We start from the raw sequence: 46,118 nt of genomic DNA on the forward strand, positions 1-46,118 counted from the left end.
AATTATTATACTAATATTATGAATAATCAGAATTTCACAAAAATATTTACAATTTTTTTTAAGTTTAAGGTTGAAATCTACTAAATTAAAATATAAAATTTATCTTAAGATTGGTGTTAGGTAGAGGTTTAAATTAATTTAAATTAGATTAGGAGAGAGAAAAAAATGAAAATACTTGTAATTAATTGTGGAAGTTCATCATTAAAATATAAATTAATTGATATGGCTAATGAAAAAGATATAGCAGAAGGATTAGTTGAAAGAATAGGACTTGATAAATCTAGATTAGTTCAAAAAAATGAATTTGGTGAAAAATACATAATAGAAAAAGATATAAAAGATCATAAAGAGGCTATAGACATAGTTTTAAACACTTTAATAGATCCAAAAGTTGGAGTTATTAAGTCTATTGATGAAATATCATCAGTAGGTCATAGAGTAGTTCATGGAGGAGAAAAATACTCTTCTTCAATAATTATAAATGAAGAAGTTATTGAATACTTAGAAGATTGTATTAAATTAGCTCCATTACATAACCCAGCTAATATAGTTGGAATAAGAGCATGTCAAAGTCTTATGCCAAATAAAGAAATGGTAGCTGTATTTGATACAGCTTTTCATGGAACATTACCAGAAAAAGCATATATATATGCAATAGATTATGATCTATACAAAAATCATAAAATTAGAAAATATGGATTCCATGGAACTTCACATAAATATGTAGCTCATAAGGTTGCAGAAGCTATGGGAAAAGATATAAAAGATTTAAAAATAATTACATGTCACTTAGGAAATGGTGCTAGTATATCAGCAATTAAAGGAGGAGTATGTATAGATACAACTATGGGATTTACTCCACTTGCTGGAGTTCCAATGGGAACTAGATCAGGAAATATAGATCCATCAATAATTCCTTTTTTAGTTGAAGAATGTGGATATACAATAGAAGAAGTTTCTGAATCATTAAATAAAAAATCAGGAGTTTTAGGAATATCAGGAGTTAGTTCAGATTTTAGAGATATAGAGGATGCAGCTTCAAATGGGGACAAGCGTGCACAATTAGCACTAGATATATTCCACTATAGAATAAGAGCAGAAATAGGTTCATTTATAATAAATATGGGTGGTGTAGATGCAATTGTATTTACTGCTGGTGTAGGTGAAAATTCACCTGAAACTAGAGAAGAGTGTTTAAAAAATCTAGAATTCTTAGGATTAACTCTAGATAGAGAAAAAAATAAAGTTAGAGGAAAACTTCAAGAAATATCAAAAGCTGATTCAAAAATTAAAGCATATGTTGTTCCAACAAATGAGGAATTAATGATAGCTAAAGAAACAGTTGAATTAATAAAGTAATCAATAGACTTTATTAAGTTTAGATGATTTAATTTTATAGATTATCTTTAAATTGAAATTTTAGCTATAAATATATAGTTAGAAATTAACAATAACTTAAAATAGCGTTAAATATTAAAATAAAAAAAGGTTTGTAAACTTTTTAAGTTTACAAACCTTTTTTATATAGTGAATCTCTGTATTTTAATGGGGTTTGACTAGTGAATTTTTTAAATACTGTACAATAATAGCTTTGATTACTAAAGCCAACCTTATGTGCAATGTCTAAAAGTGATAAATCAAGATCTTTAAGCAATTCTTTACTTTTTTCGATTTTATAGCTATTTAAAAAATTTATAAATGTTTGGCCAGTTTCGTTTTTAAATAGGTTACAGAAGTAGGACTTATTTATTTTAAATTCTTTGCAAAGAGAGTTTATAGAGATTTCTTTTGAGTAATTTTTTTCTATAAAATCTATAGCTCTACATACATAAGGAGAATATGAAATTGAAAAAGTATCTTTAAGTTTCTCATCTAAGATTATTTTCAGCAATGAATTATAGTATTTAAGACAACTTTTAGTTTTTAAAGGTATTTTATACAGTTCTAAAGCGTCACTAGAATTTTTTAAATCTTCTTTTATATACAATGGCCCTATTATGAAAATTAAGTCTTTATCAATTGATTTATAATTAAACAATGAGTAAAAAGATATATTATTTTCAAAGGTAATTATTAATGAATCATTGTTATCATGTTTTAAATATGAACGCTCAAACTTACTATTTAAGTTCAAATCATTAAATATATAATCATAAAAAGATGAATACCCCACCTCAGAAATAATATTCATATTATTATCTACGGCTCTTATTGGAATTTCACAGCAATTATAAAAATCTATAAGAATTGATTTTAGAAAAATCACACAAAATCCTCCTTTTTAAAATTAATATATTAAAAAAAATCTTAATATAGAGAAAAACAATTATAAAAATATATGATAATATAAATATATTAACATTATTGATAATCATTTTCAATGGAAAAAGAAAGTCAAAAGGGGGATTAACTTTGGGAAGAAAGAAAATCAATAAAATTTTAGGTTATGCGCTTGTAACATCTATGTTAGTTGGAGCAGGAGCGAATACTGTTTATGCAGCAACTAACATGAATAGTGGAACTGAAATTGTTCGTTCAGAAGGTCTTAGAGATGGAATATATGAAGCTAATAATGTAACTTCATATGTTGAAGAAGGAAATTCTACAGGGGAAAATATGGCAAGAAATGCTGTAAAAGAAAAAACAAAGTTTAAGGTTGAAAACGGAAAAACATTGATGACTATTTACTTTAATGGAAGTTTATATGGTTTTATGAACAATATTGAAGTTAGCGCTGGAGGAGAAAATTTAAGAATAGAAGAAAATAAAGATGATAAATCAATAACATTTGAAGTACCATCACCTGCTACAAAGGTGAAAATAGGATTATTCATAACAATGATGGGAAGAAAGGTTGAATTTTTCTTAGTTAATGATATGAATACTGTTACTTTATTAGATGAAGCACCTAGTATAAATAATGCTAAGGATATTAGTGTTACTAAAGGAGATGCTATTGATTTATTATCTGGAGTTATTGGAACTGATAAGGAAGATGATAATTTAAAAGTTGAAATAAGTGGAGATACATCATTTATAAAAGATGGAAAAGCAGAGGTTCCAGGAGTATATCCTATAACTTATAAAGTTACAGATTCATCAGGGCAATTTTATGAAAAAACAGTAAAGGTTACAGTAAATAAAAAAATAACTTTAGGTGATGGAAGTTATACACTTAAGAATACAGTTCAATATGTTGGACAAGGAAATATGGAAACAGGGAATTCTATGGCTAGAAAAGTGCTATCAGAGGATTCAAAAATTGATATATCAAATGGGAAAAATACAGTTACACTAACTTTTAACAGTCAATTATATGCATTTTTAAAGAATGTTGATGTGACGGTAGATGGAGAAAAAGTACAAACTGAGATAAATAAAGAAAATAGAACAATAAAGTTTAATATACCTAACTTAAATTCAGATATTGTTGTATCTACATTAGTTAGTATGATGGGAAAAGAAGTTAGTTTTAAAACTTCTTTAAATTATGATACAGCTAAGAAGTTAGAAGATAATTTAGAAGAAAATAATAAACCAGGTAATGAAGAAAATGAGAATATTCCTGGTGAAAATGAGAATAGTGGAAATCAAGATAATTCAGGAAATAATGGGGATGTAAATGAAGATAAGGAAAATGAAAGTGAAGGAAATACAGGAGAAATAGTAGATGCAAATCAATTAAAGAATGGTATCTATAACATAAAAAATGATGTTTCATATATTGGAGATGGGAATCAAGAGATAGGAAATGACATGGCAAGAAAGGCACTATCTAAGAATAGTAAGTTAGAGGTAAAAGACGATAAAAAGATTCTTACATTAAAGTTTAATGAAGAGCAGTTTGCATTCTTTAAGGATTTTAGAATAACTGTAAATGGTAAAGACGTGGTAGCAATGCAAAATGAAGCAGATAGAACAATATCTTTTGAGATACCAAATCTTGATGCAGATATAGCTATTACAGCCTTTGTAAGTATAATGGGTAAAGATGTAAGTTTTAAAACAATACTTAATAAAGGAACTTTAGAATTAGTTAGTGGAGATGACAAACCTGCTATAGAAGAAGAGAATAAATCAGAAGAAAGTAATGGTGCAAGTTCTTCTAACAATACAAATTCAACTAATAAAGTAAATAGTAGTACAGTTAAAGAAAATAAAGTTACTAAAGGAAAATTATATACAATAGAAAATAAGGTTGTTCATGAAAGCCAGACTGGTGTTGATATGGCAAGAAAATATTTAAATAAGATATCTGACTTAGAAGAAATTGATGGCAAAAATTATTTAACATTAACATTTACTGGTCAAGAATTCATGAAAGATCACAAGATAACTGTTAATGGTAAAGATGCTAATTATAAAGTTGTATCTAAGAATGGTGATTCAATTAAGTTAAGATTTGAAATTCCTAATTTAGATGCAGATATTAGAGTAAGTTTATATGTAATACCAATGGGTAAAAATGTTGAGTTTAAAGTTGAGCTTTTAAAAAATACTAAGAAGTTTGTAAAAGACTTTAATGTATCAAAATTACCAAAGACTGGTTCAGCAATGGGTGGAAACTCAGTTGCATTATTAGGAATGGCAATGATGGGAGCTTCTATGTTTATTAAAAAAAGAGAAGAATAAAAGAATTTTAGTTTGAGAGGATTTCCTCTCAAACTATTTTAAGCAAATGGAGGGAAGTTAGATGAAGCTTTTAAAACCTATTTTATTAGTTATTTTAACACTGTTTATTTCTTTAATAGGGGTTAGAGGAAGTGTTAATGTACTAGCAAGTGAAAACTTAAAAAATGGAATATATGATGTTAAAAATGATGTTTATCATGATTCAGATATAGGAATGTCAATGGCTAGAAGTTATTTAAATGATACTATGCAACTTAAAATCTTAGGGGATGAAACAGAATATACTATAGGTTTTTCAGGAACACAATATATGGAAAATTTCAGAATCTTGGTAGATGGTAATGATGGAAATGCTGAGGTGGTTGAAGAGAATAAAGAGAATGGAACTATAAAGCTGAAAGTTAAGGTTCCTAATAAAGATTCAGAGTTAGAGGCAAAGATATATGTAGGACCTATGGAAAGAGATGTTGAATTTAAGGTGATTCCAAGGTTTGACACTTTAACTCTTGTTGAAAAGTTAGAAATGCCTAAAGTAGAAAATAAGGAAAGTGACAATGAGAATGTTTCAGATAAAGCAGTTAAAAATGAAGATGCTATAAGCAAAGCAACAAGTTTAGATAAAAATATTGGCATTTATATTGGAGGCGGAGTAATAATAGTTGCTTTAATAACGGGCTTATTAATAGCTAAAAGGAAGAAGTGATATGAGAAATAAACTAGCTAAAGGAGTATTTATTTTAGGACTAGTTATGGTTTCTACAGTTCTTATAGGAAAACTTTATAGAAGTAACATTGAGAAAAAAACTTTAGAAAATTTTAAGGGAAAGTTTAATTATTCAAAAGAAGAGAAGAAAAAGACTTTACAAGAAATAAAAAACGGAGATGGAATAGCTTTAATAGATATAGAAAAAATAAGTGTACATACAGTTATTGCTGAAGGAAGTACATTAGATGTTTTAGAAAATAACATTGGTCATTTTGAAAATACTGCTATGCCAGGAGAATTGGGGAATTTTAGTATTGCAGGTCATAGAAATACTATAAATAATGAGGTCTTTAGAAATATAGACAAGCTACAAGTAGGAGATGAAATAAAAATCACAACTCTAACTAATATATTTCACTATAAAATTAATGAGATTTTTGTCACTTCTCCTAGTGATACTGATGTTTTGAATCAAAGTTTAGATGAGAAAACAATGACCATAGTTACATGTACTAATAGAGGAAAAGATAGATATATAGTTAAGGCAAAATTAATAGGTTAGTGGAGGGAAAATAGTGTTTTTAAAAAAAGGTATAACTTTAAGTTTAATATTTCTTTTAGGATTTGGAGTTATTGGGTGTTCAAATAACTCTGGAGAATCAAATGAAAGTTTAAAAAAAGAAAATGGAGAAGATATTGTTGTAGCAACTTCTGTTGCCGCAACAGAAATATTAGATAAATTAGGAATAAAGGTTAGTGGAGTTCCAACTACTTCTTATGATTTGCCTGAAAGTACTAAGGAAGCGGTGAAAGTTGGTAACCCAATGAATCCAGATTTAGAAATAATAAGATCTTTAAATCCAGATGTTGTAATATCTGTAGATACCTTAGGAGAAGATTATAAAAAACTATTTACTGATAACAATATACCTAGTCAATTTATAGATTTAACTACATTAGAAGGATTAAAAACAAGTATATCAACCTTAGGTGAAAGATTTAATAAGACAGAAAAAGCAAATGAAATATTAAATGAACTTAAAGTTAAGGAAGATGAGTTTTCCAATTTATCTAAAGAAGAAAAAAAGGATGTTTTATTAGTATTTGCAGCACCTGGAAGTATGATGATTGCTACCCCTTCATCTTATATAGGAAACTTAGTTGAAAAGGTTGGAGCAAATAATATAGTTAAAGATGATAAAAAGCCATTTGTTTCATATAGCAATGAAGAAATAGTAAAACTAAATCCAGATATGGTATTAGTTATGACTCATGGAATGCCTGAACAAGCTAAAAAAATGGCTGAAGAAAAATTTGTTTCAGATCCAGCATGGAGCAGAATTAAAGCTATTAAAGAAGGAAAGGTCTATTACTTAGAAAATGGATACTTTGGTATGAGTGCAAACCTAAAAGTAATAGAATCTTTGGATAAGTTGGGTGAAATAATATATGGTGAAAAATAATAAGTTAAAAAGCTTATATATAGGTTTATCAATATTAATAGTTTTAATATTAATGATAATTTCTTTAAAACTAGGAAGTATTGATATAAGCTTTAGTGAATTAATAAAAGGTCTTTTAAGTGGAAGTAATAAAGGAAATATAGGAATAATAAAAGATTTAAGGATGCCTAGGGTAATTATAGCTGCTTTAGTTGGAGGAAATCTTGCTTTGGCAGGAGTATTACTTCAAGCAGTAATAAGAAATCCTCTGGCTGATCCTCAAGTAACGGGAATATCTTCTGGAGCATGCTTAGTATCATTAATATTTATAATGTTTATGCCAGCTTCAGGAGGGATAAGACCAATAGTAGGTTTCTTTGGAGGTCTTGTTTCTTGTATAGTTGTGTATTTAATGGCTTATAAAAAAGAGTTAGATACTATGAGGATTGTTCTTGCAGGAGCTGCTATAAATGCTCTTTTAGGAGGAATATCACAAATATTAACTATAGGAAGTGGTCCAAGCGCAGGTAATATACAATCTTGGATAAGTGGAAGTCTAGCTGCCACTTCATGGGATGAAGTTAAAATTTTATTTTTATATTCAATAATAGGAATGAGTTTTGCATTAATTTTATCTAAATCATGTAATGTTATAGTTTTAGGAAATAAAAATGCAAAAAGTTTAGGTTTTAATTCAGATTTACAAATGATTCTAATAACAGTGGTAGCAGTATTTTTAGGTAGTGTATCAACGGCTATTGTTGGTATTATTTCCTTTGTTGGATTAGTTGTACCGCATATTTGTAGAATATTAATTGGATCTGATCATAGATATTTAATTCCTTTTTCAATATTTGTTGGAGGAGCATTAGTCTTACTTGCAGATACAATAGGAAGAATGTTAGTAAAGCCATATGAAATACCAGCAGGAATAATTATGGCAGTTATTGGAGCACCATTTTTCTTATATCTATTAAGAAGGAGTGATATGTAGATGATTAGAGGTGAAAAATTATCATTTAATTACAGGGGAGAAAAAAATATCATTAATGATTTAAATATAGATATAAAAGAGGGAGAAATAACAACTATTATTGGGCCTAATGGAAGTGGAAAATCAACTTTGCTAAGTTTATTATGTGCTTTGAATAAAAGTAAAACTGGACATGTTTATATTGGGAATTTAAATATGAACAACCTTAAATATAAGGATATAGCAAAGATTTTAGCAACTGTCCATCAACAAAATAGTGTGCCAAAGGATATAAAGGTTGAGGAGCTTGTTGCTTATGGTAGATATCCTCACAAAGGATATTTTAAAAGTAATAACAACGAAGATAAAAACATAATTAAATGGGCTTTAGAATGTACAGGACTTGATGATTTAAAACATAAGGGAGTTATGAATTTATCAGGGGGAGAAAGGCAAAGAGCTTTTATATCAATGGCGTTAGCGCAAAAGCCTAAAATACTATTTTTAGATGAGCCAACAACTTATTTAGATATTTTTCATCAAATAGAAATATTAGAGATTGTAAGAAAGTTAAATAAGGACAATGGGCTAACTGTTGTTATGGTTTTACATGATATAAATCAAGCAATTAAATATAGTCATAATATTGTTGTCATGAAAGATGGAGAAATTGTAACAGAGGGAAAATCAGAGGATGTAATAGATGAAAAATTATTAAAGGAAGTTTATAAAGTTAATGGTGTTATTAACAAGTGTAATGAAACTGGAGAGATTTATTTTATACCAAAAACTATTTGTTAAATAAATTTTGTAAACTTCAGAAAGATGGTGTAAGAATTATGATGATAGACAAGAGGCTTTTAAACTTGTGTAAGGAATCTAAGAAATACATAGGTTTAACTGTTTTAATGAATTGGATTTCTGTAATTTGTAATCTGATGACAATAATAGTTATTGGATTTAGTATTCAGGAACTTTTTAGTTTAGGAAATATTGAAAACTTAAATAAAAAAATATTAATTTTAATTGGGCTTTTAGGGGTAAGATTTTGTGTGAATTTATTAAGTGGACACTTCTCATATAAATCTTCAGAGATGGTTAAGATTACTCTTAGAGATAAGATATATGAGAAGCTTTTAAAGCTTGGAATGAGATATGATAAGGTAGATTCTACATCTTCAATTGTTCAAATGGCCGTTGAAGGAGTAGAGGCTTTAGAGGTTTATTTTAGTAAATACTTACCTCAGTTAATATATTCTATTTTAGCGCCTTTAACTTTATTTTGTGCTTTAGCATTTATTTCATTTAAAGCAGCTTTAGTATTTATACTTTGTTTGCCTTTAATACCAATATCAATAATATTAATAATGAAAATAGCTAAGAAAATATTAAAGGAATATTGGGGACAGTATTCAGATTTAGGAAATACATTCTTAGAAAACCTTCAAGGTCTTACAACATTAAAAGTTTTTGATGTGGATAATGAAAGACATAAACTTATGAATGAAGAGGCTGAAAGTTTTAGAAAAATAACTATGAAAGTTTTAAGTATGCAATTAAACTCAATAAATGTTATGGATTTGATTGCTTTTGGAGGAGCTGCTCTTGGAAGTATAGTTGCTTTATTACAATTTAGGGCTGGAACAGTAAGTCTTGGAGGAATGATAGTAATTTTATTAATATCAGCAGAGTTTTTCATACCTCTTAGATTATTAGGATCATATTTCCATATTGCTATGAATGGAATAGCTGCTGCAGATAGAATTTTCAAGGTTTTAGAAGCTGATGAAAGCAAAGTTTCTTCAAATAGTAATCTTAATGAAATATCAAATATATCTCTTGAAAATGTAAGTTTCTCTTATGATGGAAAAAGAGAAGTTTTAAAGGATATATCTTTATCAATAAATAAAGGAGAATATATAGCAATAGTTGGTGAAAGTGGAAGTGGAAAAAGTACCATAGCTTCATTAATTTTAAATAACTATAAGGCATCAAAAGGAAAGATAACTTTAAATGAAATTGATATAAATAACATAGATTTTGATGATCTTTATAATAAAGTATCAATAATATCAACTAACAGTTATATATTTAATGGAACAGTTAAGGATAACTTGTTAATAGCTAAGAAGGATGCAACTTTAGAAGAGATAAATTATGCCTTAGCAAAGGCTAACCTTTTAGACTTTGTGAATTCTAAAAAGGAAAAATTAGATTTAGAAGTTGGTGAAGGTGGATCAAAGCTTTCAGGAGGACAAAAGCAAAGACTTGCTTTGGCTAGAACTATATTAGCAAATAGAGAAGTAATAATATTTGATGAAGCAACTTCAAATATTGATGTTGAAAGTGAAAATATGATTTGGAAATCAATAAATGAAATAGCAAAAGATAAAACAGTAATAGTTATATCTCATAGGCTTGCTAATGTTAAAAATGCAGATAGAATTTATATGCTAGATAAAGGAATTCTAGTTGAAGAGGGAAGTCATAATGTTCTTATGGAAAGAAAGAATAAGTATTATAGTATGGTAAATTATCAAAATGAATTAGAAATAGGAGGTGTTATATAAATGAGAAAATCAGGTTTTTCAATAATGAAAAGACTTATAGTGGAGCTTAAACCTCTTGCACCTGTAATGTTTATAACAGTATTTATGGGAGTTTTAGGATTTTTAGCAGCTATAGGAATAACCGTATTTGGAAGTGTAGCAATATCAAGTTTAATAGATAGTACTATAAATTTTTCATTTAAAACAGCTCTTATTTTAATGATAGTACTTGGAATATTAAGAGGGCCTTTAAGATATGGAGAACAATTAAGTGGACACTATATAGCCTTTAAAATATTAGTTATATTAAGAGATAAAGTGTTTTCAGCTCTTAGAAAACTTGCTCCAGCTAAATTAGAGGGAATGGAGAAAGGAAATTTAATTTCTATGATAACTTCTGATATTGAGCTTTTAGAAGTTTTTTATGCTCATACTATAGCGCCAATTAGTATAGCAATTATAACTAACTCTATAATGGGATTAATACTATTAAGTATTAACGTAAAAGTTGGTATAGTTGGAATAATTGGTTATATACTAATAGGTTTTGGTGTTCCTTATATTAGTAGTAGCTTAGGAAAAGAAGCTGGTGTTCAATATAGAGAAGCATTCGGAAAAACAAATTCTTATATTTTAGATTCTCTTAGAGGAATTAAAGAGGTTTTAATTTTTAATAATGGTACTGAAAGAAGAGAGAATATAAAAAAATTCTCTGAAGAATTAAATGAGAAGCAAAAGGTTATAAAAAAACATGAGGGGATAATAAGAGCTTTTAGTGATTTAATTATAATGTTAACAATACTTATAGCTTTATATGTTGCATATTTAGATGTTTTAAAAGGAACTATGACAATAGGAGAGTTAATAATTGTTGTTACTTTAATAGCATCTTCCTTTGGACCTGTTGTAGCTTTAAGTAATCTATCTAACAATCTTCTTTTAACTTTTGCATCAGCTCAAAGAATTTTTAATATATTAGATGAAAAGCCTTCTGTAGAAGAAATTTTAGGGGAAGGCATGAAAGTTGGAAACAAAATAGAGTATAAGGATGTTTCTTTTGCATACAAGGGAAAAGAAAATGTATTAAAAGATGTAAACATAGATATAAATTTAGGTGATAAGATTGCTGTAATTGGAGAAAGTGGAACTGGAAAGAGTACTTTTATAAAATTGCTTATGAGATTCTGGGATGTTACAAAGGGAGAAATTAGCATAGGAAATAAGAATGTGAAAGGTATTCAGACAAAAGAGTTAAGAAAGAAAATGTCTTTAATGGGACAAGAAACAAGTCTATTTAATATGAGTATTGAAGATAATATTAAAATAGGAAAGCTAGATGCAACTTTAGATGAAGTAAAAGATGCAGCAAAAAAATCAGGAATACATGATTTTATTATTGGCTTAGAGGATGGATACAAAACAAAAGTAGGAGAGTTAGGAGGAAATTTATCCTCAGGAGAAAAACAAAGAATTGGACTAGCTAGAATTTTCCTAAGAGAAAGTGAAATAGTAATTTTAGATGAACCTACAAGTAATTTAGATACTTTAAATGAAGGAATAATCCTTAAGTCTATAAAAACACACTTAAAAGATAAAACTCTTATACTTATAACTCATAGGAAGTCTACAACTAGGGTATGTGAAAAGATATTTAGAATTAATAAGGGAAATTTAATTCAATGTGAAGAGGTGAAACATGAGCTTGCTTAAGATATTTTATGTTATTTTAGGTTTTATTTCTTTAGGATTAGGAATAATAGGAATAATCTTACCTATATTACCTACTACACCATTTTTATTGTTAACAGCATTCTGTTTTGTTAAAGGATCAGATAAGTTTGATAAATGGTTCAAAGGGACAAACATATATAAAAAGCATTTAGAAAGTTTTGAAAAAAATAGATCTATGACTTTAAAAACTAAATTAACTATACTACTTACAGCTGATATTATGTTATTATTTCCATTAATACTATCAAATAGTATTCATCTGAAAATATTTATAGTGATATTAATGATGTTTAAATTCTATTATTTCATGTTTAGAATTAAAACTATAAAAGCAGGTGAGGTTGTTGAACAGAATAGATAAAGAAAAAGAGATAATAACATTAATGATAAAACTTTATTGCAATAAGAAACATATAAGTTCAAATGAGGAACTTTGTGATGAGTGTAGAGAACTAGAAGAATATGCTCATAAAAGATTAACTTATTGCAAGTTTGGAAATGAAAAAAGTTCTTGTAAAAAATGCCCTATTCATTGTTATAAAAAAGATATGAGAGAAAAAGTTAAAGAAGTAATGAAGTTTTCAGGACCAAGAATACTTATATATAATCCAAAGGAATATATAAGACACATATTTAAATAATTTTACAAAAGGGGATGTATCCAAAGAGATAAAAGGTTTCTTATTTTGGGATACATCCTTTTTCTTTATTTATATATTAGATTGTTATGTTGTAAACTAAGAAGAATATATTTTAAGTTTAGAGAAGTGTTTGGATTGAACAATATAGATAAAGATAGAATCGTATGTAGATGTAAAAACGTATCAGAGGGAACAATAATAGAAGCAATAAAAAATGGAGCAGATAACTATGAAAAAGTTATAATATATTTAAAGCGGTATAATTAAGAGAAAAATGGAGGATTTAAATATGAAACCAAATATTGTTTTAATGATGGTTGACCAGATGAGAGGAGATTGTTTAGGGGTTAATGGAAATGAATTTATAGAAACTCCTAACTTAGATATGATGGCTACTGAAGGATACAATTTTGAAAATGCTTATACAGCAGTTCCAAGTTGTATTGCATCTAGAGCTGCTATTTTAACAGGGATGAGTCAAAAATCACATGGAAGAGTTGGATATGAAGATGGAGTTTCTTGGAATTATGAAAATACCATAGCTTCAGAATTTTCAAAGGCTGGTTATCATACTCAATGTATTGGTAAAATGCATGTTTATCCAGAGAGGAATCTTTGTGGATTTCATAATATTATGTTACATGATGGGTATTTACACTTTGCTAGAAATAAAGAAGGAAAGGCATCTACCAAATTTGAGCAATGTGATGATTATTTAAAATGGTTTAGAGAAAATAAAGGTCATAATGCTGACTTAATAGACATAGGGCTTGATTGTAATTCATGGGTGTCTAGACATTGGGGATATGATGAAAACTTACACCCTACTAATTGGGTAGTTAATGAATCGATAGATTTCTTAAGAAGAAGAGATCCAAGTAAGCCATTCTTTTTAAAGATGTCTTTTGTTAGACCACATTCACCTTTGGATCCACCAAAGTTTTATTTTGATATGTATAAGGATGAAATTTTACCTGATCCTTTAATCGGAGAGTGGGCTGAGAAAGAGGATGAACAAAATAAAGGAAAAGATATAAATTGTGTTAAAGGAATAATTAATAAAAAAGCATTAAAGAGAGCTAAAGCTGCTTATTATGGGTTAATAACTCATATTGATCATCAAATAGGAAGATTTTTAATAGCCTTATCAGAGTATAGAGAATTAAATAATACAATATTCTTATTTGTTTCTGACCATGGAGATATGATGGGAGATCATAATTGGTTTAGAAAGGCAATTCCTTATGAGGGAAGTGTTAGAGTACCATTTTTTATTTATGACCCAGGAAACTTATTAAAAGGAAAAAAAGGAAAAGTATTTGATGAAGTTTTAGAGTTAAGAGATATTATGCCAACTTTATTAGACTTTGCTAATATTTCTATACCTGATTCAGTAGAAGGCTTAAGTCTTAAGGATTTAATAGAAGAAAGAGATAATACTTGGAGAGAATATATTCATGGAGAACATTCCTTTGGAGTAGATTCTAACCATTACATTGTAACAAAGAAAGATAAGTTTTTATGGTTTTCCCAAAAAAATGAGGAGCAATATTTTGACTTGGAGAAGGATCCAAATGAGCTTGCTAATCTTATAGATTCAAAAGATTATAAGGATAGAATAAATTACTTAAGAGAAATATTAATTAAAGAGCTTGAAGGAAGAGAAGAAGGATACACTGATGGAAGTAGACTTTTAAAAGGACATCCAGTAAGTGCTTTAAAACATATAAGATAATTAAAAAGGAAACTAGAAAGGGAAAGCCTTCTAGTTTCCTTTTTCTGATATTTGATTTATATATGTATATATTTAGCTATATTGTGACTGATTTTTGATTATTAGAAGTATTTAATAGATATGTTAAAAAATAAAAACATTATATAAGAATTTTATTCATATATATTAATACGTATATATTATAATCATTAATATTCTAGAAAAAATTTACTTATTAATAATAAATAAGTAAATTAGTTATAAATATGATAATAATTAAGTGATTTTTTTATAAATATGATTGAAAAAGTTGATAAATAAAATTATAATTGGATTTAGTATATATTTAAAATTAGGGAGGATTTATAATGATATCTTATGAATTTTTGTTTGACTTAGCATTAATTCTTATTAGCACAAAGCTATTGGGATTAATAACCAAAAAGTTTAAAATGCCACAGGTTGTTGGTGCTTTGTTAGCTGGTGTAATTTTAGGACCTGCTGTCTTAAATGTTTTATCTGAGACAGAGTTTATTCAAAATCTTGCAGAATTAGGGGTTATAGTATTAATGTTTACAGCTGGCTTAGAAACTGATATTAACCAATTAAAGAAAACTGGTAAAGCATCATTTATAATAGCTGTACTTGGAGTAATAATTCCACTTTTAGGAGGATTTTTTATTGCAAGCATATTTAATAAAGGAAATGATATTAATACTATATTGAAAAATGTATTCGTAGGAATTATATTAACTGCAACTTCAGTTAGTATTACTGTAGAGACTTTAAAAGAAATGGGAAAATTAAATACAAGGGCAGGAAATGCAATACTAGGCGCTGCTATTATTGATGATATATTAGGAATAATAGCATTAACTATAACAACTAGTTTAGCAGATCCATCAATTAATGTAATAATGGTTTTAGCAAAAATAGTTATGTTCTTTATTTTTGCTGGTTTTTCAGGATATTTATTCCATTGGGCGTTTGTAAAATTAGATGAACGATATAAGAGAGATTTAAGAAGATTTGTAATAATAGCTTTTGTATTTTGTTTATTATTATCTTTTTCTGCTGAGGAATTCTTTGGTGTTGCTGATATAACAGGAGCTTTTATAGCAGGATTAGTAATATCTGATTCAGATAGAAGTAAATATTTAAATTCAAGATTTGAAACATTGTCATATATATTATTATCTCCTATATTTTTTGCTAGTATAGGAATAAAAATTCAATTAACATCTATGACAAAAACTATGTTCATATTTGCAATACTATTACTTATAGTAGCTATATTAAGCAAGGTTGTTGGATGTGCCTTAGGAGCTAAACTATGTAAATATAGTAATAGAGAATCTATCCAAATAGGAACAGGAATGATATCAAGGGGAGAGGTGGCACTTATAGTTGCAAATAAAGGTATTGCAATGGGACTTATGCTACCAGAATTTTTAGCGCCAGTAGTAATAGTAGTTGTGGTTACAACTATAGTAACTCCTATTTTATTAAAAATTGCTTTTAATAACAAATCTAAAAGTGTAGATTTAAATGTAAATGCCAGTGTGTAGAATTTAAAAATAATTTAATAAAACTTATTTATTATTAGATTATTTTTAAAATTAATAATTTAAAATATAGAAAAAGTAACATTTTTAATGACTAAAATAGATAGATTAATAACTAGTGATTATAATCCTTTTGAAGAAATTTTCTTAGTGTTACTATAATTAACAAATAATTAATAATTAATTATATAAATACTAAGGCTTGAGTGTGGAGAAAGTCTACATTGAAACTATAGTATTTGTATTTATCTTAGGAGGTAATACAAATGAGTAAAGAAATAATAGATATTGAAGTAGATGAATTTATACCATTTAATGATGCAGCAGATATGAAGGAATTTAGAAAATTCCTTAAGCAATATGGAATAGAAACTGCCTTAGAGGATACTACATTAGATTATACTAAAAAGAAATTAGAAATGTTACTTGCTTTAGCTGAAGATGGTGATGATAAAGAATTAGCAGAACATAAAAATATATTAAAAAAACTATTAAATAACTTAAAAGGTGAAAAAGTTAAAAGAGAAGCTATGAAAGCTTTATATGAAGTGTATAGAGAATATGAGGATTTAACTGGCAAGGAATATGGAAATTTAATTGATGATAAAGAATTAGATAAAAAAATAAAAGATGCCTTAAAAGAGTACAAGAAATATGAACATTTTAAAACTCATGAAGAGCAAATAGCTGAAAAATGGATAAGAGAGTTAAAGAAAGAGGCTATAGAGCATAAAAAAGAATGTAAAGAATTAAAAAAAGATATTAGAAGAGATTTAAAAAGACTAGAAAAATAAAATATATATATTTAAAAGATAAGCTATATCAAAATAAAGTTTTGATATAGCTTTTTTTTAATAACATATCTTTTTATATAATTTTAATATTTATTCATTAATAGCGTATCCTAAAAAGCTTATATTTAAGGGGATTAGACACATTTTTTATATGTTTATCAAGCTTTTTTTATAAAAAACAATAGTATAAAAATATACTATGTATTTTGATATTCTTTAAATGTAATTTTTTTAACTAAATTACATTGGAAAATTTTTTACTCTTTTTTTAAATAATATTTTAAATAATTATTAAAGAAAAATTATACATGATTTAGATTACATAAAAAACTATTAATTTCAAATAAATATATAAAAAGTCAAGAACTTATGTACACCTAGAGTAGAGATTGTATCAAGCTTTGAACAAATATATGATAGATGGAAAAAGGGCAGTTAACTGCTGAAATAATCATAGATCTTTTATGATTAAATAAAACTATTTTATATTAGATAATTAAATCTCATAAAAAAATTTTTTATAAATGAATAATTTTTTACATATATATGAAATTTTATCTTTTATAACCATTTGGCTATAATTGTAATAAGAATTTAATATTATTAATTGTATTTAAATGGTGTTAGTATTTAATCAAATGATTGTTAAAAATAAAACAATGGTTTGGATTTCGCGAATTCTAAATATTTAAAAAATTTAGAAAGTTGGTATATTTTGATGAGTATAATTTATTTGTTTGTTTGTTTAATATCATGTATTGTTGGAGCTATTAGTGGTATTGGTGGTGGAGTTATTATTAAGCCTGTACTAGATGCTTTAGGAACATTAAATGTTTCAGTAATAAGCTTTTTATCAGGATGTACAGTTTTAGCAATGACTAGTATGACTTTATTTAAAAGTAGAAATTCTAAAGTTAAAGTTGATAAAAGAAAAGGAACTTTATTAGCTGTTGGTGGAGCGATTGGTGGAATTGTAGGAAAATATATTTTTGATTATATAAAAATAACTTCTGGAAAAGAAGCTATAGTAGGAGCTTCACAGTCAATGCTTTTAGCAGTTGTAACTATTGGAGTATTAATATTTACTTTAAATAAATCTAAATTTAAAAGATATAATGTAGAAAATAATATTTTATGTTTAGTAATTGGATTTTTATTAGGGTCAACATCAGCCTTTATGGGGATTGGAGGAGGTCCAATAAACTTAGCTGTATTATTTTTATTCTTCTCAATGGATAGTAAAACAGCTGCGTTAAATTCAATTTATATAATATTCTTTTCACAACTTACAAGTCTTCTTTTTACTGTTTTTAGAGGAAAAGTTCCAAGTTTCGAATGGTCAGTTTGCTTATTTATGTTAGCAGGAGGGCTTTTAGGTGGTACTATTGGGCCAATGATATCTAAAAAATTATCTTTAAAAGGTGTAGATAAGGTATATACAACACTTGTTGTTGTTGTAATAATAATAAGTCTTTACAATTTTGTAGGTTATTTAGGAAAAATTTAAGAAAGAAGGAATTTTATTATGAGTATTTGTGCAAAATGTCCAACAAGAGGATGTACTACAAAGGATGAAAGTAAAATGCCAAAAAAACTTTGTCCAAGTAGAAATTTAGAATTGCAAGAAGAGGCTAGATCACTATATGTTGGTGAAAATTTAGAAATTGAAAAAAAAGCAACTTTAGTAGAAGGTGAAGGAAATTGTAATTGGACTCGTGTTCAAGAGATAATAGTTTTTGCAAAGAAAATGGGATATAAGAAACTTGGAGTAGCTTTTTGTATGGGTTTACACGAAGAGGCTAAAACTTTTGTTAAGGTTTTAGAATATCATGGTTTAGAAGTTGTATCTATTGGTTGTAAAAATGGAGCAAACTTAAAAGGATTTTTAGGAATAGAACAGGAAAAGAAAGAGACTTATGTTAAAAATGATATGATGTGTAATCCAATAGGACAAGCGTTATATTTAAATAAAGAAGATGTTGATTTTAATATTTTATTAGGATTATGCGTAGGTCATGATACATTATTTATAAAATATGCAGAAGCACCAATAACAGTTTTTGCAGTAAAAGATCGTGTTTTATGTAACAATCCTTTAGGAGCTATATACCAAGCAGATGGATATTATAAGAAAAAATTATTTAACAATGAATATTAATTAAGATAATATTTATTATTAAATTTCTATAAAATTATAGAAATTTAAACAATTATTATGATTTATTTAAAAGTTAGATAAGAAAGAAACATGGATAAATTTTCTGTGTTTCTTTTTTATTTAATTTTAAAATATTTATTAATATAGCCTACAAAAAATCTTATATTTAATGGTCTGTGCTACATTTTTTTATATGCTTATTAAGATTTTTTGCAAAAAAACAGAGTATAAAAAATATACTCTGTTTTTTGAGAATCTTTCAATGTTATTTTATTAACTAAATAACATTGTATATTTTACAAGATTTTTTATGGTTGCGGGAGCAGGACTTGAACCTACGACCTTCGGGTTATGAGCCCGACGAGCTACCAACTGCTCCATCCCGCGTCATTAAATTGTATCTACTACTCTTTAACTATATGTTAATATATAATAAAAGTCAAGGAAATTAAATATTTATTATATTTAAATTGTTATAAGTACTTAGAACTTTCTCTTTTGTGATATATAATAAATATAAGGACGTATATTAGTTTTAATTTTTTATTCAGGAGGAGAAATGTTTACCAAAGGTTTTGACGAGGCATATAATAGGGCTTTAGAACTTCAGAAATTATTTTATTATGAAAAAGAAAAGTATAATGAAGATTTAAAGAATGAAAATAGAGATATAAAGCATTTAGTTAACAAAATAAACGAAGAAAAAATATATATATTAGAAACACTAGTACCTAAATATGCTAAGAATATGAGTATTTTAGAAAGACAAAGTATAAAAGCTACTTTAGGAGAAGAAGTCAGTAGTGAATATATAATAAATGATTATAATATACGACCTATTAACGAACTGCTACTGATAGATTATGATGAAAAGTCTATTATAAAAAATATAAAAAATCCTTTTATTAAGATATTTAAGATAAACAAAATAAATAAAAATTTAGATGAAGAAATGATGGAAATACAATCTGCAATAGATGAAATGAAAAAGATATCACAATGTGCACAGGATGATAAGGTTAAATTAATAAGAATTTATAAATTAATATGTTCTGCAACTAATTTAGGAGAAGCAATAGAGCAAAGATTTAGGGATTTTATACCTATGATACAAAGTAGTAGGCTAATATATGGTGATTTCAATATAGAGAAGCGTAGCTATAGGATAGGTAATGTTATGAAATGCTATGATGGGATAATACACTTTTTAGTAAAAATATGTAAGACTAAATATAGAAGTACAGAAGGAAAAAGGGTTAATTATATAAAAGATTCTTTAATTGATGAGAATTTAGAAGAGTTGAATTTATGGAAAGAGAACTTTAATGAAATATAAAATTATTTAATTTTCTTAGTTAAGCCAAGAAAAATAGGTGTGTTTTTGTGATTTATAATAGTATTAGAGTGAATTTATTCAATAAAATAATAAAAGTTTTTAAAGAATAGAGAAAAATATTTAGATTTTATTGAATTTTTAACCAGAATATGATACTGTCTACATATAGTAAATACTTATAGCGTGTTAGTATTTATTTTGGATTTGGTTGGAGAATAATTTCTTCAGCCTTTATTCTTTATATAGATAGTGTATAACTTAAGAAATATTTAAAAAGTCTTATGAAATCAAGTTAAACTTGATTATTCATAAGGCTTTTTTTATTTTATTTATTATGGAAATTCATTATAAAAACCTGTTTGGAATCATATATTTCATATAAAGATTAATTAATAGAGGAGGAGAATTTTTTATAATGAATACTATAAGTAATATATTACAATCCTTTTTAAATCAAAATATTATAGGGTATATTGGAGTTATATTAATCTTAATAGTTATATCTTTGGGGTTTATTTATAATATTAGGGCTAAGAAAAAGTATGAGAATCTTTTAAAGGACTTTAATGAGAGTGAATGGATTAATGTTTCAGTAAATGAATATCAAAAGGAACGTAAATTTCTTAATTCAGAGTTAAAGGCAATGGCAGATGATTTTAGAAAGAGTGCTACTAGAGGAACATATAATATCAACACAGAGGTAATAATTCAAAAGAATATAGAAAAGAAAATTTTAAAAGAAGAAAATATTGCCAATATACTGTCATCTATTTCAATAGCATTAGGACTTATAGGTACATTTTTAGGACTTACTGTGGCTATTATTACAACAACAGATATATTGTCTTCTGGAACTAAGAGTATGGCTGACTTCTCAAGAAGTATGAATATGCCTCTAGGAAGTATGTCTAGTGCTTTTTGGACAAGTATTGTAGGGGTAATAGGTTCTATCATATTAAATTGTTTAAACATTAATTTAAAGAGAGCTAAAGAGGACTTTTATGATGTTTTTGAAGATTATTTAGATAACGTATTATTTGCTATTTATATAAAATCAGATAAAGATTTGCTTACCGATTTTATAAATAAAGCTTTAGGAAGTTTTTCAATAAAGTTAGATGAGTTATTTAACAAGGGAATAAATAATTTAGTTGAAAGTATAAATAAAAATACCATAGATATGACAAGTACTTTTAATGGAATGAATAAGCATATAAGTGATTTAGAGAATGTTGTATCATATTTTAGAGTTTCAGTTATTGGAATAAAAACACCTATAAAAAACTTTGAAAAAGATTTGGAAAAGTTTGGTAGGATAAGCACAGACTTTTGTAATTCTGTGAATTCAATAAATAATAAATTTATTAATAAATCTGCTAGACTTGAGGAAAGTGTAAATGAACTATCAAAGGTTATAAATGAAAATAAGAGAGAGATAAATAAGCTTTGCATGAGATTAGAGGTTCAAAGTAATGAGGTAAGAAGAGGATATAATACCTTTAATGATGTATTTAATATTATAAAAGATGAGCAAAGCAGAAATAATAAAATTATTTCAAATCAAATTTCAAAACTAAATGATGGATATAGAGAATTTGAAAGAGGAATAAATAAATTTTCAAATAATGTTTCAAATATGAAAAATGAAGTTGCAAATGGTATATACTATGCTCTTCAAAGAGAAACTCAGGAGCTTTCATCAAATATAGTTGATAAATTAAATTATCCTTTAAGAGATATTAGTTTAGCAGCTGAGGAATTAAGCAGAAGTACCAATAGGGATAGGGAGATTAAAAAGGTAGATTCTAAGTGGAAAAAAGATAGTAAAGAGATTGGTAGGTGTTAAAAATGAAGGTTAGGAGAAGAATGTATAAGATAGAACAAGAACTACCTTCTTATTGGCCTTCATTTGTTGACATAATGACTACGGTTACCCTAGTTTTTTTCTTTATATTACTTACTTCAATAGGAATTTCAAGTATTTTTGTAGATAATATAGCTTTAGAAAGAGAAACTGTATATGATAAAATTCAAGGACAATTAAATCAATATGACGTTGATGAAGGAGTAATGAATTTTAATAGGCAAGAAGGAAAAATTGATATAAAAACAGAGACTTTTTTTGACAGCGATAGTTCAGTTTTAAAGGAAGATGGGAAGAAATTAGCTTCTGAACTTGGTGATATATTTTTTAAGCTGCTATCTAATGAATGGATAAAAGAAAAAATAGACTATATAGAAATTGTAGGACATACAGATTTTGCAGGAAGCACTATTCATGGAAGAGAATTATCTACTGAGAGAGCAATAAGCTTTTTAAATGAAATGATGCCAGAAGATAGTGAACTTGAAAATATTCATGGAGAAAAATTTAAAGCTTCAGGAATGTCTGAGTTTGAAAACTATTCTTCTAAAGAAGAAAGAGATAGAGGATATGATAAATATGATATGGAAGAAACTAAGAAAGATAGAAGAATTGAAGTACGTATGGTATTTAGTAATGATGATTTAGAAAAAGCTATAAAAGAAAGAAAAAATTAAATTTAATACAACTGAATTAGCTAAAAGGATATAAAAGAATCCTATATATAAGTTGTTTAATGAAATGATTTAAGAGTTATAAAAATATAGAGAAAATTTATGAAATTTAATAGTTATTAAAAGTATTTATTAAATATATTTAATAAAAATAACTATAAATTGGAAAAACAAGGGATTTTATGTTAATAAAATCCCTCGTTTTTTTGATTAAATTATTTAATAATACTATAACTATGATATACTTTATAACTTTTGAAAACGTTTTAAAAAAATTTCATTTATATCAATAAAAGTTCAATTTTTACTATTGAAGAGTTTAGAAGTAAATACTAATAATTAGGCTATAAGACAGATAAAGACTATAAAAAGTCTTTAAAATGAATTTAAAATTATCGATAAATTAATAAGAATATTAAATTATTCATTATAGAAAAATATAATAATTTATATAAAAAAGTTCTATTAGGGAAAAATGCGAAAAAGCATTGAAATTCTACAAGAACTGACTTATATTAAAGATAAGCCGATAAAAAAAAGTCGATATTCAGAAAAATAAAGAGAAAATTTTAATTTAATTAAATTTAATTAAAATTATATGTGAACACAAGGGGACAGTTATTTTTTATGGATACAAAAGAATTTACTAATAATTTATTAAATAAGTTGCTACCATTAGTTAAACAAAAAATTGTTGTTTCTAATGAAAAAGAGCTATTTGATCAAAGTGTATATAAAAATAAAATATTAATAGTTTTAGAGGGAGAGTATAAGCTTACTCATATGTTGCCAAATTCTAAGGAATTTACAATAGGATATTATAAAGCTCCGAGCATACTATTGCCTAATGATAAAAATAATAATAGTTTTATGGCGCTTTTTGCAATGAGAATAAAAAGTAAATGTACTATTGGGTTGATTCCATATGAAGAAAAAAGTTTAAGTGAAGATATATGGTGTGATTTTTATCATTACAGTGATTTAATATCACAAAAAATTTATATCCAAATGAGAGATTTGTTGTTTAATACAAAGAAAAATGCGCTCTTTTCAATTTTGATAAGGTTTAGCAATAGCTATGGAGTTAAAGTTGAAGATGGAATAAAAATCAATATAAAGTTATCTAATATTGATTTAGCTGAATACACAGGGGCTACGCCAGAAACTATAAGTAGAATACTAAGAATAATAAAAGAAAATGGCTTAATAAGACATGAAGGTAAGTACATAGTTATAACTAATATAGAGTATATGAAAAATCAGTTGGATTGCAAGTATTGTGAAAATAGGTTATGCGAAATTTAGCTTTTAGAATTATATAACTGTATATTAATCATAGGTGTTAAAGACAATTACGATTAGTATATATTTATAAAATTATTATATCAATATATATTAAAAAATAGTTTAAGGAGGAAAGAGGTATATGTACTTAACAACAAAGGAAAGAGAAAAACTTATGATTTTTCTTGCTGCTGAATTAGTTAAAAAGAGAAAAGATAGAGGCATAAAATTAAATCATCCAGAATGTGTTGCTTACATTACTAATGAGATATTAGAAGGTGCGAGAGAAGGGAAATCTGTTGAAGAGTTAATGTCTTATGGAAGAACTTTACTTACAAGAGAAGATGTTATGGAAGGGGTTCCAGAAATGATACATATGATTCAGGTTGAGGCTACTTTTCCAGATGGAACTAAATTAGTAACAGTTCATAACCCAATACAATAATTAAATAGGAGGATAGTTTTATGATACCAGGAGAAATTATATTTGCAAAAGATCCAATTAAATGTAATGAAAAATATGAACCAATTACAATTACTGTTGTAAATAAAGGAGACAGAGCAGTTCAGATTGGATCACACTTTCACTTTTATGAAGTAAACTCAGAATTAGAATTCGATAGAGAAAAAGCATATGGAAAGAGATTAGATATTCCATCAGGAACAGGAGTAAGATTTGAACCAGGAGATATGAAGGAAGTAAACTTAATAGATTTTGGTGGAGAAAGAAGAGTATTTGGTTTTGATAACAAAGTAGATGGATATTTAGACTAGGAGGTAATAAAGATGAGCTTTGAAATTGGTAGAAAACAATATTCAGATATGTTCGGGCCTACTACAGGAGATAGTATAAGACTTGGAGATACAAATTTATTTGCAAAAATAGAAAAAGATATGACTGTATATGGAGACGAAAGTAAATTTGGAGGCGGAAAAACTCTAAGAGATGGTATGGGAGTAAGTGCAACTGAAACAAGAAGAGACAATCTTTTAGTTGTAGATACTATCATAACTAGCGTTGTAATAATTGATTATACTGGAGTTTATAAAGCTGATATTGGTATAAGAGATGGTAAAATCGCTTGTATAGGTAAAGGTGGAAATCCTGCTCTTATGGACAACGTAGATTTTATTGTTGGTGCAAGTACAGAAGCTATATCAGGTGAAGGACTTATAGTAACAGCAGGAGCTATTGATACACACGTACACTTTATAACACCAGGAATAATTGAAGCTGGATTAGATAATGGTGTTACTACAATCATAGGTGGAGGAACAGGTCCAGCAGATGGAACTAACTCTGCAACTACTACACCAGGAGCTTGGCATATTCATAAAATGTTAAAAGCAGCAGAACAATTCCCAATAAACATAGGTTTATTAGCTAAAGGTATGGGAGCAACTGAAGAAGTTGTTGGAGAACAAATAGAAGCTGGAGCTATGGGTGTAAAAATACACGAAGACTGGGGAGCAACTGGATCAGGTATCGATTATACATTAAGAGCTGCTGATAAATATGACGTACAAGTTGCTATTCACACAGATACATTAAATGAAGGTGGATTCGTAGAATACACTATTAAGAGATTTGGTGGAAGAACTATACATACATTCCATACAGAAGGTGCCGGTGGTGGACATGCTCCTGACATCATAGAAGCAGCAGGAATTAACAATGTATTACCATCATCAACAAGTCCAACAATACCATATAGTAAAAACACTATTACAGAACACTTAGATATGTTAATGGTTTGTCACCATTTAGATCCTAAAATTCCTGAAGATGTAGCATTTGCAGATTCAAGAATAAGAAAACAAACAATAGCAGCAGAAGACGTATTACAAGATATGGGTGCTATCAGTATAATGAGTTCTGACTGTATGGCTATGGGTAGAATTGGTGAAGTTGTTATGAGAACATGGCAATTAGCTGATAAAATGAAGAAACAACGTGGACAAGCAGAAGGTGATTCAGAATACTCAGATAACAACAGAATCAAAAGATACATTGCTAAATACACAATTAACCCTGCAATAACTGTAGGAATATCAGATTACATTGGATCAGTTGAAGTTGGAAAATATGCTGATTTAGTATTCTGGGAGCCACAAATGTTTGGTGCTAAACCAAAAATGATAATGAAGAGTGGAATGCTTAGCTATGGAGTAATAGGTGATGCAAGCTCAAGTATAATTACTCCAGAACCAAGAATGTTAAAACCTTTCTGGGGAGCTAATGGAAGTGCTAAGTATGATATAAATATGACATTTGTATCAAGATATGCATATGAGCATGGAATAAAAGAAGAGCTTAACTTAAGAAAAAATATATTACCAGTTGGAAAAGTTAGAAATTTAACTAAGAAAGACTTAATATTTAATGATGCTTCTCCAAACATTCATGTAGACCCACAAACTTACGACGTTACAATTGATGGAGAATTAATCACTTGTGATCCAGCTAACGAAGTAGCTTTAACTCAAAGATATTTCTTATATTAATTTAATTTGATTTATTAATATGTCTCATATTAATAAATCAAATAATCTATAATCTTGTTCTTCTTTCTTTTATTAGTTAATTTTTAAGGAAGAAGAGCAAGATTATGTAATTTTTTAAGTGAGAAAATAGAATTTGGAGGTAAATATGATTTTTGAAAGCATATTAGGAAATATAAGCGATATAGAAAATTTAGATGATTTTCATGTAGAAGTTATATTTTTAGATAGTGATGATTTAGTAAAAAAAATATTAAGAGTTACATCAGATCATGGAAATGAATATGGAATATCATTAAAAAATAGAGAAGAAGAGTTAGTTGATGGTGCTATATTATTTAATGATAATAATAATTTAGTTGTTATAAAGACAAATAGTGAAGATGTGATTGTTGTAGAGCCAAAAGATATAAATGAAATGGGAGAAGTTGCACATTTACTTGGTAACACTCACGTACCTGTACAAGTTAAAGGTGGAAAAATAATACTTAAGTATGATCAGGTTATTGAAAAAATGATTAAGGATAAAAATATTAAATATTTTATAGAAAGTATGAAATTAGAAAAGGCTTTAAGACATGTCAATTATGCACACCACTAATTTAAAAGAGATTCTTAGAGTATTACAAATATGTGATTCTACTTTCCCTGTAGGTTCATTTAACCATTCATATGGAATGGAAACTTACATGAGAAATGGAAAGATAACTGATCCTGAATCATTAGAAAAGTGGATAAATATATTTTTACTTAATCAATTTGTTTATACTGATGGGCTAACAGTTAGATTAGCTTATGAGTATTTACAAAATAATAACATTGAAGCTTTATGGAAACTAGATAAATATGTAACTATTCAAAATATAGCTAGAGAGAGTAGAGACGGAGGTAAACTTGTGGCAGCTAGAATGAGTGATTTAATTCTAGATTTATATGACATAAGTTTATTAAGAGAATATAGAAAAAGAATGGCAAAAAAAGAGAGTTATGGTCATCCAGCAATTGTATTTGCTATAACTATGATGAACATAGGTGTTTCGGTAGAAGCAGCAATAATATATTACGGATATAGTATTGTTTCAACACAAGTGCAAAATGCTGTAAGAACTGTACCATTAGGACAGAAGGATGGACAAATCTTATTAAATAAATCATTTGATATTTTAGAAAAAGCATGCGATAAGGTACTTACTATAAAAGAAAGTGATTTAGGAGCTAATATTCCAGGTCTTGAAATGTCACAAATTAACCATGAAACCTTAATATTTAGATTATTTATGTCTTAGTTTAATGTTTAGGAGGAGATAAGTATGAAGCCAGTAGTAATCGGTGTTGGAGGTCCTGTTGGAGCAGGAAAAACTTTGTTAATAGAAAGATTAACAAGAATGATGAGTAAGGACTATAGTTTAGCTGTAGTAACTAACGATATCTATACAAAAGAAGATGCAAAATTTATGGTGAAAAATTCTGTATTAGATGAAGATAGAATAATCGGAGTTGAAACTGGTGGATGTCCACATACTGCAATAAGAGAAGATGCATCAATGAATTTTGCTGCTATTGATAGCTTAAAAGAAAAATTCAAAGATTTAGATATAATTTTTCTAGAAAGTGGTGGAGATAACTTAGCTGCAACATTTAGTCCAGATTTAGTAGATTTTTCAATGTACATAATAGACGTTGCTCAAGGAGAAAAAATTCCAAGAAAAGCAGGACAGGGAATGATAAAAAGCGATTTATTCGTTATAAATAAAATTGACTTAGCACCTTATGTTGGAGCAAATTTAGATATAATGAAAGCAGATACACTAGTATTTAGAAAAGAAGGTACATTTATATTCACAAACTTAAAAACTGACGAAGGTGTTAGAGAAGTTATGAATTGGATAAAGAAAAATTGTTTATTAGAAGGAATTAAATAGTGATGAGCAATTTTGATGGGAAAATAAAAATAGTACTTGAAGAAAAAAATAATAATACAGTAATTAATGAAATATATTATGAAGGTGTATCAAAAGTATCTCCTACAATGCATTTAGATGATGAAAAAATACCATGTTATTTTTTAATGCATCTAGGTGGAGGATATATAGAAGGTGAAAAGTGTAGTACTTATATTGAACTAAAAGAAAATACTAGATGCATACTTACTACACAAGCTCCAACTATCATTTATAAAAGTGTTAATGGAAATTCAAGTAAACAAATGACTTCCATAAAATTAGAGAAAAATAGCGTTTTAGAGTATATGTTAGATAATACTATACTTTTTAAAGATGCTATATATGAACAAACAACTGATATACATATGGATAAGGATTCAACATTAATATATACTGATGGATTTACATCAGGTTGGTCACCTAATGGAGAAAAATTTAAATATAATTTCGCTCACATGAAAACTAGAGTATTTATAGATGGAGAAATTAAATTATTAGATAATTTAATTTTAGATCCAAAAAATAATGATCTTGGAGGATTTGGTTTCTTTGAAGGATATTCTAACTATGGAACAGCAGTTATTATAGATAGAAGAATAGATGAAAAATTTGTTGAGAAATTAAGAGAAGTAGTAGATGAATTAAAATTAGATATTGATTTTGGAATATCACTTTTAGAAACTAATGGTCTTGTTATAAGAGTTATAGGTAATCTTACTCAAAATATACATAAAGCTATATATGCGTGTACGAATTATGTTAGAAAAGAATTACTTAATTCTGGTAACTTGTACTTAAGAAAATATTAATAATTAAAGGAAAATTAAATAAAGGAAAATTAAATATTAGAAAGGAAAATTAAATATAATGATTGAACAAAGTTTAAATAGTGGTAATACTACCTTTATGATTTTATGTGTAGCACTTGTGTGTTTAATGACACCAGGACTTGCATTTTTCTATGGAGGATTAGTAAGAAGAAAAAATGTTTTAACAATATTAATGCAGTCATTTATTTCAGTCGGAATAGTCACTGTAATTTGGATTTTTGGAGGCTATGGATTAGCTTTTGGAGCCGATCACTTTGGAGTAATAGGTAGTATAGGAAATTATTTTGGACTAATTAATACAAGTGCATGTATAAACGAAGTATGTGGAAATGGAATACCATTCCTTTTATTTTTTGCTTATCAATTAATGTTTTGTATTATAGCAGTTCCACTTATGACTGGAGCATTTACAGCTAGAATTAATATAAGAGGTTATATAGGTCTATTAATAACATGGACATTATTAATATACATACCAGTATGTCACTGGGTATGGGGAAATGGATTCTTAGCAAAATTAGGATTTGTTGATTTTGCAGGAGGTACAGTAATACATATAACTGCAGGTTTTGGAGCTTTAGCATGCGTAATATTCTTTGGTAAGAGAATAATAGAAAAAGTTGAAAATAGAAATCATAATAATATTGTATTAGTTGCAATAGGAACAGGATTATTATGGTTTGGATGGTTTGGATTTAATGCAGGTGGTGCATTAGGAGATCCTAAATTAGAAGCTATAGCAGTTGTAAATACATTCATTGCATTAGCAATAGCTATGGTAGTTTGGACAATAATAGTAAAAATAACAAAAGGTAAAGTACCACTTACAGAAGTTTTAACTGGATCAATAGCTGGTCTTGCAACAATTACACCATGTGCAGGTTATGTAACACCAAGTTCATCAATTATTATAGGTATAATAGCAGCTATAGGATGTTATTTATTCATAGAAGTAAAAGAAAAGATGAAGTGGGATGACTCATTAGATGTATGGGCAGTACATGGAATGGGCGGCTTTATGGGAAGTATACTAATAGGAATATTTGCTAATCAAGAAATTGGAGGAATAGCTGGAGGAGCACACCAATTATTAATTCAAGTAGCAGGTGTTTTACTAGTTACAGTATATTCATTTGTAGTAACATTTATAATATTAAAAGTTCTTGATGCAACAATTGGAATAAGAACTACAAAAGAAGAGCAATTAAAGGGATTAGACTCAACATTATTAGGACAAGATGCATATAGTCTTTAAGATTTAAAATTATATATTGTAAAGTAGAGAAATTACTTAAATAAAATAAAACTATTACTTAAAAAGTAATAGTTTTATTTTAGAAATTAAATACAAAAAAAAGAGCTATATCAAAATATAACAATAAAACCAACAAACATATTTGGAGAAATACTAGAATTTGCTAATTATTTATAATGATTATTTCAAAGTTTAAGTAATATCTTTCAAATAATAATTATAATTTTAAAGCTCATCTAGATATTCTCTTAAAATTGTTTGTAAGTTTTATAAAAGGTTATTTTGATATACACCCTTCATAATTGATTTAAAATTAAGTTGTTTAATCTCTCTTAAAATTAAAAATTTTTTCATTAATTCCAAAGGCTTATTAACATTAAGAATCCAGGAATCCAAGCTGTTACTATACCTTCAAATACACCTAGATATCCAACAAATTTACCAAGTGGTTTTTTAAGTACACATTCAATGAAACCTGTTAGCCATAATAATCCCCATAGGAACCAGATGATTCCCATTCTCCAATCATCACCGCCAAAGTGTTTGAATGCTAAAATTCCACAAGGAATAGAGTTTATAGCCACAAATAGACTATACCATCCATAAAGTCTTGTATCTAATTTGAAAATAGTATTACAAGCTACATAAAGATATGTAAATCCAAATAATAGCCCTGTTGCAGCGGCATAAAAATCCATTACGTCTCCAGTGAATTTAGCGTGAATAAGAACAATAATATTGCATATTACTGATAAACCACCAGTGAAAATATTCATAACAGCAACAGATTTATCATTTACATTGGTTAATCTTGCTATACCGTTACTTATTAATACTATTCCGACATATAATAAAACTACTCCTAACATATGTATATCCTCCTATAAAATATAAATTATTTTATAGAGAAAAACAACTTAAGATAACCATATATAAATTATATAATCTTTAGATACTATTAAAAATGACCATTGATAATAATTTTAAAAAAATGTTGAATTTTTATTAATATTGTTGGAATAAATAGAATATTGACATTATAAGTCGAAAAATATACAAATTGGGGGGACATTATATGAAGATTGCATTAAAAGGAATATTTCAATTTATAGCCACAGTATTTATATTATCTGTAGTTGTATTTTATATGTCTAGAATGTCACCAGGAGATCCACTTAAATCTTATTATGGAGATTCTGTTGAAAGAATGAGTTTTGAACAGAGGGAAAAAGCTATGGATAAACTAGGATTAAACAAACCTATTTATGTTCAGTATGGAGTTTGGGTTAAAAGCATTTTAAAAGGTGACTTTGGAATTTCTTATAAGTATAAAAGAAATGTTACTGATGTTATAAAAGAAGTTTATAAAAATACAATAATACTTGTAGGAATATCTTATGTGTTAATTTTTATAGGTGCTTTGTTTTTAGGAATATATTGTGCAATTCATGAAAATGAGCTTATAGATAAAATAATAATGATGATTGGAAATATTACAACATATATACCTTCCTTTTGGATATCGATAATATTAATTTTAATATTTGCAGTTAATTTAAAAATATTGCCAACTGGTGGAGCGTATTGTATAGGAAAAGCTAATGATTTAGGAGATAGAATTACTCATTTAATATTACCAATAGTAGTATTAGTAACAGGACATTTATGGTATTACGCTTATATGGTAAGAAATAAATTATTAGAGGAATTTGGAGAAGAATATGTGTTATTAGCTAAAGCAAAGGGATTAACTAAATATCAAATAGTTTATAAACAATGTTTAAGGAATATAATGCCTTCCTTTATGTCAACAATGGCTATTTTTATATCTCATATTTTAGCAGGAGCATATATAGTTGAAAGTGTTTTTTCATATCCTGGTTTAGGAAAATTAGCTTTTGAAAGTGCTAAGTATCATGATTATAACATGCTTATGATAATTTCTCTTATTACTGGAGTGATTGTATTAATTTCTAATTTACTAGTTAAGATAATTAATTCAAAAATAGACCCAAGAATAGAAGATAAGGGAGGAATCGTTTTTGAATTTAATGCATAATGATTTTTATATAGTTAATGATAAGAATTTATATATAGATTTAAAAAAAGAAAATAATAAAAAAGTTAATAAACTTAAAGAATTTCCTATAATTTCAACAATTATATTAACAATAATAATTATTGGGTGTTTATCTTGCAATATTATAAGCAAGTATGATCCTAAATATATGGATTTAACAAAATGCAATATAGCACCTAATAGTACATTTTTTTTTGGTACAGATTCAATGGGAAAAGATATTTTCTCACAAATATGGTATGGCGGTAAGATATCATTATTTATAGGTGCTTTTTCTACTATAATAGCAACATTTATAGGAGTTATATATGGCTATATTAGTGGAATGTCATCTAAACATGTAGATTATATAATGATGAGAGCCATAGACATAATAATCAGTGTACCATCTATTCTAATTGTTATATTTATGCAAGTTATCATAGGTAAAAACAATGCCATAGGAATTTCTATTGCCATAGGAATGGTTAGCTGGATGAATATATCAAAAGTTGTTAGAAGTGAGGTTAAGCAAATAAGGAATGCTGATTATATATCAGAAGCAAAAATATTGGGGGGGGGATATATATACATATTAAGACAACATTTGTTACCTAATTTTATATCGTCAATAATGTTTATGATAGTAAGTAATATTGGAAGTGCTATTGCTATTGAATCTACATTAAGTTTCTTAGGAATAGGGTTACCAGTTGAAACAGTATCATGGGGAAGCATGCTTTCTTTATCTCAACAAGCGTTACTTTCAAATTATTGGTGGATAATTATAATTCCAGGGTTATTTTTAGTTGTAACTCTTATTTGCTTGGCTAATATAGGAGATTATTTAAGGAAAAAAAATATAAAAAAATATAATAATTTATAAGGAGTGTTAGCTATGAAATTTAAAAAGTTAAAAGCAGTTGCTGCAGTAATAAGTTTATCCTTATTAGTAGGATGTGGAGGCAAAGTAAATACAGTAAAAACTAATGTGAATGAAAAAACATTAGTTTATGGAAGTCATGATTATACAAGTATTAATCCAGCATTATATGAGCATGGAGAAATAAATTTACTTTTATTTAATGGATTAACTGCACATGATGAAAATAATAATGTTGTTCCATGTCTTGCTGAAAATTGGGAATATGATAAAGATAATTTAACATACACTTTTAATTTAAGAAAAGATGTAAAGTGGCATGATGGTAAGCCATTTACTGCAAATGATGTTAAGTTTACTTTTGACACAATAGAAAATCCTGAGAATAATTCAGAAATAAAAACTAATTATGAAAATATTAAAGAAATTCAGGTAGTAAATGATAATACTGTAAAGTTTATTTTGAAAAATGAAAATGTTGCATTGTTAGATTATTTAACTGTAGGAATAATACCTAAGCATATATTAGAAAATGAAGATATATCAACTGCAGAATTTAACAGACATCCAATAGGTACAGGACCATATAAATTTAGTAACTGGGATGAGGGACAAAGTATATCATTAGTAAGAAATGAAGACTATTTTAAAGGAGAACCTAAAATTAATAACATTGTTTTTAAGATAGTAGAAGATTCAAAAGCTAGAGTAATGCAATTAGAAAGTGGAGAGTTAGATTTAACTCAAGTTACACCAAAAGATATATCAAAATTTGATAAAAATGATAAGTTTAATGTAGATGTAATGAATACATCTGATTACAGAGGTATAATGTATAACTTTAATGTACCACTATTTAAAAATAATAGAGAGTTACCTAATGCATTAAGTTATGCTATCGATAGAAAAGCCATAGTAAAGAATATTTTATTAGGATATGGACAAGTTGCTTATTCACCACTACAAAAAGGTAAATACAATGATGAGAATATGGAAAAGTTTGAGTACAATCCAGAGATGACTAGAAAAATTCTTGAAGATAATGGATGGGTACTTGATAATGAAAATGTTTATGAAAAGAATGGAACAAAATTAAGTTTTGAATTAGTATGTCCAGAAGGAGATCAGGAAAGAATAGATATAGCTAAATTTGCAGCACAACAACTAAGAGAAGTTGGAGCAAATGTAAAAGTTGCAATTAAATCAAATATTGATTGGGAAAACCAAGATGCATATTTAATTGGATGGGGAAGTCCATTTGATCCAGATGATCATACATACAAGGTGTTTACAACTGATGGAGGAGCTAACTATGGATATTACTCAAATACTAAAATTGATGAAATATTAAAAAAGGCAAGAGAAACTGATGTTGATGGAGAAAGACAAAAATATTACAAAGAATTCCAAGAAGAGCTTACAAAAGATATGCCATATACTTTACTTGTATATATAGATGCAATTTATGTAGCAAAAAGTAATATAACTGGTATAAAAACTGATACTACATTAGGTCATCATGGTGTAGGAATATTCTGGAATGTACAAGATTGGAATATAGAATAATATTTATCAGTATAAGAATAAAAAAGTAATAAAGGGCTATTAGGAGAATATTTAGATGGATAAAATATTAAAAGTAAAAAATTTGGAGGTTAATTTTAAAACTAATAATGGAGATGTAAAAGCTGTAAGGAATGTATCATTTGATTTAAATAGAGGTGAGATATTAACTATAGTTGGAGAATCAGGATGTGGAAAATCAGCTTTATGTAGAAGTTTATTAAAGTTATTACCTAAGAATGGATATATAAAAAATGGTGAAATTTTATTAAATGGAAATGATTTATGTAAGCTTTCTGATAAAGAAATGAGTAAAATAAGAGGAAAAGAGATATCTATGATATTTCAAAATCCAATGTCAGCTTTAAATCCAACAATAACTATAGGAAAGCAAATACTAGAGGCTGTAAAAATTCATAATAAAAAAAGTAAAGTAGATGCTAAAAAGAGAGTCTTAGAGTTAATGGAGCTTGTAGAAATTGATAATGTTAATGTTAGATATAATCAATATCCTTATGAGTTTTCAGGTGGAATGCTACAAAGAGTAGTAATTGCAATTAGTTTAGCAAATAATCCTAAGGTATTAATAGCAGATGAGCCTACAACAGCTTTAGATGCAATAGTTCAACGAAAGATATTAAATCTTATTAAATCAATTCAAATTAAGAATAATATATCAATTATTTTAGTAACTCATGATTTAGGAGTTGTTCAAAATATAGCAGACAGAGTAGCTGTTATGTATGCAGGAAAAATAATTGAAATTGGAAAAAAGGAAGAAGTATTATTAGATGCTAAACATCCTTACACTAGAGCATTATTAAAATCAATACCAAATAAAAAAAATAGTTTTATAGAATGTATAGAAGGAGTTCCTCCTAATTTACTACATCCACCTAAAGGAGATGCATTCGCTCTTAGAAACAAAACCCCATTAAATATAGATTTTTTTGAAGAACCACCTATGTTTAAAGTTACTGAAACCCATTATGCAGCAACATGGATGCTTCATCCAAATGCAAAAAAAGTAAGAGAAGAATTAAATTATTAATAGGAGTATAGTAGTTAATAATGTGTAAAGAAAAACTTTTAGAAGTGATAAATGTTAATAAGCATTTTAAAGTAAGTAGAAATAAGTGTATAAAAGCATTAGATGATGTATCTATAAATATATATAAAGGTGAAATATTAGGGTTAGTAGGTGAATCAGGATCAGGAAAATCTACATTAGGTAAATGTATAGTAGGAATTAATGAATTAACAGATGGTAAAATATTATATGATGGAATAGACATAAGTAATAAGAAGAATGGGAAAAAAATTATAAGTGAAGATATTAAATTTATATTTCAAGACTCTACTTCATCTTTAAATTCTAGAATGACCATAGGAAAAATTATAGAAGAACCTTTAAAAATTCAAAAAAAATATAAAGATAAAAATAGTAGAATGAAAAAAGTATATGAAATGTTGGATTTGGTAGGTTTAGATAAAGAATATGTAAATAAATATCCATATGATTTTTCAGGAGGTCAGAGGCAAAGAGTAAATATTGCAAGGGCAATATCGACAAATCCTAAATTTATTATTGCAGATGAACCAATAGCGTCTCTTGATGTTTCTATGCAAGGACAAATAATAAATTTATTTAAAGAATTAAAAGAAAAAATGAAATTGACATGTTTATTTATTTCGCATGATTTATCAATGTTAAGATACATTAGTGATAGAATAGCAGTTATTTACAAGGGGAAAATAGTTGAAATTGCAGATACAGAAGAGTTATATAGCAATCCAATTCATCCTTATACAAAAGAGTTATTATCATCTATATTAACAGTAGATAATAGTAATAATAAATTTAAAAATAGTATTGATTATAGTAAATTGCTTATGGAGCATGAAAAAGATCAATTAATAGAAGTTAAAAAAAATCATTTTGTGTATTTAAATAAATAAATTATATACTTTAAAAAGTAGATAGTTTTATGTAAAAACAAAACTATCTACTTTTACTTTATATAATGAAATTTAATTACCACTTCTTTTATTAAAATTGAGATTTATCTCCATAGTCTGAACGATATACACCATTTAATCCGGAATACTTACCTATCTCAGATAGCTCTTTTATTATATTCTCTTCATTATATGAAAAAATTAGTTTTTTTGTGTAAGCTGTAAAATATATATAGTTAACTAATCTGTTTATTAAAGGAATATTTTTCTTATCAGATAAATCTAGTTTTGTATAAACTTTTAATAATACTTCTTTAATATCATCAAAATTATTTGCTTTTGATTTAGAAATACTATTATATAAAGAATGTACTAAATCTTTAGATCTATTCATTAATTCAAAATTTTCCATTCACAACACCTCCTAAATATAATTATAAATAAATTGTAGTATTTTTATAAATATAAGTAGATGAATATTTATAAGTAATATACTAAAAGAAAATAATTATAATGATTATTTATTCTGAGTTTTATTAATAATTTTACCAAATTATAGTTTTTATATATCCTCTTTTTATTTAAATATAAAAAATTTACTTAGCTACTTATTATTTTATTATTAATATTAACATTTATATAATCTATTATTTCAGATTTAGTTAATGGTTTAGAAAAATAATATCCTTGGACAATATCAAATCCTAAGTTACTAAAGAGTTTAAAGTCCTCATAATTTTCTACACCTTCAATAACTGAAGTTACATTTAATTTTTTTGATAATAAGGATATTGCTTCAATAACAGCTAATTTACTAGGGGTTCTTGCATCAATTACAAACTCCCTTGGAATCTTTAACTCATCAAAATATAGATTAGATATTTGGCTAAGAGATGAGTATCCGGTACCAAAGTCATCTATGGATATACAAATTCCATTTTCTCTAAGCAGATTAATATAAGAGATTGTTTTAGCATTATTATTTAGTGATACATTTTCTAATATTTCTGCTGTTATTAAATTTTTAGGAATTTTATACTCTTTATAAATATTTAGAATTTCATTAATTTTTTCGTAGGACTTTAAAGTGTTTAAGGATAAATTTATACTACACTTTAATTTTATACCTCTATCTATTAAGTATTTTTGAAATTCACAGGATTTTTTAAAAACATATAAATCAAGAGAAGAAATTTCGCCTAAATTTTCAGCTATAGGTACAAACTTAGATGGAGAAATTACGCCTAGTTTATCATGATTCCAACGTAGTAGAGTTTCGAAGCCAACTATTTTTAATGTCTTTACGCAAATTTTAGGTTGAAAGACTAAATTAAGTTTGTCAGATAAAAGATCATTTTTAAAATCTTTTTTTAATATATTCATATGTTCTAAATCAGTTTTTAAATTATCATCATACATAAGTATAGAATTATTAGGAACTTTAAGCTTCTTAGCTCTCATTAATGCATAATCTGTTTGTTGAATAAGTAAATCTAAATTAGTATTTGAATTATTTAACGAGTAACCAATATTAAAATTTACATGTATTAAATCAGAGTTATGTTGAATCTTTATATTTTCAAAATCTCTAAAAAATTTTAATATAAGGTCAACTTGATCTAATCTAGATATTAATGCAAATTCATTTCCACTATATCTACAGTAGAAAATATTTTTACCTAGAAGTAGTTTTAGTTCTTTAAATTTATTTGCCACTTCCACTAACACCTTATCACCAACAACATGTCCAAAAATATTATTAATATCTTTTAAGCTTTTTATATCTATAAAGAAAAGTGCATAATAAGTATTTATGGTTTCAAGTTTCTTTAAAAAGTAATTTCTACTATACATATTAGTTAAAAAATCTATTTCATTAGCCATCTTAACACTTTCAATTAATCTTAGATTATCTTTTCTTAATAGAACATCCCTAGAGACTAATAAAAGCATTATAAGAAGTATAATTATTACATTTTCTACATCATTAAAATTCCTAGTTGATATAGAAGATGCAGTTATGTCTATAGCAGCAAAGGAAACGGGAAAAATTCCAATAGTAATGCTTATCCATGAATCATTTATATTCATATAGTAATCATCAAATAGAACCTGATTTAGATCTTTGTCTTGTTCCATAATTGAATAGTATATAGAAAACATTAATAATAATGGACAAATAAAGTAAATACTAATACATTCATATAAACAATGAAAAAGAAATGCCTTGGTATTAAAATATGATATTATATAGCAATTAATATTTAAAATATAAAAGTTTATTAATAACAGAAAGCTACTTTTTTTGTCTGTCTGTAGATAAATGGTTTTTACAAAAATTAATATTATGAGAAAACCTTCTAAAAAAATCCTTAAGCTATTTATATTTATTAAAAATAAACTATATATTGAATCATTTAAGAAAGAAATAGATGATATAAAATATCTAGAATTTTTATAAATAATAAATGCAAAAGGTATAAATGTAAAAAATGAATCGCGAATAATATAATCCTTTAAAATACTATATTTAAGCATACTTTTTATAAGCTTATAAATCATTAAAATTACTAGCAATGATAATATTATGAGTTCAAGATTTTTTAATAAGAGTATTTTAAAAATTGAAAGATTAAATATACCAAATAGGTTACTTGATAAGTTTGTTAAAATTTGCACGATTTCAACTACTATAAAGCCTAACTTTATAGTAGTTAGTGAGTTTTTAGAAACTCTATATTTAAATGCAAACAATAGGCTAATTCCACATTGAAAAATCCAAAATGAAAAGGCAATTGCCCATAATAAATAGTCTGGTAAATTTGATGGTATTACTAATATATAGATTAATGTTCCTACCAAAACTAAAAAACTTAATATTATTTGAGTTCTAAAAAAAAGTTTTATCTTATTGTTAATAGGTCTATGTGACATATAAACCTCCAAAATTTAGCTAAATAGTTTTAAAATTATAGTTTATTATTAATAAACAATTCATTAACATTTTATTAATATATGAAATTTATGTCAAATTAAAAAGTTTAACTAGAAGTGAAAATATGTTTATAATCAATAATATTTATAAATAAAATAGGCTTACTAATGAATATTATTAGTTTTACTGAAATAAAGTTATGGTATAGAGATATATCGTTAATTAATTTTAGGAGGATGTATATGATAGATTATTTTAAAGAGTTAAATATTCAGATAGATGCCTCTGATAATGAAGTTAAAAATGCTTATTTTAATATGACTAAAAAATATCCGCCAGAAAAGTTTCCAAAGGAATATAGAGTTATAAGAGATGCTTATGAAACCTTAATAGATAAAGCTAAAAGAGATGAGTATATTTTAGAAACTTTTGATGTTGAAATAAAAAATATCCTTAATGAAGGTATTGATTTAGCTAAAAGTGAAAAATATGATTTAGCAGTTGTAAATTTCGAAAAGGTCCTGCAAAAATATCCTGATAATTCAAAGGTGAAGAAAGATTTGGCTGTATGTCTAATGAGAGGAAAAAATTATAAAAAAAGTTCTAAGATATTAAAAGAATTAGTTATAAGAGAACCTAATAATATAGAATACTATAAGCTTTTAATAAATGCTTATGGAGAGAATTATGACCTTAAAAATTTAGAGAGTGTTCTTAAAAAGAGTTTAAATTTAAAAAATGTAGAAGTAGATTTTTATTTGAAGTTATTTGAAATTTATAATGAAAGCGAATTAAGAGATTATACAAAGGCTATTAAGGTTTTAAAGGATGGGTTAGAAAATAAAAATATAAATTCTCAGAATTATAAGCTATATCTTAAGTTTTTAGATTTATCTGATAGATTAGATTGCAGGGATGATTTTAATAAGGGGTGTGAAGCTTTAAGTGAAATTACTTTAAAGGATAATTATGAAGAAGTAAAAATTTCAATATTAAATTTATTAAACAGGATTTTAAAGGAGTTTCATTTTAAAAATGGAGTTAGGCTAACATCAACAGCTTTAGTTTTAATAGATGAAAAAAAGGACATTGAAATCTTAGAAAAAATAATGAGATTAAGGCGTACTTTTTTGGAATTATCTAAACTTTACGAGGATAAAAGCATAAATGAAGAATTTAAAAAGGTTATATTTTACAATATTGTAAGTAAATTTCTAAATGATGATATTGAATTTAATAAGGATTTTGAAAGAATAAATAAAAACTTTTTTAATAACTTTAACTTTGAAAATTATGAATTAGTAAAATCAATTGGGAAGTTAAAGAATGATTATAGAAATGTGTACTTAGAAACAAGAAAGTTAACTGATAAGGCTTTGGGACTATATAGTAAAGTTCAGAAAATAAAAGAAGAAAAGAATGTATCTAAGGAATTTTATTCTAAGAGGAAAGAGGGGAATCCCGTAAAAATTTTATTTAGAAGAGTAATAAGTGGTTTTAGAGATAAATAAAATAAGGGGGTACTGATTTGAATTATGAAGAGGCTTTAAAGTGTATTTGTGAAGATAAAAAATATATAGAGTTATTTGAAGAGGATAGAGGATTAAAAGAATTAAAAAATTCTATAAAAAAAATAGCCATCAAAAATGAAAATATGAATCAGGGATATATTGAAGAGGTCTATAAAATATCTAGTAGTATTGAAGAAATTAAAACTTATATAAGTAAAAAGAGCGAGGAAGAGGAGTTAAGAAGTAAAAGGATAAACAAAGAATTAGAAATAAGAGAAAAGAGGTTAGTTAAAAGCATAATTAATATAGTGGATAATATAAAATATATTTATGATTTTAGTCAGAAATCTAATAATGAAGTATTAAATGAGGCTATGAATAATCTATTAAACACAGTAAAAAAGTTAATAGTTAATGTAGATATCCTTCTTATTGATGGAAAAGAAACTTTTTTTGATGAAAGCTTACATGAGTGTGTTAGCACTATTTGGAATGACCAAAGAAAAGATTATGAGATAAACGAGGTTTTAAAGTTTGGATATATATATAAGGGAAAAGTTTATAGGACAGCTCAAGTAGTAGTAGTTAAAAATAAGGGGGATATAGAATGGGAAGAATAATAGGAATTGATTTAGGGACAACAACTTCAGAAATAGCTTATGTAAAAGATGGTAAGCCATGCATAATAAGAAATATAGAAGAGGGAGAGGATCATGCAATTCCATCGGTAGTTTCTATAGAAGGAGATGAAATAAAAGTTGGAAAGAAAGCTAAAAATCAAATTTTATTAAAGCCTGAATTAACAGTTGCTGAGGTAAAGAGAATGATGGGAACAGAAAATGTTATACAAGTACAAGGAAAAGAATACAGACCAGAAGAAATTTCAGCACTAATTTTAAAAAAATTAAAAGAAGTAGCTGAATATTTTTTAGGGGAAGAAGTAGAAGAAGCTGTAATAACTGTTCCAGCAAATTTTAATGATATACAAAGAAAAGCTACAAAAAATGCTGGTGAAATAGCTGGCTTTAAAGTAGAAAGAATAATAAATGAACCTACTGCAGCAGCTATGGCTTATGGAGTAGATAACCTAGATAAAAACGGAAATATTTTAGTTTATGACTTTGGAGGAGGAACCTTTGATGTAACTATACTAGAAATGTTTAATGGAGTTTTAGATGTAAAGGTAAGTAGAGGAAATAATTATTTAGGTGGAAAAGATATTGATAATAAGTTAATAGATTATGTGGTAAATGAATTTAATAAATCAACAGGTATAAAATTAGATATATCAGATAGTAGAGTTTTGGCTAGACTTAAAGAAGGAGTAGAGGAAGCTAAAAAAACATTATCAACATCTAAGATGGCTGAAATAGTATTGCCTTATATTAGTGCTGACAAAGATAATAATCCAATAAACTTAGAAATGGTATTAACTAGGGAAGAGTTTGAATTTAATGTTAAAGAAATAATAGAATCAACTGAGAATATAGTAAATGAGGCTTTAGAGGATGCAAATATTACTGATAATGAAATAGACACGGTATTATTAGTTGGTGGTTCTAGTAGAATACCTTATGTAAGAAATATGCTTGAAAAAAGATTTAAAGGCAAAATAGCAAAGGGAGTAAATCCAGATGAGGCTGTGGCTTTAGGTGCTTCAGTACAAGCTGCTATTAAAAATGATATTAAAGTTGGAGAGTTAGGTACAATAATAGTTACTGATACATGTAACTATACTTTAGGAGTAGCGTTAAAGGGAGGTATATTTGATCCTATAATTAATAGAGATTCAAAATTACCTTTAAATGCAACAAAGAGATATTGTACTGTTATGGATAATCAGACAGAAGTATTGATAAGTGTTTATGAGGGTGAAAGTAGATATGTTAGTGATAATACATTAATAGATGAATTTATATTATCAGGAATACCAAAGGCTGATACTGGTAAAGAAAAAATAGATATTACCTTTACCTATGATTTAAACGGAATCTTAAATGTTTCAGCAGAAATTCTTTCTACTGGAGATGAAATTTCTAAAATAATGTCTACTAAAGGTCTTTCAAAAGAAGAGATTGAGGATCTTAAGGAGGTAGTTTCAAGTAATGAGAATATTAATGAGCTTGTACCCTGGAAATCAGCTAATTTATTTAAATTAGTAGAACCTAACTTTAAGTTAGCAGAAAGAAAAATTCCTATGTTACCAAGTGCTGATAGAGAAAAGCTTCAAGAAATTATGAGTGACATGAAGGATGCAATAGTAGAGAATGATAAAATGGCACTTATGAAATTAGATGAAGAGCTTACAGATTTTTTATTTGATTTTGTTAATTAATAGTGGGAGCATTTTTTATGAAAAATAATAAACAAGCTTTAGAAGGTATTTATAATAATGCTTTGGATTTAATCTTAAATAAAAAATTGAAACTTGCAGAAAATCTCTTAGAAAAAATTTATGACTCTGGAAATATAAATATAGATATTTTAAATATTTTAGGAATAATAAAATATATGTATTGTGATTTTTATGGAGCTAGAAAATATTGGAATGAGAGTTTGAAAGTTTCATTTGAAGATAATAAGGCTTCAGAATTTATCAAGGACATAGAAAGTAATGAATTTAGACTTATAAGTCAAAAATATATGGATTCATTAAACTTAATAGAAGATAAAAATTATTTAAAAGCAATAGAGATACTAGAAGAAATTGATAAAAGAAGAAATGAATTAATAGAGGTTAAAATTATCTTAGCATTATTATATATGACAATAGATGAAAAAGATAAGGGATTTAAAAATATAGAGAGAGCTTTATCATACGATATATCAAATTATAAGATAAAAGAGATATATGATGAAATCAAAAGTGATTTAGCAAATGGTGAGGATGAAGAAAAAGAAGGGATTGAAGAAGTTACTTTTTCTGAATCTATTTTAAATTTAATAATGATTTTGAATTATAGGATAAACTCTTTTTATGAAGAAGAACTAAAGTATAGAAATAAAGAAATAAAATCTCTATATGAAGAAATCAAAACTATGAATTTAGAAAGTGAATCTTTAAATACCAAAAATAAAAATTAAGTTTATAAATTAAGTTAGCTGTATTAATTATATTCTAAAAATTAAATTTCTTGGAATATAATTTTGATACAGCTATCTTTTTTAATGTGGATAATATTCTCAGCAAAATATAAGGATATGGAATATATTATTTGTTTTTATATTATGGTAAAATATTGATATGAAAAATAGAAAATTAAGAGTAGATTAGTAGTATGATTTATATTATTAGAATGGAAATTATTTAAGCCTTATAGAGGAAAATATATTTCCTTTTAGGTATTTATTTTAAGGAGGAAAATCATGATAGATATACATTCACATATAATACCTAATATAGATGATGGGTCAAAAAGTTTAGAAATGTCATTAGAAATGCTAAAAAGAGCAGAAGAATCAGGAACTAAGAAAATAATAGCAACTCCTCACTTTTTTAAGGGATATTGGACAGAAAACTATAATAGTGTAAAAGATAAAGTTAGAGAGTTAAATAAGTTAGCTAAGGAAAATAATTTAAATATTGAAATTTATCCAGGACAAGAAGTATTCTTTAATAATTACATACTAGAAAATTATAGTAGGGGAGATATTGGGACATTAGGAGAATCAAAATATATGCTAATAGAATTTCCTATGGATAAAATATATTTTCAAAAAGTAATAGATGAAATATATGAACTTAAAATAAAAGGTATAACTCCAGTAATTGCTCATCCAGAAAGATATGTTGATTTCATAAATAACCCAGATACAATAAATCAGTTTATTGATGAAGGATACTTATTTCAGTTAAATGGAGGAAGTCTTACTGGATTATTTGGAAAAGAAGTAAAGAAAACAGCAGAGATTTTCTTAGAAAATAATATATATAGCTTTATTGGATCTGATGCTCATAGCAACGGAAATAGAAATACTAGTTTAAAGGAAGCTTGTGAAGTTGCAGATAGCATAAGCAGAGAAGTGAGTAGAAGATTTGAAGCTAATGGACTTGCTTTATTAAATAATGAGAAGATAGTATTTCAAGGGCAAAAAGTTAAAAAGAAGAAGAAAGGATTATTTTCATTCTTTAAAAGATAGAGAAAATATTTCTATTATTTTAAGTTACACTAAAGAATATTTTAAAAATTACTTAGGATTAAATGAATATCAAGTAAGAAGTGAAAAAAGTATCTGTAGATATTTATTATTAAAGTTAATAAACTATACCTATTGTAAAATATATACTAATGATAATTATAACTTTAATACTGGATATAAATTCATAAAGAAATCTTTAGAAAAATCTAAAGTTATATATTTACGAAGCCGTTGTAAGCAGGACACCGATAAAATAAATTCTTAATTCATTAAAATAGATTAAGAATTTATTTTTTTTTGTTCAACTGTAAAATTCAGTTTTTTAGACAAAAGATTTGTCCCTATGACAATGCTTGTATAGAGTCATTTCATATGTTTTAAAGAAACAAGAAGTTTATAGAAACATCTATCAAAATTATTAAGATGCTAAATTTCTTATACCACTTAAAAAATCAAAAAATGTTCTTAATCTTAT

Annotated in this window: 43 protein-coding genes, 1 tRNA gene and 1 pseudogene; 40 read left to right on the forward strand and 5 right to left on the reverse strand. The window is 26.5% G+C overall.

Translation table 11 applies throughout. The features are described 5' to 3' along the window. Positions 1-165 precede the first annotated feature (165 nt). Complete coding sequence (locus Q1J60_RS09515; RefSeq protein WP_300261311.1) at positions 166-1,359, forward strand: acetate kinase; 1,194 nt, start codon at positions 166-168, stop codon at positions 1,357-1,359. A gap of 148 nt (positions 1,360-1,507) precedes the next feature. Here Q1J60_RS09515 and Q1J60_RS09520 read toward each other — a convergent pair whose 3' ends face one another. Beyond that, complete coding sequence (locus Q1J60_RS09520; RefSeq protein ID WP_300261314.1) at positions 1,508-2,266, reverse strand: helix-turn-helix transcriptional regulator; 759 nt, start codon at positions 2,264-2,266, stop codon at positions 1,508-1,510. Between the two features lie 146 nt (positions 2,267-2,412). Here Q1J60_RS09520 and Q1J60_RS09525 point away from each other — a divergent pair, with 146 nt between their 5' ends. From Q1J60_RS09525 to Q1J60_RS09600, 16 genes are all read left to right on the forward strand, one after another. Continuing rightward, the gene (locus tag Q1J60_RS09525; protein WP_300261316.1) at positions 2,413-4,632 is read left to right on the forward strand and encodes an NEAT domain-containing protein; all 2,220 of its coding nucleotides are present in this window, start codon (positions 2,413-2,415) and stop codon (positions 4,630-4,632) included. 61 nt (positions 4,633-4,693) lie between these two features. Then, positions 4,694-5,335: an NEAT domain-containing protein gene (locus tag Q1J60_RS09530; RefSeq protein ID WP_300261319.1), complete on the forward strand. Its 642-nt coding sequence runs from the start codon at positions 4,694-4,696 to the stop codon at positions 5,333-5,335. Between the two features lies 1 nt (position 5,336). Continuing rightward, positions 5,337-5,900 (forward strand): class D sortase, encoded by a 564-nt coding sequence (locus Q1J60_RS09535; RefSeq protein ID WP_300261321.1) that lies wholly within the window; start codon positions 5,337-5,339, stop codon positions 5,898-5,900. A gap of 13 nt (positions 5,901-5,913) precedes the next feature. Next, positions 5,914-6,801: a heme ABC transporter substrate-binding protein IsdE gene (gene isdE, locus Q1J60_RS09540; RefSeq protein WP_300261325.1), complete on the forward strand. Its 888-nt coding sequence runs from the start codon at positions 5,914-5,916 to the stop codon at positions 6,799-6,801. Beyond that, entirely contained in the window at positions 6,788-7,774 is a 987-nt protein-coding gene (locus tag Q1J60_RS09545; RefSeq protein WP_300261328.1) for a FecCD family ABC transporter permease, read from the forward strand. The genes isdE and Q1J60_RS09545 overlap by 14 nt, the downstream gene beginning before the upstream one ends. Continuing rightward, the gene (locus Q1J60_RS09550) at positions 7,775-8,554 is read left to right on the forward strand and encodes an ABC transporter ATP-binding protein (protein WP_300261330.1); all 780 of its coding nucleotides are present in this window, start codon (positions 7,775-7,777) and stop codon (positions 8,552-8,554) included. Positions 8,555-8,595: 41 nt separating this feature from the next. Next, positions 8,596-10,323: an ABC transporter ATP-binding protein/permease gene (locus Q1J60_RS09555; protein WP_300261418.1), complete on the forward strand. Its 1,728-nt coding sequence runs from the start codon at positions 8,596-8,598 to the stop codon at positions 10,321-10,323. Then, the gene (locus Q1J60_RS09560) at positions 10,324-12,012 is read left to right on the forward strand and encodes an ABC transporter ATP-binding protein (protein ID WP_300261333.1); all 1,689 of its coding nucleotides are present in this window, start codon (positions 10,324-10,326) and stop codon (positions 12,010-12,012) included. Further along, complete coding sequence (locus Q1J60_RS09565; protein ID WP_300261335.1) at positions 11,999-12,394, forward strand: YbaN family protein; 396 nt, start codon at positions 11,999-12,001, stop codon at positions 12,392-12,394. Before Q1J60_RS09560 ends, Q1J60_RS09565 begins: the two co-directional genes overlap by 14 nt. Beyond that, positions 12,378-12,674: a nitrous oxide-stimulated promoter family protein gene (locus tag Q1J60_RS09570; protein ID WP_300261338.1), complete on the forward strand. Its 297-nt coding sequence runs from the start codon at positions 12,378-12,380 to the stop codon at positions 12,672-12,674. Before Q1J60_RS09565 ends, Q1J60_RS09570 begins: the two co-directional genes overlap by 17 nt. A 135-nt stretch (positions 12,675-12,809) precedes the next feature. Further along, positions 12,810-12,941, forward strand: coding sequence for a (2Fe-2S)-binding protein (locus Q1J60_RS09575; protein ID WP_300261341.1), 132 nt, complete (start codon positions 12,810-12,812; stop codon positions 12,939-12,941). A 22-nt stretch (positions 12,942-12,963) separates the two neighbouring features. Further along, positions 12,964-14,409 (forward strand): arylsulfatase, encoded by a 1,446-nt coding sequence (locus Q1J60_RS09580; protein WP_300261343.1) that lies wholly within the window; start codon positions 12,964-12,966, stop codon positions 14,407-14,409. A 347-nt stretch (positions 14,410-14,756) separates the two neighbouring features. Further along, the gene (locus Q1J60_RS09585) at positions 14,757-15,956 is read left to right on the forward strand and encodes a cation:proton antiporter (RefSeq protein ID WP_300261346.1); all 1,200 of its coding nucleotides are present in this window, start codon (positions 14,757-14,759) and stop codon (positions 15,954-15,956) included. A 263-nt stretch (positions 15,957-16,219) separates the two neighbouring features. Next, positions 16,220-16,747 (forward strand): hypothetical protein, encoded by a 528-nt coding sequence (locus tag Q1J60_RS09590; RefSeq protein ID WP_300261349.1) that lies wholly within the window; start codon positions 16,220-16,222, stop codon positions 16,745-16,747. A 733-nt stretch (positions 16,748-17,480) separates the two neighbouring features. Beyond that, a complete protein-coding gene (locus Q1J60_RS09595) occupies positions 17,481-18,254 on the forward strand; it encodes a sulfite exporter TauE/SafE family protein (protein ID WP_300375444.1) in 774 nt (257 codons plus the stop codon). An 18-nt stretch (positions 18,255-18,272) separates the two neighbouring features. Beyond that, entirely contained in the window at positions 18,273-18,905 is a 633-nt protein-coding gene (locus Q1J60_RS09600; RefSeq protein ID WP_300261355.1) for a DUF1847 domain-containing protein, read from the forward strand. A gap of 311 nt (positions 18,906-19,216) precedes the next feature. Here the strand turns inward: Q1J60_RS09600 and Q1J60_RS09605 are convergent. Beyond that, positions 19,217-19,292 (reverse strand) — tRNA-Met (locus Q1J60_RS09605). 172 nt (positions 19,293-19,464) lie between these two features. Here Q1J60_RS09605 and Q1J60_RS09610 point away from each other — a divergent pair. The 12 genes from Q1J60_RS09610 (at position 19,465) to Q1J60_RS09665 (ending at position 30,593) form a co-directional block, all read left to right on the forward strand. Beyond that, complete coding sequence (locus Q1J60_RS09610) at positions 19,465-20,241, forward strand: hypothetical protein (RefSeq protein WP_300261357.1); 777 nt, start codon at positions 19,465-19,467, stop codon at positions 20,239-20,241. Positions 20,242-20,656: 415 nt separating this feature from the next. Next, positions 20,657-22,087, forward strand: coding sequence for a synaptonemal complex protein 1 (locus Q1J60_RS09615; protein WP_300261359.1), 1,431 nt, complete (start codon positions 20,657-20,659; stop codon positions 22,085-22,087). A 2-nt stretch (positions 22,088-22,089) separates the two neighbouring features. Continuing rightward, positions 22,090-22,782 (forward strand): OmpA/MotB family protein, encoded by a 693-nt coding sequence (locus Q1J60_RS09620; RefSeq protein WP_300261362.1) that lies wholly within the window; start codon positions 22,090-22,092, stop codon positions 22,780-22,782. Between the two features lie 624 nt (positions 22,783-23,406). Next, entirely contained in the window at positions 23,407-24,084 is a 678-nt protein-coding gene (locus Q1J60_RS09625) for a Crp/Fnr family transcriptional regulator (RefSeq protein WP_300261365.1), read from the forward strand. Positions 24,085-24,205: 121 nt separating this feature from the next. Further along, on the forward strand, positions 24,206-24,508 hold the full coding sequence (locus Q1J60_RS09630) for an urease subunit gamma (RefSeq protein WP_300261368.1): 303 nt from the start codon (positions 24,206-24,208) through the stop codon (positions 24,506-24,508). Positions 24,509-24,528: 20 nt separating this feature from the next. Then, entirely contained in the window at positions 24,529-24,837 is a 309-nt protein-coding gene (locus tag Q1J60_RS09635) for an urease subunit beta (RefSeq protein WP_300261371.1), read from the forward strand. A gap of 12 nt (positions 24,838-24,849) precedes the next feature. Then, the gene (gene ureC, locus Q1J60_RS09640; protein ID WP_300261373.1) at positions 24,850-26,568 is read left to right on the forward strand and encodes an urease subunit alpha; all 1,719 of its coding nucleotides are present in this window, start codon (positions 24,850-24,852) and stop codon (positions 26,566-26,568) included. Between the two features lie 145 nt (positions 26,569-26,713). Further along, positions 26,714-27,166, forward strand: a complete 453-nt coding sequence (locus Q1J60_RS09645) for an urease accessory protein UreE (RefSeq protein WP_300261376.1) — start codon at positions 26,714-26,716, stop codon at positions 27,164-27,166. After that, positions 27,144-27,851: an urease accessory protein UreF gene (locus tag Q1J60_RS09650; protein WP_300261378.1), complete on the forward strand. Its 708-nt coding sequence runs from the start codon at positions 27,144-27,146 to the stop codon at positions 27,849-27,851. Before Q1J60_RS09645 ends, Q1J60_RS09650 begins: the two co-directional genes overlap by 23 nt. 24 nt (positions 27,852-27,875) lie before the next feature. Next, complete coding sequence (gene ureG, locus Q1J60_RS09655) at positions 27,876-28,487, forward strand: urease accessory protein UreG (protein ID WP_300261381.1); 612 nt, start codon at positions 27,876-27,878, stop codon at positions 28,485-28,487. A gap of 2 nt (positions 28,488-28,489) precedes the next feature. Beyond that, a complete protein-coding gene (locus tag Q1J60_RS09660; RefSeq protein WP_300261384.1) occupies positions 28,490-29,317 on the forward strand; it encodes an urease accessory protein UreD in 828 nt (275 codons plus the stop codon). Between the two features lie 58 nt (positions 29,318-29,375). Beyond that, positions 29,376-30,593, forward strand: a complete 1,218-nt coding sequence (locus Q1J60_RS09665; RefSeq protein WP_300261386.1) for an ammonium transporter — start codon at positions 29,376-29,378, stop codon at positions 30,591-30,593. Between the two features lie 353 nt (positions 30,594-30,946). On the opposite strand, the gene Q1J60_RS09670 is transcribed toward Q1J60_RS09665, so the two are convergent. Next, positions 30,947-31,462 (reverse strand): AmiS/UreI family transporter, encoded by a 516-nt coding sequence (locus Q1J60_RS09670; protein ID WP_300261389.1) that lies wholly within the window; start codon positions 31,460-31,462, stop codon positions 30,947-30,949. A gap of 206 nt (positions 31,463-31,668) precedes the next feature. Here Q1J60_RS09670 and Q1J60_RS09675 point away from each other — a divergent pair, with 206 nt between their 5' ends. Genes Q1J60_RS09675 through Q1J60_RS09695 form a run of 5 tightly spaced genes read left to right on the forward strand, consistent with a single transcriptional unit; the run spans position 31,669 to position 37,057 of the window. Then, positions 31,669-32,652, forward strand: coding sequence for an ABC transporter permease (locus Q1J60_RS09675; protein WP_300261392.1), 984 nt, complete (start codon positions 31,669-31,671; stop codon positions 32,650-32,652). Continuing rightward, positions 32,645-33,538: an ABC transporter permease gene (locus Q1J60_RS09680; protein ID WP_300261421.1), complete on the forward strand. Its 894-nt coding sequence runs from the start codon at positions 32,645-32,647 to the stop codon at positions 33,536-33,538. The genes Q1J60_RS09675 and Q1J60_RS09680 overlap by 8 nt, the downstream gene beginning before the upstream one ends. Before the next feature lie 12 nt (positions 33,539-33,550). Beyond that, positions 33,551-35,101: an ABC transporter substrate-binding protein gene (locus Q1J60_RS09685; protein WP_300261395.1), complete on the forward strand. Its 1,551-nt coding sequence runs from the start codon at positions 33,551-33,553 to the stop codon at positions 35,099-35,101. Positions 35,102-35,156: 55 nt separating this feature from the next. Beyond that, a complete protein-coding gene (locus tag Q1J60_RS09690; RefSeq protein ID WP_300261398.1) occupies positions 35,157-36,149 on the forward strand; it encodes an ABC transporter ATP-binding protein in 993 nt (330 codons plus the stop codon). 20 nt (positions 36,150-36,169) lie between these two features. After that, on the forward strand, positions 36,170-37,057 hold the full coding sequence (locus Q1J60_RS09695) for an ATP-binding cassette domain-containing protein (protein ID WP_300261401.1): 888 nt from the start codon (positions 36,170-36,172) through the stop codon (positions 37,055-37,057). Between the two features lie 91 nt (positions 37,058-37,148). Here Q1J60_RS09695 and Q1J60_RS09700 read toward each other — a convergent pair whose 3' ends face one another. Together Q1J60_RS09700 and Q1J60_RS09705 are read right to left on the reverse strand one after the other, a co-directional pair. Next, positions 37,149-37,469 (reverse strand): bacteriocin immunity protein, encoded by a 321-nt coding sequence (locus Q1J60_RS09700; RefSeq protein WP_300261404.1) that lies wholly within the window; start codon positions 37,467-37,469, stop codon positions 37,149-37,151. A gap of 188 nt (positions 37,470-37,657) precedes the next feature. Next, positions 37,658-39,148 carry an EAL domain-containing protein gene (locus Q1J60_RS09705; protein WP_300261405.1) on the reverse strand — a complete coding sequence of 497 codons (1,491 nt, stop codon included), beginning with the start codon at positions 39,146-39,148 and terminating at the stop codon, positions 37,658-37,660. A 1,086-nt stretch (positions 39,149-40,234) separates the two neighbouring features. Here Q1J60_RS09705 and Q1J60_RS09710 point away from each other — a divergent pair. The 6 genes and pseudogenes from Q1J60_RS09710 to Q1J60_RS13045 form a co-directional block, all read left to right on the forward strand. Beyond that, positions 40,235-41,503: a J domain-containing protein gene (locus tag Q1J60_RS09710; protein WP_300261408.1), complete on the forward strand. Its 1,269-nt coding sequence runs from the start codon at positions 40,235-40,237 to the stop codon at positions 41,501-41,503. A 17-nt stretch (positions 41,504-41,520) separates the two neighbouring features. Beyond that, complete coding sequence (grpE, locus tag Q1J60_RS09715; protein ID WP_300261410.1) at positions 41,521-42,123, forward strand: nucleotide exchange factor GrpE; 603 nt, start codon at positions 41,521-41,523, stop codon at positions 42,121-42,123. Beyond that, on the forward strand, positions 42,111-43,838 hold the full coding sequence (locus Q1J60_RS09720; protein WP_300261412.1) for an Hsp70 family protein: 1,728 nt from the start codon (positions 42,111-42,113) through the stop codon (positions 43,836-43,838). The genes grpE and Q1J60_RS09720 overlap by 13 nt, the downstream gene beginning before the upstream one ends. A gap of 17 nt (positions 43,839-43,855) precedes the next feature. Next, positions 43,856-44,587, forward strand: coding sequence for a tetratricopeptide repeat protein (locus Q1J60_RS09725; protein WP_300261414.1), 732 nt, complete (start codon positions 43,856-43,858; stop codon positions 44,585-44,587). 282 nt (positions 44,588-44,869) lie between these two features. Next, on the forward strand, positions 44,870-45,643 hold the full coding sequence (locus Q1J60_RS09730) for a tyrosine-protein phosphatase (RefSeq protein ID WP_300261416.1): 774 nt from the start codon (positions 44,870-44,872) through the stop codon (positions 45,641-45,643). 297 nt (positions 45,644-45,940) lie between these two features. Then, positions 45,941-46,062 (forward strand): annotated as a pseudogene (locus tag Q1J60_RS13045) (IS3-like element ISBce13 family transposase); the annotation flags it as partial. Positions 46,063-46,118 lie beyond the last annotated feature (56 nt).

It is taken from the genome of Clostridium sp. (genome assembly GCF_029258205.1).
Taxonomy (GTDB): Bacteria; Bacillota; Clostridia; order Clostridiales; family Clostridiaceae; genus Sarcina.

Bases quoted from the DNA above. Each gene is read 5' to 3' on its own strand.
- Q1J60_RS09650 (WP_300261378.1), top strand. From the start codon at position 27,144: ATGTCAATTATGCACACCACTAATTTAAAAGAGATTCTTAGAGTATTA.
- Q1J60_RS09705 (WP_300261405.1), bottom strand. From the start codon at position 39,148: ATGAATATAAATGATTCATGGATAAGCATTACTATTGGAATTTTTCCC.
- Q1J60_RS09565 (WP_300261335.1), top strand. From the start codon at position 11,999: ATGAGCTTGCTTAAGATATTTTATGTTATTTTAGGTTTTATTTCTTTA.
- Q1J60_RS09670 (WP_300261389.1), bottom strand. From the start codon at position 31,462: ATGTTAGGAGTAGTTTTATTATATGTCGGAATAGTATTAATAAGTAAC.
- Q1J60_RS09590 (WP_300261349.1), top strand. From the start codon at position 16,220: ATGAGTAAAGAAATAATAGATATTGAAGTAGATGAATTTATACCATTT.
- Q1J60_RS09680 (WP_300261421.1), top strand. From the start codon at position 32,645: ATGCATAATGATTTTTATATAGTTAATGATAAGAATTTATATATAGAT.
- ureC (WP_300261373.1), top strand. From the start codon at position 24,850: ATGAGCTTTGAAATTGGTAGAAAACAATATTCAGATATGTTCGGGCCT.
- Q1J60_RS09620 (WP_300261362.1), top strand. From the start codon at position 22,090: ATGAAGGTTAGGAGAAGAATGTATAAGATAGAACAAGAACTACCTTCT.
- Q1J60_RS09615 (WP_300261359.1), top strand. From the start codon at position 20,657: ATGAATACTATAAGTAATATATTACAATCCTTTTTAAATCAAAATATT.
- Q1J60_RS09665 (WP_300261386.1), top strand. From the start codon at position 29,376: ATGATTGAACAAAGTTTAAATAGTGGTAATACTACCTTTATGATTTTA.
- Q1J60_RS09675 (WP_300261392.1), top strand. From the start codon at position 31,669: ATGAAGATTGCATTAAAAGGAATATTTCAATTTATAGCCACAGTATTT.
- Q1J60_RS09515 (WP_300261311.1), top strand. From the start codon at position 166: ATGAAAATACTTGTAATTAATTGTGGAAGTTCATCATTAAAATATAAA.
- Q1J60_RS09600 (WP_300261355.1), top strand. From the start codon at position 18,273: ATGAGTATTTGTGCAAAATGTCCAACAAGAGGATGTACTACAAAGGAT.
- Q1J60_RS09555 (WP_300261418.1), top strand. From the start codon at position 8,596: ATGATAGACAAGAGGCTTTTAAACTTGTGTAAGGAATCTAAGAAATAC.
- Q1J60_RS09585 (WP_300261346.1), top strand. From the start codon at position 14,757: ATGATATCTTATGAATTTTTGTTTGACTTAGCATTAATTCTTATTAGC.
- Q1J60_RS09535 (WP_300261321.1), top strand. From the start codon at position 5,337: ATGAGAAATAAACTAGCTAAAGGAGTATTTATTTTAGGACTAGTTATG.
- Q1J60_RS09625 (WP_300261365.1), top strand. From the start codon at position 23,407: ATGGATACAAAAGAATTTACTAATAATTTATTAAATAAGTTGCTACCA.
- Q1J60_RS09695 (WP_300261401.1), top strand. From the start codon at position 36,170: ATGTGTAAAGAAAAACTTTTAGAAGTGATAAATGTTAATAAGCATTTT.
- Q1J60_RS09685 (WP_300261395.1), top strand. From the start codon at position 33,551: ATGAAATTTAAAAAGTTAAAAGCAGTTGCTGCAGTAATAAGTTTATCC.
- Q1J60_RS09645 (WP_300261376.1), top strand. From the start codon at position 26,714: ATGATTTTTGAAAGCATATTAGGAAATATAAGCGATATAGAAAATTTA.
- Q1J60_RS09710 (WP_300261408.1), top strand. From the start codon at position 40,235: ATGATAGATTATTTTAAAGAGTTAAATATTCAGATAGATGCCTCTGAT.
- Q1J60_RS09720 (WP_300261412.1), top strand. From the start codon at position 42,111: ATGGGAAGAATAATAGGAATTGATTTAGGGACAACAACTTCAGAAATA.
- Q1J60_RS09550 (WP_300261330.1), top strand. From the start codon at position 7,775: ATGATTAGAGGTGAAAAATTATCATTTAATTACAGGGGAGAAAAAAAT.
- Q1J60_RS09545 (WP_300261328.1), top strand. From the start codon at position 6,788: ATGGTGAAAAATAATAAGTTAAAAAGCTTATATATAGGTTTATCAATA.
- Q1J60_RS09635 (WP_300261371.1), top strand. From the start codon at position 24,529: ATGATACCAGGAGAAATTATATTTGCAAAAGATCCAATTAAATGTAAT.
- Q1J60_RS09660 (WP_300261384.1), top strand. From the start codon at position 28,490: ATGAGCAATTTTGATGGGAAAATAAAAATAGTACTTGAAGAAAAAAAT.
- Q1J60_RS09580 (WP_300261343.1), top strand. From the start codon at position 12,964: ATGAAACCAAATATTGTTTTAATGATGGTTGACCAGATGAGAGGAGAT.
- Q1J60_RS09630 (WP_300261368.1), top strand. From the start codon at position 24,206: ATGTACTTAACAACAAAGGAAAGAGAAAAACTTATGATTTTTCTTGCT.
- Q1J60_RS09610 (WP_300261357.1), top strand. From the start codon at position 19,465: ATGTTTACCAAAGGTTTTGACGAGGCATATAATAGGGCTTTAGAACTT.
- Q1J60_RS09730 (WP_300261416.1), top strand. From the start codon at position 44,870: ATGATAGATATACATTCACATATAATACCTAATATAGATGATGGGTCA.
- Q1J60_RS09560 (WP_300261333.1), top strand. From the start codon at position 10,324: ATGAGAAAATCAGGTTTTTCAATAATGAAAAGACTTATAGTGGAGCTT.
- ureG (WP_300261381.1), top strand. From the start codon at position 27,876: ATGAAGCCAGTAGTAATCGGTGTTGGAGGTCCTGTTGGAGCAGGAAAA.
- Q1J60_RS09725 (WP_300261414.1), top strand. From the start codon at position 43,856: ATGAAAAATAATAAACAAGCTTTAGAAGGTATTTATAATAATGCTTTG.
- Q1J60_RS09700 (WP_300261404.1), bottom strand. From the start codon at position 37,469: ATGGAAAATTTTGAATTAATGAATAGATCTAAAGATTTAGTACATTCT.
- Q1J60_RS09530 (WP_300261319.1), top strand. From the start codon at position 4,694: ATGAAGCTTTTAAAACCTATTTTATTAGTTATTTTAACACTGTTTATT.
- Q1J60_RS09690 (WP_300261398.1), top strand. From the start codon at position 35,157: ATGGATAAAATATTAAAAGTAAAAAATTTGGAGGTTAATTTTAAAACT.